The organism is Caproicibacter fermentans (assembly GCF_009746625.1).
GTDB classification, from domain to species: Bacteria; Bacillota; Clostridia; order Oscillospirales; family Acutalibacteraceae; genus Caproicibacter; species Caproicibacter fermentans.
Window position 1 is genome coordinate 1 of record NZ_VWXL01000085.1, and the last position, 41,585, is coordinate 41,585.

A 41,585-nucleotide genomic window follows, 5' to 3' on the forward strand; every position below is an offset into this window, starting at 1 on the left:
TTTCCGCAAAAGTGGAAATAAATTCAGGAGTATAGCGTTGAAATTCGACGTAATCATTCAGTTTGGAACGCCTCTTGAATCCCTTTTCTCTGAATTCCTCTTCCTGCGCCATTTGTTCAGAGGTTCCTTAGAATCAGCAGGGCAACGGGCAGGATTGAAATCATCAGCAAACCCATGTTTCCATTCACAATCAGCAAGGCGGTTATCATAACAGCGGATACAATAAAATCGCTGAGCATCCGCGGGCAAAGGTGCCCTACGATCATAACCATATTATCAACATCCCTGTGGATGACTGTGCTGATTTCTCCAAGCCTTTCGTTTGTGTAAAAACCAAGTGAAAAAGATTTTAAACGGTGAATAATTTTTTCTCTGAGTTCATAATTCAAGTCAAATCCCGCATAGTGTTTGCGTAAATCGCCAAAGGTACTGGATATTCCCCTAAGCAGTAAAAGAAGGACAAGTGCCAGCCAATCAGCATAAAGGGAAATCTCCTGTTCGGTCATTATAAGATCCAGCATCTTTAGTACCAAAAGCATCATGACAATCCCGGAAAGGGCATAAATTGAAAACCATAGAACGCTGGAAGCTAAAGCTCTTTTCCCTTTTGCGGTCAGAAGCGTTAAGATACCCCGAATCATTTTTCATCCCTCCTTGATACTCCAAAGCTCTGTCTGGTTTTGATCCTGTACGGCCTTTTGATATAATTTACATCGTTCTGTCAGCTCTTGATGTGTTCCACGATCTACGACATGTCCGGAATCCATGACAATAATCTGATCTGCGTTACGGATGGTGTTGAGATGATGGGTGATCGAGATCACCGTTTTCCCTTTGCTGAAATTCTCTAATGCCGCCTGAATAGACGCTTCGTTTTCGGCATCGACCGCTGCGGTTGCTTCGTCCAGGATGAGAATAGGGGCGTCTTTTAAGATCATTCTGGCGATCGCAATCCGCTGTTTCTCCCCGCCGGAAAATTTAACGCCCGATTCTCCTGCCTTTGTGTCATAGCCTTGCGGCAAGGAGGAAATAAACGAATGGATATTTGCCTTTTTTGACGCGGCAACAATTTCACCCCTTGTTGCGTCCGGTTTCCCAAGCCGGATATTTTCTTCCACGCTCATATTAAAAAGAAATGTATCCTGCTGAACAATGGCAATGAATGCGTTCCATTGCTTTTCCGACATACTTTTAATATCAACGCCATTGATCTGAATCCTGCCTGTTTGTGGAATCCAAAAGCCCATAATCAAACTGACAAGTGTACTTTTGCCACAGCCGGATGCGCCGACAATCGCGTTGCGGCTTCCCTTTTTGAAGGTCAGATTTATATTTTCAAGAGACCGGCCTTTTCCAGGATAGGAAAAATCGACGCCTTGAATCCGGATATCACCATTCCGCACAGGGACGGCCGCTTCTTTTTTTTCAGAAGCGGACACGTCCAGAACCGAACCAACCTCACGCATCGCCTGATGAAAAACGATATTATAGTGCTGCAGGGTGGCGGTTTTTGCGATGGAAGCAGTGAACGCCCCGCCCAGAATCATGGAAAGGACGAAGACCGGCACCGAAATTTGCCCTTTTAAGAGAAAGCCGCTCCCCAGAATCATCACCAGAACCACGCCGCCCTCCATAAAAATGTCAATGAAACCCATGGACAGCGAAACACCGGCTGCGGCTTTTCTTGCGGCCCTTACATAATCCTTGGCAAGCTGTATTGTATTTTGGGTCTTGGTCTCTTCTTTGCCAAACGCCTTTATTACCGCAATGTTCTGAATATATTCCATCATGTTTTCCTGCATGGCCTTTGTGCTGTCCACAAACATTCTTTGGTTTTTATCCCAGACAGCAGCGGATCCTTTTTTTATCAGCAGCATCAGCGGCAGGCTTGAAACCATCAGCAGTGCGAGACGCCAATCGAGAAACAGCATGGCTGCAAAAATAATGGCGGGAAACAGGGTCGCCGACATAATCTCCGGCAATCCATGCGCAAGATAAAACTCTACCTGCTCCACATCGTGCTCTACAATATTTGTCAGATCGCCGGTTTTTCGCTCCTGAAAAAAGCCAAGCGGTAATTTCTTCAGATGCCGGATCAAGCGCAGCCTCAAATCTGTAAGCGTGCCGTATGCTGCCTTATGCGCTTCCCAAGTTGCATAATAAGAGCAAATTGCTTTTATCAGGAACGATGACAGCATAAAACAGCTATCTGTGATCACGATACCGACGGTTAGTCGCCCGGCAATAAAAGAAGCTGCCATGTGTATCGTTAAAAAGCGTGGAATCAAATCAAATAGCGCACCAACTGCAATCAACACGTTGGAAACACGATTTTTCTTTTTAATGTCTTTTACTAATATGCTCTGATTCAAGTTAGCCCCTCCTGCTGCATGTAAAATAAAGACACAGAGCCGATCGCACCTTTTACAGTGTTATCGGCTCTGCGTCTTAGCGTCTGGCTCTGTTACGATTATCACATTTTGATCTTTTACGTCTATCAAAGTTATTTGTTTGCATTTTGGACAAAACAAAGGAAAATGAATGAGTATCGTATCATCTCTGATTTGGATGCGGGTTTTGTTCCCGCACACAGGGCAGCGTATCCAGTCTGTTCTTCTCATACTACGGCCTCTTTCAGGCGTGGTTATGAATTAGCTGAATTGCCTGATCCAGAAAGCCTTTTATCGCGGTCAATTGATCTCCGGGCATATTTGAGAGGTAATCGAACAGCGCTTTGTCATTTTCCTCGTGGTATCTCTGATGAAATCGGTAAGCGGTCCATCCTTTTTCCGTCAAATACAGCCGGTAACGTTTTTTGTCTTTTTGATCATCTTCCTTTGCAATCAGTTCCCGCTCACTGAGCTTTTGCAGTGTTTTATGGACAACAGGCCGGGTAATTCCAAATTTCCGCGCAAGCTCCGCGCTGTAAATGCCGGGGAAATCGCCGATCATTTTTATCATGTGAATCTCGCCCCGGTAAAAAGTCAAATTTTCACTGCCAAAGTCAAGAACATTCGTTCTGCTGTTGGCGATTTGCTCCGTCAGTTCAATAAAAGAACGAACAACATCTCCTGAACACAGCGAGAGATCGGTAATCCCTTTCCGGTAAAGCTGCCCCTCAAAAAGCGTGTTCTCCAGAACGTCTGCGGCTTTCAGCCCGGCCTTTTTGACGGCTCTTTCCATTTCTATGTCACTGGGAGGAAGCGGAACTCCGTTAAGAAAGCCGGACAGCCAGCTCAGCATATTGGGCGGAGCGTCATATTTGTGATCCGCATATTGCCCGATCACAAGCAGATAGCCGCCATCGCGCAAGGCCGAGGACAGCTTCTGCATAAAGCATGCGATATCACCCTCTACAAAATTCAGGATACCGGAAGCGATAATCAGATCGTAGCTTCCTCCTAAATCATCCGTATTAAAATTTCCGGAGAGAACATCGACGTGTTTTTCCTCATGGTGCTGCCGGACTATCTGATTTGTTACGGAAGCCACTCCAGGTGTTTCGAAGACGGTTGCTTTGCTGCCGGGAAAATGTTTAACAAATTCAATCGCTAAAATTCCCGTCCCTCCCCCTAAATCCAAGATACGGAGAGGGCGTTTCGGGTTCGGAAACAGTTTCTGCATTTCTTCCAGAAAAGACTGTACTCGCCCGGTATACATTTCCGGAATGGATGCTTTTGCTAAATCTTCAAAGTCATAATTGTTTGAACGTGACTTCGGGCTGGTTTTCAGTTTTGATTCCAACTCATTTAAGGAAGTCATTTTTTCCCGGAACAGCAATGCCTCTCCGAGGAAAACTTCACTGTTTCGGGATAGAAAATCCTTTGTTTCCGGAGTGTTCGCGTAAAAATCGCCGATCTTGCTGACAAATCCGCAGGAAACTAGCGTTAGCAGCAACAGTTCGATCTGCTTTTTATCACAATTTAGAGATTCGGCAATCGCTTCAGCGGTCGCCGGCGTGTCCAGATGGGAAAATACATTTAAATGAATCGCCGCGAAAAGCAGCTGCGCCTCCTGATAATTATGAATCACCTGATAATAGCGGCTTGGGTTGTTTGCCATTTGATACATAAGACGAGTCACTTCCTTTATCCTAATAACGGGTGCTAGTTATCATTCAATCGGTTAGCTTCCTCTAACCGATTGTTAGTATAGCATACCTTAATATTGATTGTCAAGCTAATAAACTGAGATTCGGGGAGCCGGCAAGAAAAACGACATATAGACCTACTCAGATCTAACACGATATTTCATAGCATTTATCGTCCTTCAAGCTTATCTCTTGGAGGACGATTTCTCTATTCTGAAATATAACTTGACAAATGATCAGCAAAGCGTTAATATAACACCGTTATTGAATAACGCCGTTATATTATGGAGGCTGGATATGAAGCTTGTCAATGAAAAGCTTGCCGCAAACCTGCTGAAAGCAGGCAGCAAGGAATTTCTCTCTATGGGTTTTCAGGGGGCGTCCCTGCGCAGTATCGCAGCGTCGCTGGGTGTTACGACCGGAGCCATTTACCGCTACTATTCGGACAAAGAAGCTTTGTTTGACGCACTGGTCGAGGAGCCCGCCAAAACTTTAGTGGAGCAGTATCGCAAGCTCCAGAAGTCCTTCGCTGCCATGCCGCTGGAACGCCAATTATGTGAGTTACCCGAGGTGCCGGATGAGAAACAGCTGTGGATGCTTCGGCATATTTACGATCATTTTGATGCCTTTAAGCTTATTATCTGCTGCTCTGCCGGAACAAAATACGAGCACTACATTGATACCTTAATTGAGATTGAAGCAAATTCAAGCCGGGCTTTGATTGACCGGATGACAGCGGAAGGGCTAAAGATTCGCTGCATTGACGACGCACTGATTCATATCGTTTCAAGCGCACTCTTTTTTGGAATGTTTGAAACTGTAAAACACGACATGCCATTTGAAAAGGCTGTTATTTACACAAATAGCCTTCGAGAATTCTATTCTGCCGGCTGGTTTAAGATTTTAGGGCTCTCAAACGCCTGAGACCCTTTATCTTTTGCTGTGTAGTTAGATTAATCTAACCAAAGGAGATGTATTACATGAAAGAAAAAACCGGCTCACACCCCGCCGCAAAACTCTGGGGTTGGGCAAGGCCTTACCACGGAAGCTTCCTTGGCTCCGTCCTATTGGCAGTACTCGGCGTAGCATGCGGGATGATTCCCTACTTTTCCGTGGCGGCCATCCTCCGCCTGCTGCTGTCTGGCAGCGTGAGTATGCCTGCATATCTTATGTGGTGCGGCATAGCCTTGGCGGGCTATCTGGGGAAGGTGCTCTTTGGCAGCTTCTCCACCCTGATTTCGCATACGGCTACCTATCATACCTTGCGGGATCTGCGCAAAGCGCTGACTTCCAAGCTTGCGAGAGTACCGATGGGCACAGTGCTGAACACTCCGTCCGGGCAGTATAAGACCACGATTGTGGATCGAGTCGAGGGCATGGAACCGACGCTTGCCCATCTGATTCCGGAAATGACCTCCAATGCTCTGGTGCCGATTGCGATTTTGGTTTACCTGCTCATTCTTGACTGGCGTATGGCCCTTATCTCCCTCATAACGCTCTTTATCGGGTTTATATTTGTCGCCCGGAGCGGTAAAACCTACGCGAAGCGCTGGGCCGGAGCGGTGGAGGCAGGGCGTCGAATGAACAACGCGATTGTGGAGTATATCGGCGGAATTCAGGTAGTCAAGGCATTCAGCCAATCCGCGGGCTCCTATCAAAAGTACGCTGACGCGGTCAGAGCAAACGGTCAGTACTATGTGGATTGGATGGGCGATAATCTGAAATACATGTGTCTGTGGACGTCCGTTATCCCGGCTGTCCTTGTAGCCGTGCTTCCGGCAGGTTTTGCCTTCTGGGCAGGCGGCAGCCTTTCCGCACCGGATTTTCTCACAATTATTGTGCTTTCCCTGGGGCTTACCGGGCCTATTATGGCAGCCATGACCTTTGTGGACGACCTGGCGGTCATTGGTACGAATGTAGGGGAAATCAGCGGCATTCTGGAAACAGCTGAACTGGAACGGCCTCAGGAGCCTGTCAGGCTGGATCATCTGGATATTGCCCTTAAGAACGTATCATTTACCTATGGGAAAGACAGCGGTGAGGTTCTTCGCGGTATTGACCTGAATATCCGTCCCGGTACGGTAACGGCCCTGGTCGGGCCGTCCGGTTCCGGCAAATCTACCATCGCCAAGCTGATCGCAGGTTTTTGGGATGTAACGGACGGGCAGATCACGGTTGATGGGTGCGACGTGCGCAGGATTCCCCTGACGCAGTGGACGGCTCAAATCGCCTATGTCTCTCAGGACAACTATCTCTTTGACCGCTCAATACGAGAAAATATCCGCATGGGGCGGAAAAACGCCACGGACGCCGAGGTGGAAGATGCGGCAAAAGCGTCCGGCTGCGAGGAGTTTATCCGCCGGCTTGAAAACGGCTATGATACCGCGGCGGGGAGCGGCGGCGGCAGCCTGTCCGGCGGGGAGCGGCAGCGTGTGGCGATTGCCCGTGCCATGCTCAAGAATGCTCCAATCGTAATATTGGATGAGGCAACTGCTTCCATTGACCCCGAGAATGAGGCCGCCATTCAAAAGGCACTATCCGCGCTGACAAAGGGAAAAACGCTGATTGTCATAGCCCATCACCTTTCCACCATTACGGATGCGGACAACATTGTAGTGGTGAAAAACGGGAAAATTGCAGCACAGGGAAAGCAGGACGAACTGCTTTCCACCTGCCCTGTGTACGCCGATATGTGGGCAGCTTATCAGGGCACCCGCGATCAGGCTTGAAAGGAGAAAAAATGTTCAGAGTTTTAAAAAAAATCTCAAGCTTTGCAGGCGGGCGCCGGAGGCTAATGCGAAAGTCAATTGGAATTTCCTTTATTGGCGCGATATTTTCCGCACTGCAGTTCTATGCTCTTTCAGTCGTTCTGTCGGCAGTCCTGGCGGAAAACCGCAACGCAAAAACCGCGTGGATTGCGCTGGGCATCATGCTGGTTTCGATTGCCGGTCGGGCGGTATCCTCTTATTTTTCAAATATGCAGCAAACCGAAATCGGCTACTATATGGTAGCAGAAAAGCGCATACATATCGGGGACCGGCTGCGGTATATTCCCATGGGATTTTTCAATCGGAACAGTTTGGGTGATATTACGGCCGTTGTCACCACCACGCTGGGAGATGTGGAAAACTCAGCCTCCCGGTGTATGGTGTCTGTTCTTGGCGGGCTTCTGACCTCCGTTGCTCTTGGTCTGGGAGTATGTGCCATCAACTGGCGAATAGGGCTGATCGTATTGACTGGAATTGCTCTTTATCTCCTGGTGACTGAGGCCGCCCGGCGCGTATCTTCAAAAAGTTGGCCTAAACGCCAAAGGGCGCAGGAGGGCTTGGTTGCCGCTGTTATGGAATATCTGCAGGGTATGAGCGTTGTAAAAGCTTTCAATTTGGAAGGCGATGGGGATCAGGCTATTCGAAAAGCGATTGATGAGAGCTGTGAGTGCAACCTTGGCGTTACCCGCAGGTATGTGCCAGGTGATATTTTGAAAGCCGTGGTGATCCGCTTGGCCGGCATTGCAATTCTGACAGCTTCTGTCATTTTGTACTTGCATAGCGAACTGTCTCTGGCGCATTGCCTGATAATGCTGATTGCATCCTTTATGGTGTATAGCGAATTGGAGTCGGCAGGCAATATGGCGTCCCTCCTGCAGATGATGGAGGCTTCCATGGACAAAGCAAACTCAATCGACGATATGCCAATGATGGATACCGATGGAGAGGATATCGTCCCTGCTACATCTGATATCATATTTGATCATGTTAATTTTTCCTATGGTGATCGGAAAGTCCTAAACGGAATCGACCTTACCCTTCCCGCAAAAACCACCACCGCTGTTGTAGGCCCCTCCGGAGGCGGCAAAACCACTCTGTGCAATCTCATCGCCCGCTTTTGGGACGTGGACAGCGGCTCCATTACGATAGGCGGATATGATGTTCGGAAATACAAACTGGACAGCCTCATGAAAAACGTTGCAATGGTGTTTCAGAACGTTTACCTGTTCAACGATACCGTGGAAAACAATATTAAATTCGGCAAACCGGATGCAACTCATGAACAGGTAGTTGCCGCCGCCAAAGCGGCGTGCTGCGACGAATTCATTTCCGCGCTTCCGGACGGATATGGTTCCATGGTCGGAGAAGGCGGCTGCTCCCTTTCGGGAGGAGAAAAGCAGCGAATCTCCATCGCCCGGGCTATGCTGAAGGACGCGCCTATTGTTATTTTAGACGAGGCGACCGCAAGCGTCGATCCGGAGAACGAAGCGGAACTGCAGAATGCCATTGACGCACTGACACACAACAAGACCCTCATCATGATTGCACACCGCCTGAAAACAGTGCGCAAAGCCGATCAGATATTGGTGTTGAACAATGGGAAAATTGTCCAGAAAGGTACGCACGATGAGCTTGCGGAGCAGCCCGGTATTTATTCCGAATTCCTGAACGCCCGCAGAGAGGCTATCGGCTGGAAGCTGGCCTGATACAGGTTAAAATATAGACAGTGGACTCCCGGTTTTACGGCAGTCCACTGTCTTTTCACTTATGCTTACTTCATTCGCTGGCTTGAAACCTCGGAAATTAAAGAACAGGAGGCTGGAAATGTATACCTATTAATTTTCTCATGGTGATATCATGGCTGCCGGCCGCCAGATCGTCAACATAACTATGCTCAAAATCACTCAGTCTCTTTCCATGATATACCGTGAATCACGGATGGTTTCTGTGATCCGAAAACCCAACTTTTTATACAGAGAAACAGCTTTCGTATTTTGAATAAAAACATAGAGAAATATGGGCAAACCCGTTTCCGCGATACACTTCCGGATCACTTCACTCCCGATACCTTGATTCTGATATGGTGAAAAAACGTATATATCATCCAATTCCATCTTTTCGCCAACGGAATGAAAACGGCAGTACCCGACTTTTTGACTATCTCGAAAAATACAGGTATATTCGTTGATATTCTTTTTAATTTTATTCAGAACCCATGATAACACGTTCGGGTAGTCGATTTGAGAGATGTTCTCATATCGGTCAATCAAGTCCTTACTCAGATGAAACAACGGCTCAATATCACTTCCTTCGGCAGGCACATAAGTCAGTTTCATATGAATTCTCCTTACAGCCACACAGCCCAGTCGCCGTAATCGAATGTTCCGCCGCCGTGATGCAGCTTGCCTTCCGCTTTCAGCTGCCGGAAGGCGTCACGCATTCTTAGGAGTATTTCCGGCCCGATATCCAGGCTGTGATGCGCCGGAAAGACCTGTTTGACTGGAAGTGCCGCCACCCGCTCAAGAGAAGCAAGATAGGCAGTCGGGTCGGTGGAGGGATAGTAGGCAAACAGGGTATCCTTGTAAACCAGGTCTCCGGTGAAGAGGTAGCCCCGCTCCTTTTCATAAAAGCACATATGCCCCGGCGAATGACCTGGCGTATGCAGCACCCGCAGAATGCGCCCGCCGATGTCGATCGAATCGTTATCCTTCAACACTCTTGTAGGCGTCCCCTGAAAGAACTCGTAATTATTTACATCATATCCTTCCGGCAGATCGCAGCGGTCCACCACCATACCCCTGATCTGCTCCATGGTCAGCGGGAATTCTCCACTGAGCCAATTCAGCTCCTCCTCATGGGCGTAAAAATCCGGAAAGTATTTGTGGCCGCCGATATGGTCCCAATGGATATGGGTTGCCACGGCGGTGACCGGCTTGTCGGTCAGCTTTCTCACTTCGCCGTAGATATTGCAGATGCCGAGGCCGGTATCGATCAGGAGCGCCCGTTCCGTGCCGACGAGCAAGTAGCAGTGCGTTTCCTCCCAATGCCGGTATTCGCTGATGATATGTGTGTCCTTGTCTATATGGTCTATGGTAAACCAATCGCTCATTTCAAGATTCCTTTCTCAGCTTGTTTTTTGCACAGCAGCTGTTCTTCCCGTTCCGGATGTTCTTGTCCGCCCGAAACGGCAGGCAGGGCGATGCTCTGCAATTAAATTTCTTCCTTTGATAACGGCTGACACGATGGGCAGTAATACACCGCTCCTCCCAGATAGGCCTCTTTCACAAGCCGCCCTCCGCACCTCGGGCAGCCGGAGGCAAGCGTGTTCTTGGACAGCTTCACCCGGTAGCCGCCCGGGCGCCCGAAGAGATCCTTTTCCGTGTCCCGCCCGCCGCGAGCCGTCATGTCATGCAGAACCGAGACGATGCAGGAAAGAAGGTTGTCCCGCTCCGCTTCGCTGAATGTTCCAATTTTTCGCTTTGGGTGGATTCCGGCGGTAAACAGGATGTCCTGCAGCACGCCGTTGCCGATACCGGGAAAGCGCTGTTCCGTGGCGAGGAACGCTTTCGCGCTCAGAGTCGGTTTGCTTCCCGCCGTCAGTTTGCGGTAATACGGTTCGAACCGGTCGGAAAACGGTGAAATTGCCGTCCTGCTTTTGAGGTAGTATTCGTTGTCATACGTACCGTCATGGAGGATGATGCCGCCGTACATGGCGACGGTGAAGACAAGAGCCGTCCCGTCATCAAATTCTATCAGCAGCTGATAATTCTTCGGCGCGTCGGCGCGGTTTACGAGCCGCGCGTTGACCCCGTCGTTGAAGCACAGCCGTTTCCCGTTATCGAACGCCAGTTCCGCGAAGATGCCGAACCCCTCGGCTGATCGAATGGTACTCCCGCTCACTGCGGCGTCGTATTCCGCCGGATCGCCGGCATACCAGCAGAATTTATGTGCTTTCGAAGGCGGGAGGACGCGGCGTACCCGTTTCCCGAAAACGGCATCGTTCATCTGCCTGGCGATCGTGATCGCCTCAGGCAATTCCATCATAAGTAATCCCTCCTTCGAAATAAGTTGTGGTTCATTTCCCGTATTCGCGGATCAGCTGATGTGTCCATCGGAGCAACAGTTCCGAATACCGCTCCAGCGCGGCCTGCGAGGGATCCGCCGTTTTGATCTGCTCCGCAGCCTGCGAAACGGACAGGTCCATCCCGGTCAGCACCTCTTTCAAAACCGAATGACTTTTCAAGTAGTCTCCGGTTTCCGCGAAGTGCTTTGCCTGTAAAACGAAAAAGGCCGATTTATACAAGCCCTTTAGCGTTTCCATGTCGCTGCCGTGCAGATAATTGTGGCTGCACATATGGTAAAGGTTGCAGGCACCCATCAATACGGCGGCGCGGGCGTCCGCATCGGCTGGAACGGAGATGATGTCGTCCAGGCTGCCGTAGTAAGGGATGGTATCATAATAAAACTGAAACAAATCCGATTTGTACCAGCCCACGAGCTCCTCCCTTCCCGATACGAAGCCGCAGATCAGCGACCTGTCGGGAAGCGTTTCAATTACCTGTTTATATTGCTTCAGATCATGAAGCGATACCGTGTCCAGAATCAGCACAACGTCGATATCACTGGTTTCATGTGCTTCATTCCTCCCGTAGCTGCCCTGCAGACCGATAAAGAGAATCCGACTACCGAAAAGATTCCATACGGTGCTCTGATATTGTTTCATCCATTGGTGAATGTCAACCATGCTGTGATTCCCCTCTCTGGTTTATGGATCGGATGAGATCGGCCGTTTCCTCCGGTCCGATTTCCGACACGTCGTTTTTTCCTCAGCAAGTTTATCATAAAGAGGCGGACGCGAGACACTCCTCTGAAAAGCAGGGAGACAGACCGCGCGCCGAGTATTTGACCGGGATCCGGCCGCCCTCCTGAAACGCGCTGCTCGTGAGCTTTAATGCTTCCATGGTGTTCCCTCATCCTTTTTTACAATACCGCCGATGATAATATTCAACACCTCATCAATGGCCTGGGTAGCCTTCATCCCGTTTTCAAGAAGAAAGTCGGTGTCGAGAAACAAATCGCTGACCCGTTCCAGCATGGCGGACAGAATGCCGAAATGCACATCCGGTCGCAGGATTCCCTCGTCGGACGCCTGCTTCAAAAGCTTTTGAAACTCATCGAGCTTGAACTGTTTCAAATCTTTAACCTTTGCCCATTCGTCGGGATAGAACTGTTTCGCTTCGTCCATAATCCGTACGGGCAGCCGGTAACGATGGCTCGAATGCACGATGGCATGAATTTTGTCAGGGAAGCTCCTGTCGCTCCCGACTGTATCCAAAACGTTCTGTCTGTCGCTTTCCAGGGTTTTTTCAAAATACTCCCGGATCATCTCATCTTTGCCGCTGAAATACTGATAGAGTGTTTTTTTGCTGATATGCAGCTCGGCAGCCAATTCATCCACTGTGAATTTTTTCAGACCGTACTGTTCGATCAACTGTGCCACGGCATCCAGAATTTTATTTTTCATGCTCCAAAACCTTCCTTTCCGCCTTTTTTGTGTTTACTCGCCTGTCAAGCGCAGTCAGCAGAAATCCGACCACTCCGGCAGCGGTGACGATCAGCCAGGCAGCTTTTTGCGAGCTTCCCCAAACGGCCCCCATTGCCAATGCGCCGCCAAAATTACCGATATATTGAAACGAGTTGAAAATCCCGTTCCCCGTACCGCGCAGACTGTCCTCCACCACCTCGTTGACATGGGTTGCCGCTACGGTGGCAATCGTGATATATCCGCATAGAAAAAAGGTGGTCCCCAAAAGCAAAAAATGGAATGAAAACGGACGCAAGTAAAACAGAATGCTCAGAACAGAAACGGCAAATGCGACCAGAAGCACCGCATTGACATACCCTTGGTCCACCCACCTGACAGTGACCTTCATAAACAGAACGGCAACGAGAATCGCCGGTACAAAAATCTTCCACATTCCGTTCTGCCCGGTTACCTGATCCATGTAAATCGGCGCGGCATAAAAAACGGACATCATCATGAAGTTATTCAGAAACGCCAACAAATTCATTATAACAAAAGTCCGGTTTCGCAGCAAGAAGGAAATCTCACTGCGCCGAGGAACGGATGCCTTTCCGCGGTCACCGGCATCTTTCAGGAAAAGCAGGATATAGAGTGAATTCATGGTAAGGAGAATCGCACCGGCCAGAAACATCCGGCTGACAGACATCACTCCGCGCAGCAGCGGCCCGACTGCGAAAGCAAGGGCCGCCGCCGCGGAGACAAATGCGCCGAGAACGCTCATGGCTTTTGTCCGGTCCTGATCGCCGGCAAGACCCGCAACCCAGGAATAACCCACTCCTATCACCGCCCCGCTGCCCTGCAGTACGCGCGCCAGGATCAGCATCCGGATGCTTTTTGCAAAAAAGCCTACAATAAAGCCGATTATGACAATCGCAAGGCCGGTAAGCAAGATGCGTTTATTGCCATACTTGTCACTGAGCAATCCAAAAGGAATCTGTAAAATCGCCTGCATCAGTCCAAATGCGCCTACCGCAAGCCCCGCGAGCAGGGGTGTGTATCCGTCAAGCGATTTGCAGTAAGTGGAGATGAACGGAGCCACAATCGTCATGGACATCTGCTGCAGGGCCAACGCCAAGCTGATCATCACCACGGGAAGCATCCTATTTTTTGATTTTGATTGTATGGACATGCGAAAGCCTCCAACACTGTATAAACTAATACTGTTTATTTGGTTTCCAATAAATACTATCGTATCCTTTCTTTGCAGACTTGTCAACAGCAAAAAAATCAATTCTGTCGTTAAGAAAATCTTGACGCGCTTGCTTCCATTCGTCTCTCCGTATATACTGAAGAAAAACGTATCCTACGGAGGCCAGGCAATGCTGGATGATATTTCCGTCCGGCAGGCAGCAGAAAAACGGGAAATTTCAGAACGCCGGATTCAGAAGCTCTGCGAAGAAAACCGGGTCGCCGAAACGGTTCGTTTCGGTCATGCGTGGGCCATCCCCAAGGATGCACGCAAGCCTGCTGATAAACGAAAAACGGGGAGGACTGAATTTGAACTATAGAATCTTAGTGATCGATGATGATAAAGAGCTGTGCGCTTTGATCAAACAGAGCGTGGCGGCTGAAAATATCAGCGCGGAACACTGCTGCTCCGGCGCGGACGGGCTCGCCATGCTTCAAAAGAATGATTACCATCTGATTCTTTTGGATGTGATGATGCCGGGAATGGACGGCTTTGAAACCATGGAGAAAATACGGCAAAACAGCAGCATTCCCATCCTGATGCTGACCTCCAAAAACGACAGCACCTCAAAGGTTCGCGGGCTGCGTTCCGGCGCGGACGATTACCTGACAAAGCCTTTTGATATGGAGGAACTGATTGCCCGCGTTCTTTCCTTAATCCGCCGTTATACGCGGTTCAATACGACGGGGGATCATTCGCGGCCGCTGACCTATCAGGGACTGACCATAGACCTGGACAACAGGAGCGTAACCACTTCGAACGGGACGTTTGAATTGCCTCCGAAAGAATTCGACCTGCTGCTGTTCTGCGCGAAAAATCAGGGGAAAATATTGACAAAGCAGCAGATTTATGAGGAGGTCTGGCGCGAGCCGTATGTTTACGACGACAGCAACATCATGGCGATCATCAGCAGGCTGCGCAAAAAGATCGAACCCGATTCGGGATCGCCCTTTTACATCCAAACGGTAAAGGGAATCGGCTACCGCTTCAACAAGGAGGTGTAGGCCGTGATTCTCAATATAATATTCGGCGTACTGTTTTTTCTTGCCTTTCTGTGCGCCATGATCTGCATGGGAAAACTCCTTGGCGTCAAGCGGCAGCTTCAGGACATGACAGAAGCTCTGAATGACATTGAAGCCGGAAACGGGAACCGCAGAATTCTTGCCGTGGGCAATGAGCTGACCGCGGACCTTTCCTACAAAATGAATGAAATTGTCACCCGTTACGAGGAACAGCTCTCCGGGCTCAGGGCGGCGGACGAGACCAACCGCCGGCTTATGACCAGCCTTTCCCACGACGTGCGGACGCCGCTCACCACCCTGATCGGCTATCTGGATGCCGCGCACAGAGGCGTTGTCACAGGCAAAGAGCGCGAAGAGTATCTGGAAATCGCAAGACACAAAGCCCACGACCTGAAGGATTATATCGACATGCTTTTCGACTGGTTCAGGCTCAATTCCAGCGAATTTTTCCTATCCATCGAGCGGGCGGAGCTTGCGGAACTGACGCGGAATGTTCTGAAAGACTGGATTCCCATCTTTGAGGAAAATCATCTGGACTATGAAATTGATATTCCGGAAAGGCCGCTGTTTGCAAAGGTGGATCCGGACGGATACGCTAGGATCCTCAACAATCTGGTGCAAAACGTCATTACCCACAGCCGCGCCACCCAGATTAAAATAGAAATGGAACAAAAAGAAAAGAAAATTGAAATCCGTATCACAGACAACGGGATCGGCATCGAGAAAGCGGATTTGCCGCATATCTTTGAACGGTTGTACAAATGCGACAAAGGCCGCTCCGATAAAGGCAGCGGATTGGGGCTGTCCATCGTCAGGGAAATGGCTGAAAAAATGGACGGGACGATTCGCGTCCAAAGCGAGCCAAACCTATATACGGCTTTTACCGTCTGCTTTCCGGTGAAAAATTGAGTGCGGGCTTGCAAAATGAAATCGCGATAGCAAATTGCAAAAAGAAACTGCCTCAAAAATAAAAGGATGCGCCTTGAAACGGCTTTTATCAGCCAGATCAAGACGCATTTTTATGTATGATTTTTGAATAATGCTATTTTGCGACAGCCCCTTCTTTGTGCAACAAAATAGCCGGCGGTGCCGGTGAAATCGATAGGCTTAGGCAAAAAACAGGCTGCGGCTTGTAAGAGGGTATCCGTCCGTTTTGCCGAAATTGCAAGGTTAACGCAAGGTTCCGGCAAGGTTAATGCAAGAATTCCGTGTTACACTGGTTACAGTAAGAAAAGGAGGTTCTGGGATTGAATAATTTGATCATAGAAACAAAAAATCTTACCAAACAATATGGGGCGCAGAAAAGCGTTGCCAGCCTGAATATCCATGTCAGAAAGGGCCGTATTTATGGGCTGCTCGGACGAAACGGCGCCGGGAAAACCACGACGATGAAAATGCTGCTGGGCCTGACGCAGCCGACTTCGGGCGAGGTAAGAGTTTTCGGTAAAAATATCCGCGGAAACGAGAAAAAAATCCTGCCCCGCATCGGAAACCTGATCGAATCGCCGGGCTTCTACCCCAATCTGACCGGCACGGAAAATCTGAAAATCTTTGCCCGGCTCCGGGGCGTTTCCAAGCGCAACGCTGTTTCCGGCGCATTGGAGGTCGTCGGGCTGCCATACGGCGATAAAAAGCTGTTCTCCCAGTATTCCCTCGGCATGAAGCAGCGTCTGGCCATCGCGCTTGCCATCATGCACGACCCCGAACTGCTGATTCTGGACGAGCCGATCAACGGGCTTGACCCCATCGGCATTGCGGAAGTCCGTTCGTTCATCCGGAAGCTGTGCGACGCGAGAGGAAAAACCATTCTGATTTCCAGCCACATTCTTTCGGAAATTTCCCTGCTTGCGGACGACATCGGCATCATTGACCACGGGGTTCTGTTGGAGGAAGAAAGCCTTGCGGAACTCGAGAACAAGAACAGCAAGTATGTCCATTTTCTCGTCTCCGATACGGCGCAGGCAGCCAGGATCATGGAGCGAAGCTTCGGGGCGAAAAACTTCACCGTGGAAAATGACCGCAGCCTGCGCCTGTATGATACGAATTTTCCGGTGACCGCGCTCACCCGCGCATTCATCGAAAGCGGATTGGAGGTAGCGGAGGCGCACACCTGCGAGGACACGCTGGAGGACTACTTTAAGCGCGTGACCGGGGGTGAAGGCATTGCATAACCTGATCCTCTGTGAATTTCGAAAGTTCAAACGGCGTCCTATGTTTCTGCTGGCGACGCTGGCCGCCTTTGTTTTTCCCGCTTTAACGGCGCTCATGTACTGGAAAACCCCGGGAGGGCAAGATTACGACAACCTGTTTTCAGGCGTTGTCGACCCGGGTGATTATCTTCTGCTGCTGCCGGTTTTGGCCGTTCTTTCAACAACACTGTTTTTTACGGAACAGGACAGTGACACGCTGAAAAACCTGATGACGATCCCGGTTTCAAAAGGCAAGCTCGTGCTGGCAAAAATCAGTGTCATGGCGGTTATCTCCGTCGTTTATTCCGTTGCGGGATTTCTGGCCAGCGCAGTTTGTGCAAAGCTGCTCGGCATGGCTCTTATCAACATGGAGCAAAAATTTATTATCAGCCTTTTGCTGGGGCTTATGATGCTGGCCGCAGCCCTGCCCTGCGTGGTATTGGTGGTCTGGTTTAATAAAAACAATCTGATTTCGATTGTAATCACGCTGTTCTACACCATAATCAATTATGTGTTTCATCTTACCGATTTGGGAATGAAGTCCGCGGTGGGGTTCAACATCGGAACAATACTGCCTATTCCTTTGATTCAAAAATGGATTTTTCAGTTTTACCGTCCGGGAACCGGTGCGTCGGCGGTGTTTTATGAAAGCATGCGCCCTTACTTTGTATCGACCCCGGTCTGCATTGGAATCCTTGCCGTGCTGTCAGGGATATCTGCCGCGCTGATGATACGGATTTACAACCGGCGCGAACTATAGGAAGGAGCATGACGATGAACCTGATTCTCACTGAATTTCAAAAACTCAAACGGTACAGCGTGATTCTCGTCGGCATGATCGGCGCAACCTGCTCCCCCGTCATTTCAATCGTGATGCAAAATATAATGTCTGACGACGCCAAGAGCGTTTTAAACTATACATTCCCCGATTTGATCAACAGCACCATCTGGAACAATATGACGATTTTCTTTCCGATGATTCTCGCGCTGATCGGCGGCTATATGATCAGCCGGGAATATACGGACGACACACTAAAAAGCGTGATGACCGTCCCCGTCAGCTTTCCGCGTCTGATGACCGGGAAGCTGACCGCGCTCGGAATCATCGCGCTTCTGCTCGGACTGTATGCAGCGCTGGTGACGCTGCTGGTTGGATTAATCAGCTGCCGGGAAAATCTGACGCTGCCCGTCGTTTTATCAGGAAGCGTGCAGATGACCGCTATGGCACTGTTTACCTGTATCGGTGAACTTCCGCTGATTGCGTTATGCGGGCGTAAGCAGGGCGCGTTCCGGGGCGGGGCTGTGGCTGCGTTTCTGCTCGGATACGTCTCTATTTTCCTCAAGAACCCGGTGCTGCGCAACCTGTATCCGCTTTCAGCCGGGCTCAGTATCGTGGGGTTTGGCGGCGAAGGCTTTGTGTCCGATACCGCAGGCAGCTATGCTTCCACGCAGAACGCTTTCATGGGCACCTGCGTAATTTTAGCCATGATACTGCTGACCGCGATCATCATCCATCATCCGGGGAAAGATACGGCCGCGGCCCCAAAGAAGGGCGGCCGCAGCCGGCACAACCGACAGGAGGCAACCAAATGAAAAAATCAATTCTTTTTTTCATGATCGCGTGCTGCTTTGTGTTCCTGCTGACAGGCTGCACGAAAGACGAGATGGTTGATCACTACAACCAAACACTTCAGGAAGCCGGGGATGATAACCTGACGAAAGACAGCAAATTGCAGGGAAAACGCAGCCTCGGGACCGACAGCTATGTCGGAAGCTATTCCGCCGATTACGACGGCTTCACCGGGACGGAAACCCTGTTTGGCGGAACAGCGCTGGAACGGGACGGCGGAAATGAGGTTGAAGTCACCTGCAAGCTGAATATTTCGAAAGGAGCGGCAAAGGTCGTTTTTGAATCAGGAACGAATGATCCCGAGGTGCTGATCGAAAGCACGGGCGAGACTTCCAGAACGATCAAACTGCCGTCCGCCAGCAATTATATTGCGGTGAAGAGCGACGGCTTTACCGGTTCCGTAAAACTGGAGATCAAATAAAAGGAGTAGATAGAACCCATGAAAAATAAAATTCTGAGTATCATTGCCTTTATAACCGTTTTTGTTCCCATGACGATTTTCTTTGTGTGGAAACCCACCGACCCGGACGTGACGGGGATCGTGATCGGTTACTTCATATTCATCGCGCTCAGCTTCATTTATTCCCTGTTTCTGTTTGCCAAAATGCATATGAGAGATATTTATACCAAAATTGCTCTTGGCCTGAACGGGATATACCTTGTCGGGATTCTGGCTCTTGTGGTAATCCCGCGTTTTATCTAAGTACGGCACAGGTTAAAACGGGCCGGCGCGCTATGATTTCTTTCTTCGCGAAGGTTTTTGGAAACAAGACTCTGCCTTTTTTGAGGCAGAGTCTGATTTTTTTACGCTCATTTTATTTGATCCCTTTTTTATCTTTATGAAATCTTTAAACTTTCCTTTTATATTGGTTGAAATGAAACGAGTGAAAGGATGATGTTTATGGATTCCCATCTCTTACGAACAAATCGGCTGTGCAAGGATTTTAAAGGGCAGCATGCCGTCAGCAATCTCACGCTTTCCATTCAGCGGAATTCCGTCTACGGCCTGTTGGGGCCGAACGGAGCAGGAAAATCGACGACGCTGAAAATGATCACCGGGATGCTTCGCCCGACCTCCGGTGAAATTATTTTCGAAGGGCACCCTTGGAGCCGCGGGGATTTGTCCGACATCGGCGCATTGATCGAATCGCCGCCGCTGTATGAAAACCTTACCGCCAAAGAGAACCTGAAGGTTCGCACGCTGCTGCTTAATCTGCCGGATTCCCGCATTCGCGAAGTGCTGGAAACCGTCAGCCTGACCGATACCGGACATAAGCGCGCCGGACAGTTTTCCATGGGAATGAAACAGCGCCTCGGCATTGCGATCGCCCTGCTCAATCATCCCAAGCTGCTGATTCTGGACGAGCCGACCAACGGCCTTGACCCCATCGGCATACAGGACCTGCGAAAGCTGATTCGGTCTTTTCCCGAACAGGGCATCACGGTGATCCTGTCCAGCCACATTCTTTCCGAAGTGGAACTGATCGCCGACCATATCGGCATCATAGCGGACGGCATGCTGGGGTATGAGGCTGAAATCAACCCCGGTGAAAATTTGGAATCGCTGTTTATGGAAGTCGTAAAGAACAGTAAAAAGGCGGGTGCCTGAAATGCTGAACTTTTTAAAAGCGGAAAATTTGAAATGCAGAAGAACCTTTGCGAAAAAACTTGTTTTGATCGCACCGCTTCTTACGGTGCTGCTTTCGGGCATATTATCCGGCATGTACCTTGTCCAGAACGGCTATAACTGGTGGTACACGCTCCTCCTGCCCGGGTTTATTACGCTTACAACCTCATTGGTAAACCAAATAGAAGACAGAAAGCTTCGTTATCGTTCGGTATTTCCGCTTCCGGTTTCCCTGCAAAAAATCTGGATCTCGAAGGTCCTTCTGATTGCCGTCTATACGGCTGCCGCCTGCATCCTTCATCTTGCTGGAATCAGTTTGGGAAAGTTCCTGATGACCCCTTCATCCACCATAACGGTCAGCCGGATGGCGGGAGCAACGCTGATTCTGATCATCGTCTCGCTCTGGCAGATTCCGTTTTGCCTGTTTCTATCCAAAAAATTCGGCCTTATGGCGGCGATGCTGATCAATTTAGGAGCGGGACTCATACTGGACTTTTTCGCGGCCACGGAGTCCTTCTGGTGGGCATGCCCCTACAGCTGGGCAACTCGTTTGATGTGCCCTGTACTCGGTATCCTGCCAAACGGCACGTTAGCCGCGCAGGGAGATCCGCTGCGGAATCCGGGCGTGATTCCGGTCGGTCTTGTTCTGTCCGTTGCTTTATTTCTTCTGCTGCTTGCCGTCACGGCGAAATGGTTTCAAAAACAGGAGGTAAAGTAAAATGCCGGCTTTCATACGGTGCGTTCGCTCCGATTTTCAAAAATTCAGGCATACCTCCATGCTGTGGATCCACTTGCTGATTCCTTTGGCCGCGGCCGTCCTGTTTCTCAGCTATTATTCCGTCTCGCCGTGGAATGCGGAAACAAAAATCAGCGGCTATTTCGAGGTGATCGGCAGTGCGTTTCCCTTAATGATCGGCCTGATCTGCGGGAAAAGCGCGGAGCAGGAACGGCAGGCGGGAAATTTTCAGGTCATGCTGTGCGGGGTGAAATCGCGCCCGGCGGCCTATGCCGGTAAATTGTTCGTCCTGCTCCTACCGGGGATTTTCGCCGTCGCGATTTCGGTCGGCGCGTTCGCGGCCGGTTTTCGAACGGTACCCGGAATTCTCTATTTTAAGGCGGCGGGCTTCCTGATCGCCGGGAGCGTTTTTCCTTATCTTCTGCATTTGTTTGTAAGCTTCCGGTTTGGCAGGGGCGCGTCCATAGGTCTCGGAATCGTGGAAAGCCTGATTTCCGCTTTAGCCCTGACGGGGCTTGGAGACGGAAAATGGTATTACATTCCCTGCACCTGGAGCGCGCGTCTTTGTGATTGCCTCGTATCCATATGGATCGATCCGTCGAAAGCGATCGGGTACACGGAACTGGAAAAATGCATGACGGTCGCAATACCTGCTACGATTGCCGCTTTTGTGATAAGCCTTTTCTGGTTTCAGCGCTGGGAAGGTTCGCGGTCGAACGAATAGAACCATCGTTTCCAGCGGCAAAGAAGAATGTTCTCTCAATCCTGACAATGCCACACAGTTTACTTATAAGGAGAAATACTATACAATTCTTGAGGATACCGGATCAAAAGAGAATCTCGGCAGATGGGTGGGCTGCATCCGAAAGCTTGCCGTTCTCGACGCGGACGGAATACCGGATCGCGGCCAGCCGGAAACAGATACAGAGGTAAATAAGCATGTTAAATGATTATACAGGGAAGGAGGTGCGGCTATGGCAAAAATTCTTGCCGTAGACGATGAGCCGGACATTCTGGCCCTGATCAAGAGGGCGCTGGAAAAAGATGGTCACCTGGTAACAACAGCCGGATCGCCCGACAAAATCAATTTAAAAACACTGAATTATTATAATTTGATCCTGCTGGATGTCATGATGCCTGGGACGGACGGATTTGCCTTTTGCCGGAAGGTGCGGAGTCTGGTGGATTGCCCCATCCTGTTTCTCACCGCCAAGACAATGGAATCCGACGTGATGTATGGGTTCGGCCTGGGCGCGGACGATTACATCAAAAAACCGTTCGGCATCGGAGAACTGAGGGCAAGGGTCAACGCGCATCTGCGCAGGGAAAAGCGTGTAAAACGAAACGTCCTGCAACTTTCCGGGTTAGAATTTAACCTCGCGGCAAAGGAAGTGACCGCAAAGGGTCAAAAAATTCCGCTCACCAAAAGCGAATACGGGATCTGTGAATTCCTTGCGAAAAACCACGGCCAGGTGTTTTCCAAAGAACAGATTTATGACGCGGTTTGCGGATACGACGCGGAGGGCGGCAGCTTTACGGTAGCCGTGCATATCAAAAACATCAGGGCAAAGCTTGCCGTCTATCGGTTAGCTCCGATTTCAACGGCTTGGGGGATCGGATATAAATGGGACTGAGAAACAGAAACATCAGGCTGAGAACCTTCTTCATCCGGTATTTGCTCACCATTTTCGCCGGTTTTGTCTTGATTGTCCTGATCGGCATAGGGCTGCTTTTTCTATCGCTGAAAACCGGCTTTGTACTCTCTGTCGGCGATGTGGAAGCATCCATTGAACGGCAAAAGGCCGCGATTGCGTCTGCCGAAACCGTGAGCGCGGAGTTGATTCCCAAGACCTGCAAATATGCTGTTGTAGGTACAAATGGTGAGTTTTTGTCAGGAAACATGACAGCATCCGAAGCCGCCGAGGCATGGGATGTTGTCCGGAGCGGCAGAACCATCTCGGGAAGCCTTCTGTCCACCGGGCTGAACGCAAATTGCTATTTCCCGATTCAACGGCGAAACGGATATTGCATCATTGGGTATTCCTCCATGTCTCAATTTTCATCGCGGCTGTTGCGCGAACACCTGACCGTACCTGAGATTCTGCTGCTTTGGATGATTCTTGCAGCGTCCTTATTTGAGATTGTATTTCTCTCCAGGCTTTACGGGAGGAAAATCAGCCGTAAGCTCATCCCTCTGCAAAATGCCACGGAAAAAATACGGAAAAAAGATCTTGCGTTTGAAATCGAATCAAGCGGCATTGAGGAAATCGACGCCGCCCTGCAATCCCTTGACAGTATGAAGACAGAATTGGGACTCTCACTGGAAAAACAGTGGAAAATGGAACAGACGAAAAGAACACAGATCTCCGCCTTGGCGCATGATTTGAAAACCCCGCTTACCGTTGTCCGCGGGAATGCGGAAATGCTGGACGACACAAACCAAACGGCGGAACAGAAAGAGTATACCCGCTATATCATGAAAAACGCGGATCAAATGGAGCGGTATGTGCAGATGCTGATCGACATCTCCAAAGCGGAAGCCGGTTTTTCCCTTCGGCGAAAAGACACTCCGATCAGAGCCTTTTTAGATGAGCTTTACGCGCAGATTGGTGCGCTGGCCTCGGTGAAGCAAATAAAAACTCAATTTGATGAAAAAAATCTGCCGGATACGATCTGTGTTGACGTATCCTTCCTGCAACGAGCCGTTATAAACATCGTGTCAAACGCGGTTGATTATTCTCCGGAGCATGGTACAATTTGGTTTTCCGTGTCGGCGGAGAACCATAAAATCAGATTTACCGTAACGGACAGCGGCAAAGGGTTTTCTCCCGAAGATTTAAAAAGTGCAACAAGTCAATTTTATCAGGGTGATTTCAGCCGAAACTCGAAGCTGCATTACGGAATGGGACTGTTTATTGCAGCTTCCATTGTAAAGCTGCATGGAGGAACCCTGACGATAGCAAATTCCCCCGCCACAGGCGGCGGGATGGTGGCAATCGAAATATAAACTGAAACAAATACTCAGCTTTTCTGGTTACGCCCGGCGAAAAAAGCCGAAACCGTATCGGCGACCAAAAGCGGTTGCCGTGCGCTTCGGTGCGCTGAACGATTTTAGCCTTTGACTGCGCCGGCAACCATACCTTTGACGATGTTTTTCTGAAAAATCAAGTATACGATCAGGGCCGGGATAATAATCATAATGGCCCCCGCCATAATGTTCTGCCATTCCATTTTATACTGACCCATAAACCCGTAAGCGGCAAGCTGCAGGGTCTTGATGGAATCGTTGTTGCTGATTGTCAGAAGGGGAAGCAGGAAGTCATTCCAAATCCACATGGCATTGACAACGACTACGCTTGCAGTGACGGGCCTGAGCATCGGGAAGATGACGCTGATGAACATACGCAGCGACGAGCAGCCGTCAAGCATGGCGCACTCCTCCAGCTCGTGGGGAATCCCTTTCACAAAGCCGTGGTAAAGGAAAATCGACAGCGGAGCGCCAAGCCCCCAGTATATAACGCCAAGCCCATACAGGTTTCCCAGCAGGCCAAGCTGCTTTGCGAGTTTTACCAACGTGATCATGAAGGATTGAAAGGGAATCATCATCGGCATGATGCAGAAAAGGAAGAGGATGTAGCTGTAGCGTGTTTTTACCCGGGAAAGCTTATAGCCCGCCAGGGAACTGATGACAACGATTCCCGCGACGCCGATCGTCGTTACCAGAAGGGTATTCCAGAGGGACTTTGGGTAATTCATGCTTGTGAAAACATTCCGGAAGTTATCCAGGGAAAAACGCTGCGGCACATCCAGCACCTGCGACATGATCTCGCTGTAGGATTTGAATGAGCCGAAAACCATGATCAGCAGCGGAGAAAGGTAGCATGCCAGAACGACCAGAAGGAGAAGAAAAGTGGCGGCGGAAGCAGTTTTTGTCTTTTTCATGCCTCTATCTCCTTCTTTTTAAAGACGGTAACCTGCAGGATGGTAATGACTGCCACCATAGCGAACAGAATGACAGACTTCGAACTGCCGTAGCCATACTGGTTGCTGTTAAAGGCGGTGTTGTAAATGTCGAGTGCAACCGAAGTTGTCGCCGTTCCCGGGCCTCCTCCGGTAAGTGTGAATATCAACTCAAACATCTTAAGCGAATTTGCAATGGAGTAAAAAGTGCAGACCGTAACGGAAGGAATTATCAACGGAAAAATCACCGAGAAGAATCGGCGGACTCTCCCCGCGCCGTCGATCGTCGCGGCCTCTATAACATCTTCCGGTACGGACTGCAGTCCCGCGATGTAAATCAGCATGTAAAATCCCAGCGCCTGCCATACGGTGACAAGCACTGTGCTGAATACGGCCAGTTTCGGCTGCCCGAGCCAGCTCCAGCCGAACATCGCCGCGCCGGTCGATTCCTGCATCGCTTCAAAGGCGCGGCTGAAAATGAATTTCCAGGTAAACCCGATGATAATCAGGCTGATAATATTTGGAATATAAAACGCCGCCCTGAAAAATCCTTTTCCGAAAGCGTCCGACTGCTCCAGCACAACGGAAAGCACCAGAGCGATTATGTTGATGAAAATAACGGTAAAAAGCGCATAGATCAGCGTATAACGAATAGACTGTCCGAAAGTGGGATCGTCCGTAAAGGCCCGCACATAATTCTGAAACCCGATAAATGTGGAAGCACGCTGAATACCGTTCCATTTTCGGAACGAATAAAAGATACACATGAGAAAGGGGATTCCGACAAACAGCAGAATTGCAAAGGCGGCGGGCATGGTAAAGCCAAGGAATTCTATCGTATGAGATAATTTTTTTTTCCGCGCCTGATTCATAAATTCCGACCTCCCGGCATCCGGTCAAAAATGAGGGGGCGGAATCGTCCCCTCACATGATCGCTGAGAAATGATTGCGCTTTAGCCTTCAGCATTGAAGGCGTCGACGAATACTTTTGTCAAGGCGTCCTTCGTCTGCTGGCGGGTCGCTGTTCCCGCGGCATAGTTCTGGAATGCGGTTCCAAACGGCTGTTCAATACCGTCCGGTCCATTGAAGATCCACCACTGGCAGGTGGAGGAATCTGCTTCCGCCTGGGCGGTTTCTTTGGCCAGTTGCGTGTCGGGACTTGCGGCGCCCTTCTGCGGGGAAATCTGTTTGATGACCTGCGGAATCCACTTTTTGCCGTAATCCGAAGTAGTCAGCCAGTCTAAGAAAGAAAGAACGTCTTTCAGATTCTTGGAGTCCTTCGAGACGCGCATGGTCAGGTTGGTGTCAACGGCTACGACGGACTTTCCATCCAGGCGGGGAGCGTCCAGATAGCCCATGTCGATATTGCTGTTAATTTTGCGGATGGAATCCTCTTCCCACGACCCCTGGTGGATCATGGCGACCTTGCCGTTCGCAAAATCGGAAACCTGCATATCGGCAGTGGATTCCATCGGCTTGGAGCCGCTGTATTTCTTTACAAGGTCAATCAGATCGAGAGCAAAATCGACCTGAGGGAGATCTCCGAATTTAAGCTTTCCGCTCTTGACATCGGTAAAAAGCGAGCTATAGTCGCCTTTGTACGCATCACTCATGGAAGGATAGGTCATCTGGGGCAGCACCCACCATTCGGCAAAACCGGAGCTGAGCGGCTGAATGCCCTTTGCCTGCAGCTTTTCGCAAGCGGACTTATATTCATCCAGTGTGGCAGGAAGCGCGGTGATGCCCGCCTGCTGGAACAGCTTCTTATTGTAGATAAACGAATGCGACTGCACCAGGAACGGATAGCCGGTCACCTTCCCGTCCAGCTTTACGCTTTGCAGGAACTGCGGGTCTATGTCTTTCATAAAGCTTTCGTTTGTAAGATCGTAGGTGTAATCCCGGTAAACTTTGTTGTCGTTATAAGCGCTTGACATAAACAGATCGGGAATATCGCCGGAATTCAATTTGGATTTCAGCACCGTCTGGTAGTCATTCTGAATGATCGTCATGTTGATCGTTATGCTCGGTGCAACCTTTTTGTACTCTGTGACCATGGCCTTATACTGGTCGGTCAGTTCCGGACTGTTCAGCATGAAATTCAGCGTAACCGGCTGGGAGCTCTGCGAGCTGCCCGCTGTGCTGTTCGTCCCGGATGAGGCCGATGTTCCGCCGCCGGAGCACCCGGCCAAAGCGCCGATGAGTAAGGCCGCGCAAACAGATAGAGCAATCAACCTTTTCAATTTCATATGCCTCCTTAATCTTTGAGAACTCAGGACTCCTGCTTTTAGGATAATCCGTTTCTGCCAAAATGAAAAGTGAAAATCAAGAACGATTAATGGGAAAAAGAGATACAAAAAAAATCTTAACCTGCCGGCAAATTTATGTTATAATGAATAAAAATACTTTAGGAGAATCAGAATGCCGAGATTTTGGTTCCGGATAAAACAGCAAATAAATCAAATGCCGGTATCCAGGCAGTTGATTCTGGCCATTACGCTGATTGTGTTTTTGATTTTGACGGCTATGACCGGTTTTACATACGGCCGCACAATTGAAACTGTCAACCGGCAGCAATTATCCTCCACCCAGGAGATACTGGATCTGAAAAAAGACGATTTCTCCAAATACATGGCGCAGTTAGAAAACTACTCCATGCAACTTCGATACAACGACCAGCTGCTCCATATCATCAGCTCCGAAAAACCGATTGACTACACCTCTTCCTCTACAGTCAGTTCTGCTTTGCGGGATACATTTTTGACCCGCGGAGATATCGTTTCCTACCGGATCTACCTGCTGAAAAACCAAACCTGTTACAGCATTACCCGATCGGATTTCAATGTGCGCAGCGCATCATTCAAGTCCATTGAAGACGCGGAGCTCTTCAAGGAGGCAAATTCCGCAAACAGCCATCTTGCCTTCCAACCGGAATACGGAAAAAGCGGAAGCTTTTTGACGATCTGCCGGGTATTCATCAACATCATGAACCGACGCCCTCTCGCCTTTGTGGAAATCACGGTGAACAATTCTTATTGTAAAAGTCTTTCCGCCGACAGCAGCGGTATGAAAAGTGTTCTCAGCATATTGGACCGGCAAGGCCGGCTTACCTATACAAGCGACGACGCGGTTCTGGACGCTCAGGATATCCCGCAGATAAAACAGGTTCTCTCTTCACAGAGCAGGAGTGTTTCGTTGGGCAAAGAAGATTACCTGACCGCTTCCAGCAGTACGCCGGACGGGAACTGGAAGCTCATCAGTCTGCTCCCGCAGGACACCCTGCGGGAGCCGGTGGCCCGAAACCGGAATCTCAGCCTGTTCCTTGCGCTGACTGCCTTTCTTGTTTCCGCCTGCCTGATTTCCATGCTAATTCGTATCCAGATGCGTCCGCTCCGGACATTGGCAAAGCAAATGAGAAACGTGGGCCGGGGGGATTTTAAAACAAAGGTATATGTCGGAGGCAGCGCGGAGGTCATCAATCTTTCCCGCCAGTTTAATTGGATGACGGGCCAGATTGACGAGCTGATCCAGAAGAACTACGTCGCCGAGCTGAACGAGAAAATCGCGCAGATGAAAGCATTGGAGGCGCAGGTAGACCCGCATTTCCTATACAACACGCTGCAGGCGATTTCAACGGAGGCGGTTCTTTCCGGGCAAAAAACGATCCAACGCATGGTTGAAGCGCTTGCTTCCCTGCTTCGGTACTCTGTGCGGGAAAAAGACCGGATTTCAGTCGAAACCGAAATCCGGCATGTGCGGGAATATCTGTTTTTGCAGAACGCCCGGTTTGAGGACCGCCTCGCATATGAGATCCACATGGATGACTGTTCCCAGCCTCTGCTGATTCCCAAAATCTCCATCCTGTGCCTGGTGGAAAACTCCATTAAGCACGGAGTGGAGAACAGCAGCGACAGGATTTCCATTCAGGTGAGCATCCGGGTTTCCGGGGGCGGGCTCAAGATCGTGGTATCGGACAACGGCAGAGGAATGTCCCGCGAACGCCTTGCCGAAGTACGCGGCATGACGCAATCGGAAGGAGCGGGCGGAAGCAGCGGTATCGGCTTGCCGAATCTGGCGGCAAGACTAAAGATTTTATACCGGGAGCGCGCTTCACTTTCCATTGCCAGCGAACCTGCGGGAGGAACAAAAGTGGAGCTTGTGATCCCGCTGAATGAAGATGAGGAGGATATATGTACCGATCGCTGATCATTGACGATGAAGGACCGGTTCACCGCGTGATTCAAGCTCTTGGGCACTGGTTCCAGCTGGATATTGCCGAACCGGAATCTGCTTTTGACGGCCAGGCGGGACTTTCCGCCATGCGGGAACTTCGGCCCGATATTGTGTTTCTGGATATGAAAATGCCGCTGATGAACGGAAGCGAATTTCTTAAGACAGCAGCCCTGGAATTTCCGCACGCAAAATTCATTGTGGTCAGCGGATACGATGAATTCACCTATGCCCGCATTGCCATCCAGTACCACGTCATTGATTACCTGTTAAAGCCCGTTGTGGAAGAAGAACTGAACACGGCACTCCGAAAAGCGCGCGACCTTCTGGACGAAGTGGCCCATGTGGTACGCGAAAGCCATGAGCCCCCCTCCGCGGTCGTCGCGGAGCGGCTGGCGTGCGCCGTCAAGGACTACCTCGACCGCAATTACGCGAGGGACATTCACCTGTCGGAACTCGCGGATTATTTTCACTACTCCAAAGAATATATCTCGAGGCTTTTCCGGGAAAAGTACAACACGGGCATTTACGAATACGTCCTGCGGTACCGGATGACCCGCGCGCAGGAACTGCTGAAGGAGAAAGATCTGCGGATTCAATCCATCGCGGAGCGGCTGGGTTATAATGACAGCAATTATTTCAGCAAGGCGTTCCGCACATTCTGCGGGATTTCGCCCTCCGAATTTCGGAGCAAAAGCTCCGGGGACAAAGGAAAGCGGCCAATTGAACACGATCACGGAAACGCAGCAAAGAAAGGATGCAGATTCCCTTGAAATTCACCGATGGATACTGGCTCAATAAACCCGGCGTGCAATTTTGCCGCGCCGTTCAGGTGCGCGACGTGCAGGTTGAAAAAGGCAGAGTTACCGTCTACGCCGCAGACCTTGAGGTGACGGACCGCGGACAGACGCTGAACCGCCCGCTGCTCACCATTCGATTTTCCTCGCCGAAACCGGATGTTTTGCGCGTGGAGGCCGTGCATTTTGCCGGGACGGCACGAAAGGAGCCCCGCTTTGGCGTGCAGGACGAACATTGCGAACTCGAAACGGAACAAACCGAAGACGAAATCCGCATCACGAGCGGAAAGCTGACCGCGGTGCTCTCCCGCTCCCGCTTCCGCGTCCGCTATTTTTTCGACGGCAGGCTTTTGACTGCAACGGCGGATCGGCCTCTCGCCTATGTTACCGCCCCATGGGGAGAGTTCATGCTGGAACAGCTCGGACTGGACATCGGCGAAAAGCTTTACGGCCTTGGCGAGCGTTTTACCCCGTTTGTGAAAAACGGGCAGACCGTCGACCTCTGGAACGCGGACGGCGGAACTTCCTCCGATCTGGCTTATAAAAACGTTCCGTTCTACCTATCGAACCGCGGCTACGGCGTGTTTGTTAACAGCACAGACCGCGTTTCCTATGAAATCGCTTCGGAAACGGTTTCGTGCGTGCAGTTCAGCGTACCCGGACAGCGGTTGGAATACATGGTCGTCGGCGGAGAGAACATGAAAGGTGCGCTGCAAAATTATACCGCCCTGACGGGCCGCCCTGCGCTGCCGCCCGCTTGGTCGTTCGGCCTGTGGCTGACGACTTCGTTCACCACGCAGTACGACGAGAAGACCGTCAACAGCTTTGTTGACGGAATGGCGGAGCGGAATATCCCGCTGCGCGTGTTCCATTTTGACTGTTTTTGGATGAAAGAATATGAGTGGTGCAATTTTGAATGGGATCCGGAGGTGTTTTCCGATGTAAGAGGAATGCTGGCACGCCTCAAGCGGAAGGGCCTGAACATCTGTGTCTGGATCAACCCGTACATCGCTCAAAAGTCGGCTTTGTTCGAAGAGGGCATGCGAAATGGATATTTTCTGAAACGCCCGAACGGCGATGTTTGGCAGTGGGACCTCTGGCAGGCCGGCATGGCGATTGTGGATTTCACCAACCCCGCCGCCTGCGATTGGTATTGCGGCAAGCTGCAGAAGCTCATTGACCTTGGTGTGGACAGCTTCAAGACGGATTTCGGCGAACGGATTCCGACGGATGTGCTGTATTTCGACGGTTCCGATCCCGCGATGATGCACAACTATTACACACAACTGTATAACCGCACGGTATTCGGCCTGCTGAGGAAAAACTTCGGCGAGAACAACGCTGTCCTGTTTGCGCGCAGCGCCACAGCAGGAGGCCAGCAATATCCGGTGCATTGGGGCGGCGATTGTGCGGCAAAGTACAGTTCGATGGCGGAGAGTTTGCGGGGCGGGCTTTCGCTTTGCCTTTCCGGCTTCGGTTTCTGGAGCCACGACATCAGCGGCTTTGAAAGCACGGCTACGCCCGATCTTTACAAACGCTGGACAGCCTTCGGACTGCTTTCCACCCACAGTCGCCTGCACGGCAGCGGCAGCTATCGCGTGCCGTGGCTGTTCGATTCAGAAGCCGTCGACGTCCTGCGCTTTTTCACCGAGCTGAAATGCCGCTTGATGCCATACCTCTATTCCATGGCCTGCGCCACTCACGAAACCGGTTTGCCCTGCATGCGCGCCATGGTGCTCGAATTTCCGGATGACCGGACTTGTGAAGTGCTTGACCAACAGTACATGCTGGGCGATTCTCTTCTGGTCGCTCCGGTTTTCCGGGAGGACGGCACGGCCGAGTATTACCTTCCGAAGGGAAAGTGGACACATTTGTTGTCAAACGAAGTGGTTGACGGGGGTACCTGGCTGAAAGGACGATACGATTACTTCAGCCTGCCGCTGTTCGTCAGGCCGAACACGATTCTGGCATTGGGGAAAAACGACCAAAAGCCGGACTATGACTACTCCGACGGCCTCACGCTGCATCTTTTTGAACTCTCGGGCACAGAGCCGGTATGCACGGAAATAGTAAACCAAGACGGGAGCCCCCTGCTTCGCGCGGAGGCGGAAAGAATCGGGAATCAGGTGACTCTTCGCTGGAAAGGAAAGACGACAAACCTGCGTGTGCTGCTGCGCAACGTGCCGAAAGTCAGTGACCTGTCCGGCGCTACCGAGGAGACAACAAATCTGGGAACGCTTCTCACGGTGGACCCGTCCTGCAGTCACTTGACATTTACCTTGGAAAAGCGCAGCTCCTCCGCGGCGGATTAAGATCAAAAAAAGAGTTGTGTCCGAGGACAAACGCGGCCTAGGCTTGAGCGCGGAAGCTGCGGATGCCGTTCAGAAGATATTCCTTAGCGGTTTCGATGATATGATCGGGAAGCGGAGCGTCGTCCGCCAGCCCCAGCGCCCGGCGGATGAACATGGGGTGCTCCCCGAACGCAACGATGGAACTGGAAACGATACGGCTGATGGTGGTGGCCGTTTCGCGGTCAGTGTCCTTACGGTAATCCTGCAGAAGCTCCGTGAGGATGCTCTCCATTTTCTTGCAGACCACCTGCGTGATCGGGTACTCGTTGCCGGGGTGATACAGCTGCTCGTGGTATAGCAGGTTCAGATAGTGGGCGTGCTCAAAATCCTGAATTACAAGCACGGTTTTCAGCATAGAGTCCACGTATTCTTCGATCAGCACCCAGGCAACCGCAGGAGTGATGGAATTTGCGCTGCGCAGCCGTCTGACATGGTCGACCAGAGGAAGCAAGGGCCTGTCCAGCTCATGGGCCACATATTTCAGCACGGCTCTGTAAAAACCTTCTTTATTTTGAAAGTGAAAGGCAATGGTGGCAATATTGACATTTGCTTCTTTCGCGATCATACGGGTGGATGTTGCCTCATAGCCGTGTATGGCAAAGAGCTTGACCCCGGCGTTGATGAGGTTTTGCCTGGTGGTGGAAGGGTTATTCAAATCCTGCATGGGTTTCTCCTTCGTCTCCGTTCTCTTAATCATATGATTATTTCTATTATAACGGTGTTTTCTGAAGAAAGCAATAAAAGAAGAAAACCGACTTGCAAAAAAATAGTAATCCGTAGAGTTGCATCAGCACAGCTCTTATTTTTTGTGCTAATATACGAAAATTTTACAATATAAAGAATACTGTTTATGATTTATTGACAAAGCAGCAAGGATTGTCTTATTATTGTTAAGAAATGAACGATTGAAATGCCGTTTTCAGCAGCGGAGGTTTTTTGTTGTAATTAATCAATCGTTTGATTAATTCAGTAGAAGGGAATGAAATACATGAAGGTAGAATCGATTACCCTTTATGTCAACGGAACAGAATACCGGTTTTCTGTCGGCACGATGTTCGGCCAGCTCCCCCCCAGTGAAACGCTTTCCGAAACGCTGCGCAACCGGCTGGGGCTGACGGGCTCCAAACAGGCATGCGGAGAGGGTGCCTGCGGCTGCTGCACAGTGATTGTCGACGGCGACGCGATTACGTCCTGCATCACATTGACGATCGACTGTGACGGCAAGCACATACCACGATTGAAGGACTGCAGGACCCCGTAACCGGCGCGCTGGATCCTATTCAGCAGGCCTTTCTGGACAAATACGCCTTTCAGTGCGGCTACTGCACGCCCGGCATCATCATGGCCACAAAAGCGCTGCTGGACAAAAATCCCCACCCTGACAGCGACGAGATCAAGGAAGCGTTGAGCGGGAATTTCTGCCGCTGTATCAGCCAGTACCATGTTTTTGAGGCGATCGGCGAAGTTGTGGGAAAGGTTGGCAAGTAACATGAACATACAGCCTGTTAAAAAAGAAAATTACAAATACATAGGGAAAAATACCCCCCGCAAGGACGCGAAGGACATTCTTTCCGGCAAGGCCGTCTTTCTGGACGATTTTTCCTTGCCCAATATGATTTACGGCAAATCACTGAAATCCCCGCATTCCCACGCTCTTATCAAATCCATCAACGTGGAAAAGGCAAAACAGATCCCGGGCGTGAGGGCCGTGCTTACCTACAAAGACGTGGACCAGAAATGGATGTTCGGCTGGCCGCCCCAGAAGCCCGTGCTTGACCGGCATCTGCGCTATATCGGCGACGCCGTCGCTTTGGTGGCAGCCGACACGGTGGATCTCTGCAACGAGGCGATGGATCTGATCGAAGTGGAGTACGATGTGCTTCCCGCGGTTTACGACGGGTTTTCCGCCCTTGAGGACGGAGCTCCCCAGCTGTACGAATCCATGCCCCATAACATCGTTCCCCCGGGGTACCCTCCTTTTCAGAAGGACGGTCCCTTCTGGCATCTGGTCAAGGGTGATCTGGAAAAGGGCTTTGAAGAGTGCGCCTATGTTGCCGAGGATACGGTTGCGTTCAACAAAATGTGCGCTCCCATGGCGCCGGAGCCTCCGGCCGCTATCGTCGTCTACGAAGGGAACATGGACTTTACCGTATACGGCACTTCCCAGAGCACCTTTATTCTGCGCATTATCAATTCTTCGGTCATTCCCGGCTGCAACCTGAAAACGAAGACGTTTAACGTCGGGGGCAGCTACGGCAATAAGCAGAGCATCGGCATCCCTGTGATTTTCGGCGCGCTGCTGGCGATGGCTTCCCACCGCCCTGTCAAATACGCAGAGACAAAAGTCGAGCAGATGACCAATCACGAAACCCGTCTGGGCAGTCAGGTCCACGCGAAGATCGGCATGGACCAGAACGGTGTCGTCCGCGCCGTAAAGGCGGAATGGGCGGTGGATACCGGCGCGTTCTGCAACGCGACACAGGGCCAGGTGGGCGTGGGGATCGGCGAATCCCAGCTGGTCATGGCCAAATGCCCGAATTGGGATCTGGACACCAACATCGTTGTTACCAACAAGCAGCCCGCCGGAATCGTGCGGGGTTACGGCGGACAGGAATTGAATTCCTGCCTGTCGCTGTTGATCGGCCGCACCATGCGGGAAGGGAATTTCGACCCGGTGGAATGCTATAAGAAGAACTATGTCAGCGACGGCGACGTGTATACATGGCGCGACGGACGCCAATGGAAAGCCCATTCCATCAACTATGTCAAAGCGATCGATACCATCGCGGAAAAATTCGGCTGGAAGGACCGCTGGAAGGGATGGGGCGTGCCCACCTGGACGAGCGAAGACGGCAACGTCGTGCGGGGCGTCGGATGCGGAATCATCGGCAATGCCGACGTCGGGGAGGACAACAACGAGGTCTACGTGCGCGTGATGCCGGATCTGATTTCCGACAATGTCCGCGTGATTGTGCATGCCGACATTACCGAATCCGGCATGGGCCAGAGAAGCAACATGCTGAAAATCGTTGCGGATTCTTTAAATATTCCGTACGAGAACATAGATATCGTTCCGGCCGACAGCACCCTTAACCCCACCGGAATGGGCCTTTGCGGCAGCCGCGGCACCATAACCTACGGCCACGCGCTGGCCAACGCCTGCGACGAGGTCAAGCGCATGATCTTTGAAAAGGCGGAGCCGTATCTGGAGGTCACCATCGATAAGATGGAAATCGAGGATTTCTGCGTGGTGACCCACGCCCGCCCCGGAAAGAAGGTTCCCATCAAAAAGCTGACGGAACAGTTTACTTCCTTCACCGGGTACGGCAAGCACGTAGAGAACTTTTCCACCCCCAACTTCTTTATGGTCTTTCTGGAAGTGGAGGTCAATAAGGAAACCGGCAAGGTAGATGTGATCGATATGTGCGGAGGCTCCGACGCCGGTCAGGTGCTGGACCCCGCCACGCTGGAAATGCAGTGCCACGGAGGCATCGGCTCCGCAAGTCTGGATACGGCAACCTTTGAAGAGCATATTATCGACCCGGCGACCGGACGCCCGCTGACCTATAACATGATCGACTACAAATGGAGACCCTTCAACGAGTTTCCAAGATTTCAGACGGTGCTGATGAGTTCTCAGTTCGACACCTACCAGTTCAAAGCGGTCGGTGTGGGCGAAATTGCCGGCGCGGCGGCGGCCAGCGCGGCCATGCAGGCGATTTCAAATGCGATCGGCGTTCAGGTTTCTACCTATCCCGCGACGCCGGACGTGATTCTGAAGGCGCTCGGCAAACTATAAGGAGGGATTCCATGAAAAATTTTGAATATAAACGCGCGGAAAGCTTCGAGCAGGCCGGCGAAATGCTCGCTGAAAAAGGAAAAAATGTTCTGATTGCGGGCGGGACCGATTTGATCGGCAGCCTGAAGGACCGCATTCTGCCGGAATATCCGGACGCCCTGATCGACATCAAGCGGATTCCCGGTTCCGACACCGTTTCCGTGGAGGACGGCGTGCTGAAGATCGGCGCTCTCGCCACGCTGACCCAGGTAGCGGAAAGCAGCGAAACAAAGCAGTTTGCGCCTCTGCTGGCGGAGGCCGCGAAATCCGTCGCCACCCCGCTGATCCGGAACAAGGGAACGATCGGAGGCAACGTCTGCCAGGACGTGCGCTGTTGGTTCTACCGGTATCCGCATGAAACGGGCGGCCGCCTGATCTGCGCCCGCAAGGGCGGCGACCAGTGCTATGCCTGTCAGGGCGACAGCAGGTATCATTCCGTCTTCGGCGGCATGAGAGCCCACGCCAACCCCTGCTCGGTAGGCTGCCCCGCCGGAACCGATATTCCGGCGTATCTGCAGAAAATCCGCGAAGGAAACTGGGACGCGGCCGCAAGAATCGTCCTGCGGGTCAATCCGCTGCCCATGCTGACCTCCCGCGTCTGTCCCCATCCCTGTCAGAAGAACTGCAACCAGCGCAAGCACGGCGAGAGTGTCAATATCCACTGTGTGGAACGTTCCCTGGGAGACTATATCCTGAAAAATATGCATAAATATTACCGGGCCCCGGATTCTGAAACCGGGAAGTCCGTCGCCATTGTCGGCGGCGGTCCCGCCGGACTGACCGCGGCGTATTATCTGCGCGGCCAGGGGCACAGGGTAACTGTTTACGACAAAATGGAGGAGGCCGGCGGCGTTCTGATGTACGGCATCCCGGAATACCGGCTGCCGAAGCATTATGTGCGCGCGGTCGTCAAGGCAATCGCGGATATGGGCGTTGAGTTTCGCTGTGGCACCGAAGTCGGCAGGGATATCAAAATTGAGGAGATCGAAGCGTCCAACGACTCCGTTTTTCTGGACACAGGCGCGTGGAAGCAGCCCTTGCTCGGGTTGGACGGCGAAAGCCTGACCCAGTTCGGACTGAACTTCCTCGTGGAAGTCAAGCAGTTTATGCGCAAACAGATTGATAAAAACGTGCTGGTATGCGGCGGCGGAAACGTGGCCATGGACGTCGCGCTCACCGCTGTCCGGCTGGGCGCCGAAAAGGTCACGCTGGTATGTCTGGAGCAGCGCGAGGAAATGCCCGCTACCGAAGAGGAGATCGCCCGCGCCCTCGAGGAGGGTGTGGAGATCATCAACGGACGCGGCCTGTCCAAAGTTATTTATGAGAACGACAGGGTGGTGGGGATGGAAACCAACCGGTGCCTGTCCGTCCGCGATGAAAACGGCCGTTTTCATCCCACCTACGACGATTCCGATCTCTTTACCTTGAAATCCGATTGCGTCATTCTGGCCACCGGTCAGAAAGTGGATCTGGATTTTCTGGGGGACAAATTTAAAGACGAGGTCAAATCCGCCCGCGGGCTGATCGAGGTGGGCGAGCATAACGAGACCAGAAAGCCCGGCGTTTACGCCGGCGGCGACGCTGCCACCGGCCCCGATATCGCCATCCGTGCCATCCGTGCCGGCGGGAACGCGGCCAAAAACATCAGCAGTTATCTGGGCTTTCCCGTCCATGAGTGCAGGGGGGATCAGGACGATGGTTTCCTGCGCTTTGACCGCGAAGGGACTCAGGCACATCAGGCCAATCGGCAGCGCGAGCTTCCGGTTTCCCAGCGCACTCTTGCCGATGAGGATGAATACAGCTACGAGGATGGCACGGCGGAAAAAGAGGCAAAGCGCTGTATGAACTGCGGTTGTTACGCGGTGAATCCTTCCGACATAGCCACCGCCCTGATGGCGCTGGACGCAACCGTTGTCACGACCCGTCGCAGGGTAAAAGCAAAGGATTTCTGTACCGCCGCACTGAGGGTTTCCGACCAGCTTTTGCCCAGCGAGGTGATTGAAGCGTTTGAAGTCCCCGTTGTGCAAGGCGCAGTCATGCATTATGACAAATTCCGTCTGCGCAAGTCGGTGGATTTCGCGATCGTCAGCGTCGCAAGCCTGTACCGCGCGGAAAACGGCCGGTTTACGGGTGCCCGGATCGTGTTGGGAGGCGTTGCTCCCGTTCCGCTGGAAGCCAAGGAAGCGGAGGGGTACCTGATCGGAAAGCCCGTCGGGAAGGAAACCGCCGAGGCGGCTGCAAAGCTTGCCACCCGGAATGCGGTTCCCTTTGAAAAGAACCAGTATAAGGTCAATGAGCTGGAGGCGGTTCTAAAAGCTTCCATCCTGCGCATAAAATAAAGCCGTCCGGCCCGACGGCTTCTAATTCAAGCGGAGTGCCGGGCCGTGCGTTTTCTGCAAAGCGAAGCCGGGTTCGTTCCTGCAGCCGCTGCCGAACGCCGTGGCAATCACGGCTGTGTATAACGCGAGTATTTCTGCGGGAATGACGTTTTGCCGGCTTTCCCCCTGTGTTTTTGCCGGCGCGGCTCTCAATCTGTCCGGTCCTGTTTTCGCCGGACGTCCTTGTAACGTTGATCGTCTCTCCGTTTTTGTCCGGTTCGCTTATAAAATTACGGGAACGGAGGCCGCCGGAAAGGATCAGGCGAACCGCATGGTACGGGAAGGGAGGAATTTCATGAAAACCGGAGCGGTCATTGTTGCGGCGGGCATGTCCAGCCGGATGGGCGCCTTTAAGCCCATGCTGAAGGTCGGCTCCATATCAGCAATCCGGAGAATTATTTTTACGCTGCAGCAGGCCGGGGCCGATCCGGTCGTTGTTGTCACCGGAAATCGGGCGGACGTCCTCGAGAAACATGTTTCCAAGATGGGTGTTATCTGCCTGAGAAACACGGAGTACGCCTCCACGCAGATGCTGGATTCCGCAAAAATCGGGTTCCGGTATCTGCTGACAGAATGCGGCCAGGTACTTTTTACGCCGGTGGATATTCCGCTGTTTACCGTCCGGACGGCCGAAGCGCTGGTGAAAAGCGGCGCGGACGTGGCCATTCCGCTCTGCGGTGACAAGGAGGGCCATCCGCTGCTGATTTCCAGCGGAATTTTGCCGGAAATTTTGCAGTACGACGGTGAAAACGGCCTGCGCGGCGCACTGGATCACAGTTGTGCGCAGCTCAGGCGCATTCCGGTGGAGGACGAGGGCGTTCTGTTCGACGCCGATACGCCCGAGGATTTTCAGAATCTGCTTTCCTGGCACAATGCGCAGCTGCTCCATCCTCAGGTTAAAGTCGAATTAGCCCGCGAAGAGGTTTTTCTGACGCCGGACGCGGCGCTTCTGCTGCGTCTGATTGACCGGACCGAATCCGTTCGGACAGCCTGCCGGCAGATGAACCTGTCCTACAGCAAGGGCTGGACGATTCTGAACCAGATGGAAAAGCAGCTGGATTATTCCGTAATCGTCCGCCATCCAGGCGGCATGGGCGGCGGCCATACGTCGCTGTCCGACAAGGGAAAGCTGCTGCTCCGGCGCTACGACCGGATGGTACAGGAATCGAATCAGGCGGTAAAAGAAATTTATCAGCGGATTTTTAAAAAGACGGAAGACTAGGATTCTCCGGGCCTCTCAGACAACGGGGTTTTGCCTTATACGGAAAACCCCGTTATTCAGACGGGCGAGTTCCATAAAAATACAAATCGGAGGGACCCTCTTTGAGAACGGTTTATTTTGTTCGCCATGGTCAGCCGGAAAACGGTTTTCACATCTGCTCCGGAAACTCTGGCGCCGCGCTGGACCCGGTGGGGTGCCTTCAGGCCCGGCGTCTTGGGCGGTGGTTTGAGGACAAAGCGGTTTCCACCGTATATACAAGTCCCCTGCCGCGCTGCGTGCAGACGGCGCGGCTGCTGGCCGCCGGTCGGATTCCCGTCCGGGAGGAGCCGGAGCTGCGGGAGCTGGACCCGGGCCTTTGGGAGGGGCTTTCCTTTGGGGAAATCAGGAGCCTGTATCCTGCGGAGTACGCCGCCCGCGGAAAGCATATGGGGACGGTTGCGCCGCCCGGTGGCGAGAGCTTCACAGGGGCGGGAAGGAGGATGGACGGCTGTGTGCGCAGGCTCCTGGCGGAAACCCGGGGGAATGTTGTCCTGATCGGGCACGGAGGAGCGGGCAGGGGCTGGCTTTGTGCGGTAATGGGACTCCCATCCGACGCGGTGCTTTCCGTACGGCAACCGTGGGGAGGAGTCACCGTACTGACCTGCGGAGACGGAGGCTTACGGGTGGAGAGCGTGGGTCTTCAGCCCGCGTGCTATCCGGAAGACCCGGAAATCCGGTCGCTGCTTGACCGGGCGGGCACGCCCGGTCCGGTGAGAGCCCATAGCCGCGCCGTGGCGGAAAAAGCGCTGGAGCTGTCCGGCGCGATGCGGCGGGCGGACCGCGGGCTTCTCCGCGCGGCCTGCCTGCTGCACGACATTGCCCGTCCGTCCGGGCACGGGCACGCCCTTAAGGGGGCGGAGCTGCTCGATCGTGCCGGATGGCCGCGGGTAGCGGAAATCGTGGCGCGTCACCACGATCTGGGTGACGCGCCGCCGCCGGAAGCAAAGCTTCTTTATCTGGCGGATAAGCTGACGCTTGGCGTGACCGGAGTAACGCTGGAAGAACGCTTTGAGAGAAGCAGGGCAAAATGCGCCGGCCCGCAGGCCCTGGAAGCATGGGAAAGGCGGCTCGGGGAAGCGATAAAAATCTTGAAAGAATTGCAGGAGTCAACACCATGAAATTAATGAAAACAGAAGAAGCCGTGGGGCAGGTGCTGTGCCACGATATTACCCGGATCGTCCGGGGCGTCGTAAAGGACGCCGTCTTTCGCAAGGGGCATGTCATCAGGCCGGAGGATATACCGGTGCTGCTGAGCGTTGGCAAGGACCATGTGTATATCTGGGAAAACGACGAAACCATGCTGCATGAAAACGACGCGGCGGACATCCTGCGCGCCGTCTGTCAGGGGCCGGGAATGCACGCTACGGCGCCCAAGGAAGGCAAAATCGAGTTGATCGCCGACCGGGACGGGCTGCTGCTGGTGGATTTAGACAGGCTGCGCGAGATCAACACTTTGGGAGAAATGATGATTGCCACAAGACTTTCGGGGTTTCCCGTGAAAAAAGGAGATGTTCTTTGCGGCACGCGCGTCATCCCTCTCGTCATCGAAAAGGACAAGATGGCGCGCGCAAGGGAAACTGCCGGAAACGAACCTTTGTTGAAGCTGGCGCCGATCAGAGCGAAAAAATACGGCCTCGTGACCACGGGCGGCGAAGTGTACTACGGAAGAATCGAAGATACCTTCACGCCGGTGATTCAGAAAAAAATGGGGGAATACGGCTGTACGATGATTGCCCACGAGGTGCTGGACGACAGCCATGAGAAGATCACCTCGGCGATCCGAGACATGCTGGACCGGGGCTGCGAGCTAAGGAACCTCTGATTTAATCCGCCCCTCTACCGAAGAGAGGAGAACTCTGGTAAAATAGAACTATCAAGACACAGGCGGTGCAGAGAAATGAAAAAGCAACAAACTTTTACGGATATTGAATATAGCTG

General features: G+C 51.9%; 42 protein-coding genes. 27 read left to right on the plus strand and 15 right to left on the minus strand.

Going from position 1 to position 41,585, the window contains the following annotated elements; translation table 11 throughout:
• Window positions 1-116: 116 nt before the first annotated feature.
• Genes CAFE_RS15115 through CAFE_RS15130 form a run of 4 tightly spaced genes read right to left on the minus strand, consistent with a single transcriptional unit; the run spans window position 117 to window position 4,071 of the window.
• Complete coding sequence (locus CAFE_RS15115) at window positions 117-641, minus strand: ABC transporter transmembrane domain-containing protein (protein ID WP_233452834.1); 525 nt, start codon at window positions 639-641, stop codon at window positions 117-119.
• A gap of 3 nt (window positions 642-644) precedes the next feature.
• The gene (locus CAFE_RS15120; RefSeq protein ID WP_156991081.1) at window positions 645-2,372 is read right to left on the minus strand and encodes an ABC transporter ATP-binding protein; all 1,728 of its coding nucleotides are present in this window, start codon (window positions 2,370-2,372) and stop codon (window positions 645-647) included.
• A 60-nt stretch (window positions 2,373-2,432) separates the two neighbouring features.
• Window positions 2,433-2,621 carry a cysteine-rich KTR domain-containing protein gene (locus CAFE_RS15125; RefSeq protein ID WP_083209975.1) on the minus strand — a complete coding sequence of 63 codons (189 nt, stop codon included), beginning with the start codon at window positions 2,619-2,621 and terminating at the stop codon, window positions 2,433-2,435.
• 13 nt (window positions 2,622-2,634) lie between these two features.
• On the minus strand, window positions 2,635-4,071 hold the full coding sequence (locus tag CAFE_RS15130) for a methyltransferase (protein WP_156991082.1): 1,437 nt from the start codon (window positions 4,069-4,071) through the stop codon (window positions 2,635-2,637).
• 244 nt (window positions 4,072-4,315) lie between these two features.
• Here CAFE_RS15130 and CAFE_RS15135 point away from each other — a divergent pair, with 244 nt between their 5' ends.
• The 3 genes from CAFE_RS15135 to CAFE_RS15145 are packed head-to-tail and all read left to right on the plus strand — an operon-like array spanning window position 4,316 to window position 8,564.
• Window positions 4,316-5,014: a TetR/AcrR family transcriptional regulator gene (locus CAFE_RS15135; RefSeq protein WP_413814439.1), complete on the plus strand. Its 699-nt coding sequence runs from the start codon at window positions 4,316-4,318 to the stop codon at window positions 5,012-5,014.
• A 56-nt stretch (window positions 5,015-5,070) separates the two neighbouring features.
• A complete protein-coding gene (locus CAFE_RS15140; protein WP_066643960.1) occupies window positions 5,071-6,819 on the plus strand; it encodes an ABC transporter ATP-binding protein in 1,749 nt (582 codons plus the stop codon).
• Between the two features lie 11 nt (window positions 6,820-6,830).
• Window positions 6,831-8,564 carry an ABC transporter ATP-binding protein gene (locus tag CAFE_RS15145; RefSeq protein WP_066643959.1) on the plus strand — a complete coding sequence of 578 codons (1,734 nt, stop codon included), beginning with the start codon at window positions 6,831-6,833 and terminating at the stop codon, window positions 8,562-8,564.
• A gap of 198 nt (window positions 8,565-8,762) precedes the next feature.
• Here the strand turns inward: CAFE_RS15145 and CAFE_RS15150 are convergent, their stop codons facing one another.
• From CAFE_RS15150 to CAFE_RS15175, 7 genes are all read right to left on the minus strand, one after another.
• Window positions 8,763-9,194 carry a GNAT family N-acetyltransferase gene (locus CAFE_RS15150; protein WP_156991083.1) on the minus strand — a complete coding sequence of 144 codons (432 nt, stop codon included), beginning with the start codon at window positions 9,192-9,194 and terminating at the stop codon, window positions 8,763-8,765.
• A gap of 11 nt (window positions 9,195-9,205) precedes the next feature.
• On the minus strand, window positions 9,206-9,967 hold the full coding sequence (locus CAFE_RS15155; RefSeq protein WP_066643957.1) for an MBL fold metallo-hydrolase: 762 nt from the start codon (window positions 9,965-9,967) through the stop codon (window positions 9,206-9,208).
• Window positions 9,968-10,068: 101 nt separating this feature from the next.
• A complete protein-coding gene (locus CAFE_RS15160; RefSeq protein WP_156991084.1) occupies window positions 10,069-10,902 on the minus strand; it encodes a DNA-formamidopyrimidine glycosylase family protein in 834 nt (277 codons plus the stop codon).
• 31 nt (window positions 10,903-10,933) lie between these two features.
• Window positions 10,934-11,602 (minus strand): nucleotidyltransferase domain-containing protein, encoded by a 669-nt coding sequence (locus CAFE_RS15165; RefSeq protein ID WP_156991085.1) that lies wholly within the window; start codon window positions 11,600-11,602, stop codon window positions 10,934-10,936.
• Between the two features lie 94 nt (window positions 11,603-11,696).
• A complete protein-coding gene (locus CAFE_RS20360; protein ID WP_267459185.1) occupies window positions 11,697-11,819 on the minus strand; it encodes a hypothetical protein in 123 nt (40 codons plus the stop codon).
• On the minus strand, window positions 11,807-12,382 hold the full coding sequence (locus CAFE_RS15170) for a TetR/AcrR family transcriptional regulator (RefSeq protein WP_156991086.1): 576 nt from the start codon (window positions 12,380-12,382) through the stop codon (window positions 11,807-11,809). The genes CAFE_RS20360 and CAFE_RS15170 overlap by 13 nt, the downstream gene beginning before the upstream one ends.
• A complete protein-coding gene (locus tag CAFE_RS15175; RefSeq protein WP_233452835.1) occupies window positions 12,372-13,526 on the minus strand; it encodes an MFS transporter in 1,155 nt (384 codons plus the stop codon). Before CAFE_RS15175 ends, CAFE_RS15170 begins: the two co-directional genes overlap by 11 nt.
• Before the next feature lie 235 nt (window positions 13,527-13,761).
• On the opposite strand from CAFE_RS15175, the gene CAFE_RS15180 reads away from it, so the two are divergent.
• The 14 genes from CAFE_RS15180 (at window position 13,762) to CAFE_RS15245 (ending at window position 23,842) form a co-directional block, all read left to right on the plus strand.
• On the plus strand, window positions 13,762-13,950 hold the full coding sequence (locus tag CAFE_RS15180; RefSeq protein WP_187034754.1) for a DNA-binding protein: 189 nt from the start codon (window positions 13,762-13,764) through the stop codon (window positions 13,948-13,950).
• On the plus strand, window positions 13,895-14,635 hold the full coding sequence (locus CAFE_RS15185) for a response regulator transcription factor (RefSeq protein ID WP_413814440.1): 741 nt from the start codon (window positions 13,895-13,897) through the stop codon (window positions 14,633-14,635). The genes CAFE_RS15180 and CAFE_RS15185 overlap by 56 nt, the downstream gene beginning before the upstream one ends.
• A 57-nt stretch (window positions 14,636-14,692) precedes the next feature.
• A complete protein-coding gene (locus tag CAFE_RS15190; protein WP_066643966.1) occupies window positions 14,693-15,562 on the plus strand; it encodes a sensor histidine kinase in 870 nt (289 codons plus the stop codon).
• A 338-nt stretch (window positions 15,563-15,900) separates the two neighbouring features.
• Window positions 15,901-16,824, plus strand: a complete 924-nt coding sequence (locus tag CAFE_RS15195) for an ABC transporter ATP-binding protein (protein ID WP_066643952.1) — start codon at window positions 15,901-15,903, stop codon at window positions 16,822-16,824.
• Window positions 16,808-17,602, plus strand: coding sequence for an ABC transporter permease (locus tag CAFE_RS15200; protein ID WP_228724970.1), 795 nt, complete (start codon window positions 16,808-16,810; stop codon window positions 17,600-17,602). The genes CAFE_RS15195 and CAFE_RS15200 overlap by 17 nt, the downstream gene beginning before the upstream one ends.
• 14 nt (window positions 17,603-17,616) lie before the next feature.
• On the plus strand, window positions 17,617-18,435 hold the full coding sequence (locus CAFE_RS15205; RefSeq protein ID WP_066643950.1) for an ABC transporter permease: 819 nt from the start codon (window positions 17,617-17,619) through the stop codon (window positions 18,433-18,435).
• Window positions 18,432-18,893, plus strand: a complete 462-nt coding sequence (locus CAFE_RS15210) for a hypothetical protein (RefSeq protein ID WP_066643949.1) — start codon at window positions 18,432-18,434, stop codon at window positions 18,891-18,893. Before CAFE_RS15205 ends, CAFE_RS15210 begins: the two co-directional genes overlap by 4 nt.
• Window positions 18,894-18,911: 18 nt before the next feature.
• Entirely contained in the window at window positions 18,912-19,175 is a 264-nt protein-coding gene (locus CAFE_RS15215; RefSeq protein WP_156991089.1) for a hypothetical protein, read from the plus strand.
• A gap of 198 nt (window positions 19,176-19,373) precedes the next feature.
• On the plus strand, window positions 19,374-20,081 hold the full coding sequence (locus CAFE_RS15220) for a lantibiotic protection ABC transporter ATP-binding protein (RefSeq protein WP_156991090.1): 708 nt from the start codon (window positions 19,374-19,376) through the stop codon (window positions 20,079-20,081).
• Between the two features lies 1 nt (window position 20,082).
• Window positions 20,083-20,817, plus strand: coding sequence for a lantibiotic immunity ABC transporter MutE/EpiE family permease subunit (locus tag CAFE_RS15225; RefSeq protein ID WP_066643946.1), 735 nt, complete (start codon window positions 20,083-20,085; stop codon window positions 20,815-20,817).
• A 1-nt stretch (window position 20,818) separates the two neighbouring features.
• On the plus strand, window positions 20,819-21,559 hold the full coding sequence (locus tag CAFE_RS15230) for a lantibiotic immunity ABC transporter MutG family permease subunit (protein ID WP_156991091.1): 741 nt from the start codon (window positions 20,819-20,821) through the stop codon (window positions 21,557-21,559).
• A 4-nt stretch (window positions 21,560-21,563) separates the two neighbouring features.
• Window positions 21,564-21,785: a NisI/SpaI family lantibiotic immunity lipoprotein gene (locus tag CAFE_RS15235; protein WP_330594043.1), complete on the plus strand. Its 222-nt coding sequence runs from the start codon at window positions 21,564-21,566 to the stop codon at window positions 21,783-21,785.
• A gap of 24 nt (window positions 21,786-21,809) precedes the next feature.
• The gene (locus CAFE_RS15240; RefSeq protein ID WP_066643943.1) at window positions 21,810-22,469 is read left to right on the plus strand and encodes a response regulator transcription factor; all 660 of its coding nucleotides are present in this window, start codon (window positions 21,810-21,812) and stop codon (window positions 22,467-22,469) included.
• On the plus strand, window positions 22,460-23,842 hold the full coding sequence (locus tag CAFE_RS15245) for a sensor histidine kinase (RefSeq protein WP_066643942.1): 1,383 nt from the start codon (window positions 22,460-22,462) through the stop codon (window positions 23,840-23,842). The genes CAFE_RS15240 and CAFE_RS15245 overlap by 10 nt, the downstream gene beginning before the upstream one ends.
• 104 nt (window positions 23,843-23,946) lie before the next feature.
• Here the strand turns inward: CAFE_RS15245 and CAFE_RS15250 are convergent, their stop codons facing one another.
• From CAFE_RS15250 to CAFE_RS15260, 3 genes are all read right to left on the minus strand, one after another.
• On the minus strand, window positions 23,947-24,777 hold the full coding sequence (locus CAFE_RS15250) for a carbohydrate ABC transporter permease (protein WP_156991092.1): 831 nt from the start codon (window positions 24,775-24,777) through the stop codon (window positions 23,947-23,949).
• Window positions 24,774-25,667 carry a carbohydrate ABC transporter permease gene (locus tag CAFE_RS15255; RefSeq protein ID WP_156991093.1) on the minus strand — a complete coding sequence of 298 codons (894 nt, stop codon included), beginning with the start codon at window positions 25,665-25,667 and terminating at the stop codon, window positions 24,774-24,776. The genes CAFE_RS15250 and CAFE_RS15255 overlap by 4 nt, the downstream gene beginning before the upstream one ends.
• Window positions 25,668-25,748: 81 nt before the next feature.
• The gene (locus CAFE_RS15260; protein WP_166525157.1) at window positions 25,749-27,035 is read right to left on the minus strand and encodes an ABC transporter substrate-binding protein; all 1,287 of its coding nucleotides are present in this window, start codon (window positions 27,033-27,035) and stop codon (window positions 25,749-25,751) included.
• Window positions 27,036-27,255: 220 nt separating this feature from the next.
• On the opposite strand from CAFE_RS15260, the gene CAFE_RS15265 reads away from it, so the two are divergent.
• From CAFE_RS15265 to yicI, 3 genes are read left to right on the plus strand one after another with little or no spacing between them, the layout of a single operon-like run.
• Entirely contained in the window at window positions 27,256-28,998 is a 1,743-nt protein-coding gene (locus tag CAFE_RS15265) for a sensor histidine kinase (RefSeq protein ID WP_166525158.1), read from the plus strand.
• Window positions 28,983-29,795 carry a response regulator transcription factor gene (locus CAFE_RS15270; protein ID WP_066643937.1) on the plus strand — a complete coding sequence of 271 codons (813 nt, stop codon included), beginning with the start codon at window positions 28,983-28,985 and terminating at the stop codon, window positions 29,793-29,795. The genes CAFE_RS15265 and CAFE_RS15270 overlap by 16 nt, the downstream gene beginning before the upstream one ends.
• A complete protein-coding gene (gene yicI / locus CAFE_RS15275; protein WP_156991095.1) occupies window positions 29,792-32,131 on the plus strand; it encodes an alpha-xylosidase in 2,340 nt (779 codons plus the stop codon). The genes CAFE_RS15270 and yicI overlap by 4 nt, the downstream gene beginning before the upstream one ends.
• Window positions 32,132-32,168: 37 nt before the next feature.
• On the opposite strand, the gene CAFE_RS15280 is transcribed toward yicI, so the two are convergent.
• Entirely contained in the window at window positions 32,169-32,834 is a 666-nt protein-coding gene (locus CAFE_RS15280; RefSeq protein WP_066643935.1) for a TetR family transcriptional regulator, read from the minus strand.
• A 315-nt stretch (window positions 32,835-33,149) separates the two neighbouring features.
• On the opposite strand from CAFE_RS15280, the gene CAFE_RS20695 reads away from it, so the two are divergent.
• The 7 genes from CAFE_RS20695 (at window position 33,150) to CAFE_RS15310 (ending at window position 41,469) form a co-directional block, all read left to right on the plus strand.
• Window positions 33,150-33,431, plus strand: a complete 282-nt coding sequence (locus tag CAFE_RS20695) for a (2Fe-2S)-binding protein (protein ID WP_413814441.1) — start codon at window positions 33,150-33,152, stop codon at window positions 33,429-33,431.
• A gap of 32 nt (window positions 33,432-33,463) precedes the next feature.
• On the plus strand, window positions 33,464-33,658 hold the full coding sequence (locus CAFE_RS20700; RefSeq protein ID WP_413814442.1) for a (2Fe-2S)-binding protein: 195 nt from the start codon (window positions 33,464-33,466) through the stop codon (window positions 33,656-33,658).
• Window position 33,659: 1 nt separating this feature from the next.
• Complete coding sequence (locus CAFE_RS15290; RefSeq protein ID WP_066643933.1) at window positions 33,660-35,969, plus strand: xanthine dehydrogenase family protein molybdopterin-binding subunit; 2,310 nt, start codon at window positions 33,660-33,662, stop codon at window positions 35,967-35,969.
• A gap of 11 nt (window positions 35,970-35,980) precedes the next feature.
• Window positions 35,981-38,347, plus strand: coding sequence for an FAD-dependent oxidoreductase (locus CAFE_RS15295; RefSeq protein WP_156991096.1), 2,367 nt, complete (start codon window positions 35,981-35,983; stop codon window positions 38,345-38,347).
• Window positions 38,348-38,489: 142 nt separating this feature from the next.
• Window positions 38,490-39,608 carry an NTP transferase domain-containing protein gene (locus tag CAFE_RS15300; RefSeq protein WP_139104024.1) on the plus strand — a complete coding sequence of 373 codons (1,119 nt, stop codon included), beginning with the start codon at window positions 38,490-38,492 and terminating at the stop codon, window positions 39,606-39,608.
• Window positions 39,609-39,709: 101 nt separating this feature from the next.
• The gene (locus tag CAFE_RS15305) at window positions 39,710-40,765 is read left to right on the plus strand and encodes a histidine phosphatase family protein (protein ID WP_066643931.1); all 1,056 of its coding nucleotides are present in this window, start codon (window positions 39,710-39,712) and stop codon (window positions 40,763-40,765) included.
• The gene (locus CAFE_RS15310; RefSeq protein ID WP_156991097.1) at window positions 40,762-41,469 is read left to right on the plus strand and encodes a molybdopterin-binding protein; all 708 of its coding nucleotides are present in this window, start codon (window positions 40,762-40,764) and stop codon (window positions 41,467-41,469) included. Before CAFE_RS15305 ends, CAFE_RS15310 begins: the two co-directional genes overlap by 4 nt.
• Window positions 41,470-41,585: the final 116 nt, after the last annotated feature.

What these genes read in the sequence shown, in the direction of transcription:
- CAFE_RS15175 (WP_233452835.1), bottom strand. Translation starts at nt 13,526, where the DNA reads ATGATCAGCTTGGCGTTGGCCCTGCAGCAGATGTCCATGACGATTGTG.
- CAFE_RS15215 (WP_156991089.1), top strand. Translation starts at nt 18,912, where the DNA reads ATGAAAAATAAAATTCTGAGTATCATTGCCTTTATAACCGTTTTTGTT.
- CAFE_RS15130 (WP_156991082.1), bottom strand. Translation starts at nt 4,071, where the DNA reads ATGTATCAAATGGCAAACAACCCAAGCCGCTATTATCAGGTGATTCAT.
- CAFE_RS20695 (WP_413814441.1), top strand. Translation starts at nt 33,150, where the DNA reads ATGAAATACATGAAGGTAGAATCGATTACCCTTTATGTCAACGGAACA.
- CAFE_RS15245 (WP_066643942.1), top strand. Translation starts at nt 22,460, where the DNA reads ATGGGACTGAGAAACAGAAACATCAGGCTGAGAACCTTCTTCATCCGG.
- CAFE_RS15140 (WP_066643960.1), top strand. Translation starts at nt 5,071, where the DNA reads ATGAAAGAAAAAACCGGCTCACACCCCGCCGCAAAACTCTGGGGTTGG.
- CAFE_RS15180 (WP_187034754.1), top strand. Translation starts at nt 13,762, where the DNA reads ATGCTGGATGATATTTCCGTCCGGCAGGCAGCAGAAAAACGGGAAATT.
- CAFE_RS15205 (WP_066643950.1), top strand. Translation starts at nt 17,617, where the DNA reads ATGAACCTGATTCTCACTGAATTTCAAAAACTCAAACGGTACAGCGTG.
- CAFE_RS15125 (WP_083209975.1), bottom strand. Translation starts at nt 2,621, where the DNA reads ATGAGAAGAACAGACTGGATACGCTGCCCTGTGTGCGGGAACAAAACC.
- CAFE_RS15290 (WP_066643933.1), top strand. Translation starts at nt 33,660, where the DNA reads ATGAACATACAGCCTGTTAAAAAAGAAAATTACAAATACATAGGGAAA.
- CAFE_RS15265 (WP_166525158.1), top strand. Translation starts at nt 27,256, where the DNA reads ATGCCGGTATCCAGGCAGTTGATTCTGGCCATTACGCTGATTGTGTTT.
- CAFE_RS15115 (WP_233452834.1), bottom strand. Translation starts at nt 641, where the DNA reads ATGATTCGGGGTATCTTAACGCTTCTGACCGCAAAAGGGAAAAGAGCT.
- CAFE_RS15160 (WP_156991084.1), bottom strand. Translation starts at nt 10,902, where the DNA reads ATGATGGAATTGCCTGAGGCGATCACGATCGCCAGGCAGATGAACGAT.
- CAFE_RS15225 (WP_066643946.1), top strand. Translation starts at nt 20,083, where the DNA reads ATGCTGAACTTTTTAAAAGCGGAAAATTTGAAATGCAGAAGAACCTTT.
- CAFE_RS15165 (WP_156991085.1), bottom strand. Translation starts at nt 11,602, where the DNA reads ATGGTTGACATTCACCAATGGATGAAACAATATCAGAGCACCGTATGG.
- CAFE_RS15220 (WP_156991090.1), top strand. Translation starts at nt 19,374, where the DNA reads ATGGATTCCCATCTCTTACGAACAAATCGGCTGTGCAAGGATTTTAAA.
- CAFE_RS15280 (WP_066643935.1), bottom strand. Translation starts at nt 32,834, where the DNA reads ATGCAGGATTTGAATAACCCTTCCACCACCAGGCAAAACCTCATCAAC.
- CAFE_RS15255 (WP_156991093.1), bottom strand. Translation starts at nt 25,667, where the DNA reads ATGAATCAGGCGCGGAAAAAAAAATTATCTCATACGATAGAATTCCTT.
- CAFE_RS15240 (WP_066643943.1), top strand. Translation starts at nt 21,810, where the DNA reads ATGGCAAAAATTCTTGCCGTAGACGATGAGCCGGACATTCTGGCCCTG.
- CAFE_RS15145 (WP_066643959.1), top strand. Translation starts at nt 6,831, where the DNA reads ATGTTCAGAGTTTTAAAAAAAATCTCAAGCTTTGCAGGCGGGCGCCGG.
- CAFE_RS15300 (WP_139104024.1), top strand. Translation starts at nt 38,490, where the DNA reads ATGACGTTTTGCCGGCTTTCCCCCTGTGTTTTTGCCGGCGCGGCTCTC.
- CAFE_RS15150 (WP_156991083.1), bottom strand. Translation starts at nt 9,194, where the DNA reads ATGAAACTGACTTATGTGCCTGCCGAAGGAAGTGATATTGAGCCGTTG.
- CAFE_RS15295 (WP_156991096.1), top strand. Translation starts at nt 35,981, where the DNA reads ATGAAAAATTTTGAATATAAACGCGCGGAAAGCTTCGAGCAGGCCGGC.
- CAFE_RS15230 (WP_156991091.1), top strand. Translation starts at nt 20,819, where the DNA reads ATGCCGGCTTTCATACGGTGCGTTCGCTCCGATTTTCAAAAATTCAGG.
- CAFE_RS15155 (WP_066643957.1), bottom strand. Translation starts at nt 9,967, where the DNA reads ATGAGCGATTGGTTTACCATAGACCATATAGACAAGGACACACATATC.
- CAFE_RS15270 (WP_066643937.1), top strand. Translation starts at nt 28,983, where the DNA reads ATGTACCGATCGCTGATCATTGACGATGAAGGACCGGTTCACCGCGTG.
- CAFE_RS15310 (WP_156991097.1), top strand. Translation starts at nt 40,762, where the DNA reads ATGAAATTAATGAAAACAGAAGAAGCCGTGGGGCAGGTGCTGTGCCAC.
- CAFE_RS15190 (WP_066643966.1), top strand. Translation starts at nt 14,693, where the DNA reads ATGATCTGCATGGGAAAACTCCTTGGCGTCAAGCGGCAGCTTCAGGAC.
- CAFE_RS15170 (WP_156991086.1), bottom strand. Translation starts at nt 12,382, where the DNA reads ATGAAAAATAAAATTCTGGATGCCGTGGCACAGTTGATCGAACAGTAC.
- CAFE_RS15210 (WP_066643949.1), top strand. Translation starts at nt 18,432, where the DNA reads ATGAAAAAATCAATTCTTTTTTTCATGATCGCGTGCTGCTTTGTGTTC.
- CAFE_RS15250 (WP_156991092.1), bottom strand. Translation starts at nt 24,777, where the DNA reads ATGAAAAAGACAAAAACTGCTTCCGCCGCCACTTTTCTTCTCCTTCTG.
- CAFE_RS20360 (WP_267459185.1), bottom strand. Translation starts at nt 11,819, where the DNA reads ATGGAAGCATTAAAGCTCACGAGCAGCGCGTTTCAGGAGGGCGGCCGG.
- CAFE_RS15185 (WP_413814440.1), top strand. Translation starts at nt 13,895, where the DNA reads ATGCACGCAAGCCTGCTGATAAACGAAAAACGGGGAGGACTGAATTTG.